We start from the raw sequence: 56172 nt of genomic DNA, 5'->3' as shown, positions 1-56172 counted from the left end.
GCCGCGCCGTCTATGTGCCGCTTGCCCACAAGAGCGGCAATGGCGACCTGCTCGGCGGCGGCAGGCTGGAGAACCAGATCCCGGTCCGCAAGGCGCTGGCGCTGCTGAAGCCGCTGCTTGAGGACCGATCGGTCCTCAAGATCGTCCAGGATATGAAATACGACATCGTCGTGATGAGCCGGCACGGCATCGAGGTCGGCCCGTTCGATGACACGATGCTGATCTCCTACGTGCTCGATGCGGGCACATCCGGCGGTCACGACCTCGTCTCGCTGTCGGAGAAATGGCTCGGCCATGCGCCGGCCTCCAAGAAGGAACTCGCCGGCTCGGGCAAGAGCGCCATCGGCTTCGATCAGGTCGATATAGAGCGTGCGACCGCCTACGCTGCCGAGCAGGCCGACCTGACGCTGCAGCTCTGGCGGGTGCTGAAGCCGAGGCTTGCCGCCAAGGGCCTCGTTTCCGTCTATGAGCGTCTGGAGCGGCCGCTGGTGCCCGTGCTCGCCCGCATGGAACAGCGCGGCATCTCGGTCGACCGCCAGATCCTGTCGCGGCTCTCCGGCGAGCTGGCTCAAGGCGCGGCTCGCGTCGAGGAAGAGATCTACGGGATCGTCGGCGAGCGCATCAACATCGGCTCGCCAAAACAGCTCGGCGACATATTGTTCGGCAAGATGGGGCTGCCGGGCGGCTCGAAGACCAAGACCGGCCAATGGTCGACCTCGGCCCAGCTTTTAGAAGATCTCGCCGCCGAGGGCCACGAGCTGCCGCGCAAGATCGTCGACTGGCGCCAGCTCACCAAGCTGAAGTCGACCTATACCGACGCGCTGCCCGGTTTCATCAACCCCGGCACCAATCGCGTCCACACTTCCTATGCGCTGGCAGCAACCACCACCGGGCGGCTGTCATCCTCCGATCCCAATCTGCAGAACATCCCGGTGCGCACGGCGGAAGGCCGCAAGATCAGGACCGCCTTCATTGCGGAGAAAGGCCACAAGCTGGTCTCGGCCGACTACAGCCAGATCGAATTGCGCGTGCTTGCCCATGTCGCCGAGATCCCACAGCTCAAGCAGGCCTTCGCCGACGGCGCCGACATTCATGCCATCACCGCGTCGGAAATGTTCAATGTGCCGGTCGAAGGCATGCCTTCGGAAGTGCGCCGGCGCGCCAAGGCGATCAATTTCGGCATCATCTACGGCATCTCGGCCTTCGGCCTCGCCAACCAGCTGTCGATCCCGCGCGAAGAGGCGGGCGCCTACATCAAACGCTATTTCGAGCGTTTTCCGGGCATCCGGGACTATATCGAGGAGACCAAGGCCTATGCGCGGGAGAACGGTTTCGTCGAGACGATCTTCGGCCGCCGCATCCACTATCCGGAGATAAGGGCTTCCAACCCGTCGGTGCGCGCCTTCAACGAGCGCGCCTCAATCAACGCCAGGCTCCAAGGCACCGCCGCCGACATCATCCGCCGCGCCATGGTGCATATGGAAGAAGCACTGGAGAAGGCGAAGCTCTCGGCCCGCATGCTGTTGCAGGTGCATGACGAGCTGATCTTCGAAACGGTGGAAGCGGAGGTCGAGGCGACGATCCCCGTGGTTCGCAAGGTGATGGAGAATGCGCCGATGCCGGCGGTCTCGATGTCGGTGCCGCTGCATGTCGATGCGCGGGCCGCGGATAATTGGGATGAGGCGCATTAGGCGTCTCACGTTCGTTCGTCATCCACGGGCGGAGCAAGGAGCGAAGCGACGCGCGCAGACCCGAGGATCCATGCCGCGACGCGCGCCGTAGTGCGCGGCGGTTGTGGATAGCTTGGCGAGCACGCCGCTTGTCAATGCAGATTCTGCACCGTGGCGGTGCGTGTATGTCACGGAATGGATACTAGGGTCTGCGCGCGTCGCTTCGCTCCTTGCTCCGCCCTAGTATGACGAAGTGAAGCTTACGCAGCCTCAGCCCTGCACTTGGCGCATACACCGCGAAACTCGATCACCGCCTTCTTGGCTGCAAATCCCGTCGAGCGCACCCATTCGTCCAGCCGGTGGCCGACATCGTGGTCGGACATCTCGGTCACCTGGCCGCAATTATCGCAGATGGCGAAGGCCGTCATCGAATGGCTGTGGTCGTGCGGCTCGGCGCAGGCGACGAAGGAGTTGAGGCTTTCGAGCCGGTGTACGAAGCCGGACTTCACCAGCGTATCGAGCGCCCGGTAGACCTGCAGCGGCGCCCGGAAACCGCGCTCGCGCAGTTGGTCGAGCAAAGTATAGGCGCTGAGCGGCCCGCTGGACGCCTCGAGCTTCTCGAGCACGCAGAGCTGGTTCTTGGTCAGCGCATCTCTTGCCGTCATCTTGTTCGCCCAATCGACGTCCGCACGTGATCTCGCATGCGCACGACTTCAATTCCCTGAGATAGCGACGAACGAACAATTTTGCCACCGTTTCCACAGCGCCTCCCTTCAGGTACGGGGCGGACGGAAATGGCTCACCGGCCAATCGCTACTTGCGCGGCGGCCCCTTGCGTTCGGCCGAAGCCGCCCAGAGGTTGATGTCGGACTCGCGGGCGTGGCTGTCGATCTCGGCGAGCTCGGCGTCGGAGAACTCGAGCGCCTTGAGCGCGCCGACGCAATCCTCGACCTGTTCCGGCCGACTGGCCCCGATCAGCGCCGTGGTCACGCGGCCTTTGCGCAGCACCCAGGCCAGCGCCATCTGTGCCAAGGTCTGGCCGCGGCGGCCGGCAATGGCGTTGAGCGCCTTGATGTTGGCGATCGACTTGTCGTTGATGAAGGCCGGTCGCAACGACTTGCCCTGGGATGCGCGGCTGCCCTCGGGGATGCCGCCGAGATATTTGTCGGTCAGCATGCCCTGCGCCAGCGGCGAGAACACGATCGAGCCGATGCCGAGCCCCTCCAGCGTGTCGAGCAGCCCATCCTCCTCGACCCAGCGGTTGAGCATCGAATAGCTCGGCTGGTGGATGAGGCAAGGGGTGCCGAGCTGGCGCAGAATGTCGGCCGCCTCGCGCGTGCGCTGCGAATTGTAGGACGAGATGCCGGCATAGAGCGCCTTGCCTGAGCGCACCGCGTGGTCGAGCGCGCCCATCGTTTCTTCGAGCGGCGTGTCGGGATCGAAACGGTGCGAATAGAAGATATCGACGTAGTCGAGCCCCATTCGCTTGAGACTCTGGTCGAGGCTGGCGAGCAAATATTTGCGGCTGCCCCATTCGCCGTACGGACCGGCCCACATCTCGTAGCCGGCCTTGGTCGAGATGATCATCTCGTCGCGATAGGCGGCGAAATCGCTGCGCAGAATCTCGCCGAACGCGGTTTCCGCCGAGCCGGGCGGCGGGCCGTAATTGTTGGCGAGATCGAAATGCGTGATGCCGAGATCGAAGGCCTTGCGAACGATCGCCTGCTTGGTCCTGTGCGGCGTGTCGTTGCCGAAATTGTGCCACAGCCCGAGCGAGATCGCCGGCAGCTTCAGGCCGGACCGACCGCAGCGATTATAGATCATCTTCTCGTAGCGGTTTTCGGCGGCGACATAGGACATGGGGAACCTTCGGGATCGAAACGGCGTGGCGACCACCGCCAACCTGATTTGAATCGATGCTTGCCCCTAACCCTTACCCTCTCCCCGCCGGAACGGGGAGAGGGGTTGCCACCTACTTTTTCTTCGCCAGCAACGCCTTCGCGTCCTTGACGCCGAGCGCGGCCGGCCGCTCGCAGGTCGTCTGCATGGCGACATATTTGCCGCTTTCGCCCGAGCGCAGGATGCCTGTCATGACATCGACGGCGTGCAGCGCCAGCTCCATCGAGCAGCGGTGCGGCCGCCCTTCGCCAATCGCGATTGCCATGTCGGCAAGGCCGGCGGTGCGATAATTAGCCATCATGCCTTGGCCGTGCATCTCGTTCGGCACGCCGAACGGATGGTTCCACTTGGGCAGCCTCTTCACCGGCTTGGCCGAGTCGGTGAAGCGTACATCGCCGCCGAAGAAATTCGGATCCGGCACGAAGACGGTGCCCAATTCGCCGTAGAGCTCCATCGGCGCGTGGCCATGGCTCCAGACGTCCCAGGAGGTGTTGAGCGTGATCACCGCGCCATTCGCGAATTCGAGCAGCGCATGGATGGTGGTCGGCGTGTTCACCGGGATCTTCTCGCCCGCCCGCGGTTTGGAGCTGATGGTGCGCTCCTTGGCCGGCGTCGTTGCGAAGGCGGCCACCTGCTTCACCGGCCCGATCAGCTGAATCAGGTTGGTGACATAGTATGGCCCGATGTCGAGCACCGGGCCGGCGCCCGGCTGGAAGAAGAAATCCGGGTTGGGGTGCCAGTGCTCCATGCCGTGGCCCATCACATGGCAGGTGCCGCTGGTGATGGCGCCCAGCTTGCCGCTGTCGATGAGATCGCGGACCAGTTGGTGCGCGCCGCCGAGGAAGGTGTCCGGCGCCGAACCGATGCGCAGGCCCTTCTTCTCGGCCCGTTTCTTGAGATCGAGCCCTTCCTCGATCGACAAGACGAACGGCTTTTCCGAATAAACATGCTTGCCGGCGTCGAGCACCGCTTTGGAGATCTCGTAGTGCACGGCCGGAACCGTCAGGTTGACGATGATGTCGATCTCGTCGTCCTTGAGCAGGTCGTTGACCGTCTCGGCGCGGAGCTTGAACTCCTTCGCCCGCGCTTTCGCGGCCTCCATGTTAATATCCGCGCAGGCGCGCATCTTGATGCCGCGGAACAGCGGCGCCAGCGAGAAATACGCCTTCGAGATGTTGCCGCAGCCGATGACGCCGATGCCAAGTTTCTCTGCCATTTCGATTACTCCTGCCAGCTCTTGGCTGCTGCGATTGAGCGGCGGGCATAGCGCTCGATGTCGTTGGGGTTGTCCTGCTCCATGACGAAATACTGCGCCGCGCTCTTGGCGCGCAACGTCTTGAACAGGCCCGCCCAGTCGATCGTGCCGTGACCGACATCGGACCAGCCGTCCTCGTCCAGCCCCTCGCCCGGCTTCGCCATGTCCTTGACGTGGACGGCAACGATCCGCTTGCCATGCTTCTCGATCCAGGGCAGCGGATCGGCGCCGCCGCGCACCACCCAGGCGACGTCCATTTCCCAGCCGATGTCCGGTGCCGCGGACAGGATGTGGTCCTGCGGCAGCGAGCCGTCCGCAAGCGCCTTGAACTCGAAATCGTGGTTGTGCCAGGCAAAGCCGTAGCCGGCCTTTTTTGCCGCCTCGCCGACCTTGGCGAGGCGCTCGCCGAAGCCGCGCCAGCCGGCGGCATCGGACGGGCGCTGATCGGGCATCAGATAGGGGCAGATCAGAAGCCTGATACCGAGCGCGTCGGCGATCTTGCGCACGCCGTCGAAATCGTTCTCCAGCGCCTCGATCGAGAAATGCCCGGTCGGCATCGCAAGCCCGTTCTTGTCGAGCTCGGCGCGAAACGCCTTCGGGTCGTCATAGACGCCGCCAAAGCCTTCGACCTGGCTGTAGCCGAGCTCGCCGAGCATTTTCACCACGTCGTTCCATGGTTGAAAATTGCGAGCGCTGTAGAGTTGGAATGACCAGTTCATGTCCTGTCCGTTCTGCTTGGGAGGTTAAAGGCGGTTGCCGGTCTGGGCATCGAAGAGCGAAGCGCGCATCGGATCGAAGCCGACGGTCACCGCCTCATCATTCCGGGGCGTACGCTCCGAGGTAACCCGGACGCTGAATTTCTGTTGAGCGAGCTGCAGCCAGACCAGCGTGTCGGAGCCCATCGGTTCCACCACTTCGACTTTGCTGGCCGCCGAGAATGGCCAGCCGGCGCCGCTGTTCAGACTCACATGTTCGGGCCTGATGCCGAACACGGCTGGTCCGGGTTCCGGCTGCCGATCGAAATCATAGGTACTGAGTGGAATCTTCAGACCATCGGCGAGAAAATGCCAGCCGCCATCCGCGTTTTCCAAATGGCCGTCGACAAAGTTCATCGCCGGCGAGCCGAGGAAGCCGGCAACGAAGCGATTGACCGGACGGTTGTAGATGGTCTGGGGCGCGTCGAGCTGCTGGATGACACCGCCCTTCATCACGGCAATGCGGTCGGCGAGCGTCATTGCCTCGATCTGGTCGTGGGTGACGTAGATCATGGTGTTTTCGAGCTTGCGGTGCAGCAGCTTGATCTCGACGCGCAGTTCCGCTCGCAGCTTGGCATCGAGATTGGAGAGCGGCTCGTCGAACAGGAAGACGTCGACGTCGCGCACCAGTGCCCGCCCGATCGCCACGCGCTGGCGCTGGCCGCCGGAGAGCGCCGAGGGCTTGCGCTGCAACAGCGGCTGGATCTGCAGGATCTCGGCGGCGCGTGCGATGCGCTTGGCGATCTCGTCCTTGGCCAGGCCCGCAACGCGCAGACCGAAGGACAGGTTCTTCTCCACCGTCATCTGCGGATAGAGCGCGTAGGACTGGAACACCATGCCGATGCCGCGGTCCTTAGGCTCCTCCCAGGTGACGTTCTTGCCCTTGATGAAGATGCGACCTTCCGAAATGTCGAGCAGGCCGGCTATGCAGTTGAGCAAGGTGGATTTGCCGCAGCCGGACGGTCCCAGAAGCACGATGAACTCGCCCTCGGCGACGTCGAGATTGAGCGTCTTCAGCACCGACATCACACCGAAATTGAGCGACAGGTCCTGGATCGACACGCTGGGATTGGCGATTGCCGCTGCCATCATCATCCTTTCACTGCGCCGGCCGCGATGCCGCGCACGAAGAGCTTGCCGGAAATGAAATAGACGATGAGCGGCACAAGGCCGGTCAGGATGGTGGCCGCCATATTGACATTGTATTCCTTCACGCCTTGCACCGAATTGACGATGTTGTTGAGCTGCACTGTCATCGGATAGGTGTCGGGGCGCGTGTAGACGACGCCGAACAGGAAGTCGTTCCAGATGCCGGTGACCTGCAGGATGATGGCGACGACGAAGATCGGCAGCGACATCGGCAGCATGATGCGCAGATAGATGCCCCAGAAGCCGGCGCCATCGACGCGCGCCGCGCGGAACAGTTCCTCCGGCATCGACGTGAAATAGTTGCGGAACAAGAGCGTCAGGATCGGCATGCCGAAGATCGAATGCACGATCACAAGGCCGGTCAGCGTGCCGTATATGCCGATCTCGCGCAGGATGATGACGATCGGGTAGATCATCACCTGGTAGGGGATGAAGGCGCCGACGATCAGGATGATGAAGAAGGTGTCGGCGCCCTTGAAGCGCCAGTTGGCCAAGGCATAGCCGTTCACCGAGGCGATCGCGATCGACAGCAGCACCGACGGGACGGTGATGCGCACCGAATTCCAGAAACCGCGCGAGAGCCCGTCGCAGTTGAGGCCGGTGCAGGCGGTCGCCCAGGCTTTCACCCAGGGTTCGAAGGTGATTTCCACCGGCGGCGAGAAGATGTTGCCGAGGCGGATTTCCGGCATGCCCTTCAGCGACGTGACGATCATCACGTAGAGCGGCAAGAGGTAATAGAGCGCCACCACGATCAGCGTGCCGTAGAGGAAGATGTTGCGGCGCGAGAGCGCATGCCGCGGCTTCGCGCCGGCAGGCCCGGCTTCGTCGCGCCGAAGGACGCCCGCATCGGATGGGGAGGCAGCGACATCAACCACGCCGGCGGCCTCCGAATTCGAGATAGGCCCATGGCACGATGACGATCATCACCGAGAGCAGCATCATGGTCGAGGCGGCGAAACCTTGGCCGAGATTCTGGGCGAAGAACATGTAGTCGTAGACGTATTTTGCCGGCACTTCGGAGGCGATGCCCGGCCCGCCGCTGGTCTGCGCCACGACGAGGTCATAGACCTTGACGATGCCGGCGGCGATGATGACCAGCGTGGTGATGAAGACCGGCCGCATCATCGGGATGACGATGAACACGTAGGTCTTCCACATCGGGATGCCGTCCACTCGCGCCGCCTTCCATATGTCTTCGTCGATGCCGCGCAGGCCGGCAAGCATCAGGCACATGATCAGCCCTGTGCCCTGCCAGAGCGCGGCGATGGAAATGCCGTAGATGACGATGCTGGAATTATAGAGCGGGTCGAAGCTGAAGCCCGTCCAGCCGAGGTCGCGCACGACGCGCTGGATGCCGAAATCCGGGTTGAGCAGCCATTGCCAGACCAACCCGGTGACGATGAAGGACAGCGCGAATGGATAGAGGAAGATGGTGCGGAACGTATCCTCGAAGCGGATCTTCTGGTCGAGGAGCGCCGCCAGGACGAAGCCGATCACCAGCGAGAACACCAGCGAGATCACGCCGTAGATCAGGAGGTTCTCGATCGAGATCAGCCAGCGCGGCGTCGCCCACAACCGATAATACTGGTCGAGGCCGACGAAGTTGAGCCGTGGCAGCAGCTTCGAATTGGTGAAGGAGTAGAGAACCGTCCACGCCGTGCCGCCGACGAACACCACAAGCGCGGTGAGCACCATCGGAATCGATGCGATCTTCGCATTGAGGTTACGGAAAAGCTGGTTGGGACGTTCGCTATTGCTCATCTCGACAGCCGGACTGGGGCAATGAGGACATCATGCTCCCGACCCCCGTTAGGCAGGGACCGGGAGCTGGCGGGGCGCCGGTAGATCAATCGGCCGAAGCGATGATGGCGGCGAAGCGCTTCTGCGCTTCTTCGACCGTCATGTCCGGCTTGGCGAAGAACTCGGAGAACAGGTCCTCCTTCTGCTTCTGGCTGTCCTGCGAAAGCAGTTGGTCCGTCCACGGCATGACGGCGCCCTTGGCGAGGATGGCGAGGCCCTTCTTCATGCAGTCGTTCGCCGCGTTGAGATCGACGTCGCCACGCACCGGCAGCGAGCCCTTCTTGAGGTTGAAGGCGACCTGGGTCTTCGGATCGAGCAAGGTCTCGGCGAGCACCGCCTGCGCCTTCGTCTTTGCCTCATCCTTGAGCAGCGGGAAGTAGAACGCATCGCCGCCCGTGGCAATGACTTCGTTCAGGCCGAGGCCGGGCAGGCAGGTATAGTCCTTGCCGGCCGTCTTGCCGGCAACCTGGAACTCGCCCTGCGCCCAGTCGCCCATGATCTGGCCGGCGGCCTTGCCGGTGATGACCAGATTGGTGGCTTGGTTCCAGTCCTGCACATTGGTGTTCTTGGCCATCTTGCGGGCGTCGTCCGCCGCCTTGAACACCTTGGCGATCTCCGGGCCTGCCGCGAAGGCGGCATCCTTGTCCTTGTAGACCTTGAGGAACGTGTCGGTGCCCCCGGTCGCGGCCATCAGCACGTCGAAGGCGCCCGAGGCTTGCCAGGCCTGTCCGCCGACCGCGAGCGGAATGATGCCCGCCTTTTCCAGCGCCGGCGCATCCGCCACGAATTCATTCCAGTCCTTCGGCACGGGCAGGCCGGCCTTCTGGAAGGCCTCGTTGGAGAGCCACAGCCACTGCCAGGAATGGATATTGACCGGCACGCAATAGATCTTGCCGTCGATGGTGCAACTATCGAGCAGGCTCTTCGGCCGCACGATCTCCGTCCACTTGTCCTTGGTAGCGATATCGGTGAGGTCGCGCATCAGCCCGGCCTGCACCAACTCCTCGGCCTGGCGCCCGTGGTTGAACTGGGTGGCGCCCATTGGATCGCCGCCGGTGATGCGGCTGATCATGATCGGCCGCGCCGTGCCGCCGGAGCCTGCAATGGCGCCGTCGACCCAGTGGTTGCCCGTCGCGTCGAATGCCTTGGCAAGCTCGGCCACCGCTGCCGCCTCGCCGCCGGAAGTCCACCAATGGGTGACTTCCAGGTCGGTCGCGGCCGCCGGACCGGCGAAATTGAGCGCAACTGTCGCGGCAAAGGCAGCAGTCAGGAATTTGTATCGCATTTCGGCTCCTCCCAGAATCTGAAACGTTACAGATTTTCGATACGGCAAATGATCCGCCTAGGCAACCCCTCGCCTTGAGGCCGGCCAAGATTTTTTCGCGACGCGAACAAAATCTTTCTCCCGAGGCGGCAATGTCGGTGTCAGATCAGTCGATTGGTGCCAAAAGAAGGCCAAGACAGATATTTCTTTGTGATTCCAGCGACTTTCGGCTCCACTCCGCATCCGCGATGCCGGCGACGCGACCTTGCCGGTTGATCACGAAGATTGGCAATCTGTAACGTTTCAGTATATTGAGCCGAGCCGCAAACTGAAGGTCGCGCAAATGTCACCGCCGCACGATTGCCGGTCGGCCCCGCGACTGCTATGCGCCTGACGGGCGGGACGATGGATAGACGGATAACGAAGAAGGGCGACGACGACACGTCGGGCAAGGAACGGCCGACGTTGAAGACGCTTGCCTTCATGACCGGGCTGGGCGTCACGACAGTCTCGCGCGCGCTGAAGGATGCGCCCGAGATCGGCGCCGAGACCAGGCGCCGCGTCCAGCTCGTCGCCAAGCAGATCGGCTATCGCCCGAACCGCGCCGGCGTGCGCTTGAGAACCGGCAAGACCAACGTGATATCGCTTGTGCTGAACACCGAGCACGAGCTCATGAGCTTCGTCTCGGACATCATCTACGGCGTCACCGAGGTGATCGCCGACACGCCCTACCATCTGATCGTCACGCCCTATTCGCGCTCGCAGGATCCGCTGGACCCGGTGCGCTATCTGGTCGAGACGGGCTCGGCCGACGGCGTCATCATCTCGCGCACCCAGCCCAACGATCCACGGGCGCGCTATATGCTGGAGCGCGGCATTCCCTTCGCCACGCATGGTCGCACCGACATGGGGCTGGTGCATCCCTATCACGACTTCGACAATTATGCCTTTGCCGGCGAAGCCGTCCGCTACCTCGCCGGCAGGGGCCGCAACCGGCTTGCCCTGGTGACGCCTCCGGTCGGCCTCACCTATCACGGCCATACGGTCGCCGGCTTTGCCGATGCGCTGAGTGAGGTGGGTGCCAGCGAGGTGCCGTTCAACACCGTCTCTATCGATCAGTCGATCGAGCAGATCAGGATGCGGACCGCGCAATTGATGCGGCGCAAGGACCGTCCGGACGGCTTTGTCAGCAGCGCCGCCGCCGCGACACTCGCCATCGTGGCCGGCATCGAGGATGCCGGGCTGAAGCTCGGCCGCGACGTCGACGTGGTGTCGAAACAATCGTCGGAACTGCTGCATCTGTTCCGGCGGGAGCTGCTCGTCGTCAACGAGAATTTCCGGCTCGCCGGCTCCGAGCTCGCCCGCGCCGTGCTCGGCTGGATCGGCGGCGCCGATCCAGGCACGCTGCAATCGCTCAGCACGCCGAGCGAGGTTTTGGCCTATCGCGGCTGACTGGCGCGACTTGAGGGGCAGGTCAGGCCGAGTCGAAAATGGTGGCTTCCGAGAACCGGAGCGGAGCGTACTTAAAGTACGTGAGCACCGGAAGCGCAGGAAGCCGCCATTTGCAGGCCGGCCTCACCTGGCCCTAGGCGGCCCCACTCCCCCATGGGCCATGAAACGCCCCCTCTTCCCCGATGCGCTCGAAGCCGTGCGCGCCGAAGAAGTCGCGCTGCGCCTGGATCAGGTTCGAGGTGCCGCGTCCTTGGCGGTAGCTGTCGAAATAGGCGAGCGCCGACGACAGCGCCGGCACCGGCGAGCCGGCTTCGGAGGCGCGCGCCACGATGCGCCTCAGCGACGGATGCGCCTCCTTCATCATGGCGATGAAGGCCGGCGCCATCAGCAAGTTGGTGGAAGCGCCGCCTGAACCGAAGGCCTCCGCCATCGTGTCCAGCATCTGCGAGCGGATGATGCAGCCGGCGCGCCAGATCTTGGCGATTGTCGGCATGGGCAGGTTCCAGTTGAATTCCTTGGAGGCGCCGCTCATCACCGCGAAGCCTTGGGCGTAAGCCGCGATCTTGCCGGCGAACAAGGCGAGCTCCAGATCCTTGAGCAGCGCGCCCCTGTCGCCGGATATCTTTTCGACGCCGATGTTGCCGTAGGCCTTTTCCGCCGCCTGTCGCTCGTCCTTGATCGAGGACAGCACGCGCGCCGCGACCGCCGCCTCGATCGCCGTCGCCGGAATGCCGAGTTGCTGCGCTTCGATGACCGACCATTTGCCGGTGCCCTTCTGCCCAGCGCGGTCGAGGATGATATCGACCACCGGCTTGCCGGTCTTGGGATCGTCGGCGGCGAGAACTTTTGCGGTGATCTCGATCAGGTAGGAATTGAGCCGGCCCTTGTTCCATTCTTCGAAGACCTTGCCGATCTCCTTGGGCGCCATGCCGAGGCCGTCGCGCAGGATACCGTAGATCTCGGCGATCATCTGCATGTCGGCATACTCGATGCCGTTGTGGATGGTCTTGACGAAATGGCCGGCGCCGTCATGTCCGAGCCAGGCGGCGCAAGGCTCGTCCTTGAACTTGGCCGAGATCGCGGTCAGCACCTTCTCGACCCGCTTCCAGGACTCCTCGGTGCCGCCGACCATTACCGACGGACCGTGGCGCGCGCCCTCCTCGCCGCCCGACACGCCCATGCCGATGAAGGTCAGGCCCGAGCCGGACAGCTCCGAGAAGCGGCGCATCGTGTCGCGGAAATTGGCGTTGCCGGCATCGATGACGATGTCGTTGTGAGAGAGCACACCGCGCAGCGCCGCGATCTGCTCGTCGACCGGCTTGCCGGCCAGCACCATGATGATGATCGGCCGCGGGGGCCGGATCGCGGCGGCGAGCTCCTCCAGGCTGTAGCAGGGAACGACCATGTCCTTCAGCGAACCGGCACTCTCGACAAAGGCGTCGGTGCGCGATGGCGTGCGGTTGAAGACGGCGATGCGGTGCCCGTGCTCGGCGATGTTGAGCGCCAGGTTGGAACCCATCGTGCCAAGGCCGATCAGGCCGATTTCGGCTTTTTCCATCGTTTCTTCCCTGCGTTCGGATGCTTGTTGTGGGTTGCGTCCTGGAGAACGCCTTTCCAGATGAATGACGGGCCTTGGCGGCTGCGTCAACCGTCTCGCGGGATTGTGTCGAGATCGGTGAGACCGAGGGTGAAGACTGAGGGCGAATGGTGAATGGTGAATAGTGAAATGGACAGGCGAACGCCGTCGCGACGCGGAAACGAAAATCGCCTGCTATTCACCATTCACCATTCACTATTCACCATTCACTCTCAATTTCACTCTGCGCGAATATTAATTGGCGCCTCGATCTTCACCACCTCGAAGTCCGAAACGAGGATATCGAGCCGGGCGTCCCAGCGGCCCGGCAGCGGGATGACGAGATTGTCGATACGCCAGGTGCCGTCGCCGGATTTTCTCGCCGGCCGCTTGATCGGCTCGATGCCGGAATCCGGCTTCGACAGCACCAGCGTCACCTCCTTGGCGTCGAGCGGCCCGAATTCGCCGGTCATGATCATCATCGAAGCGGCAACCTCGCCGGCATGGCCCGGCGTGATGCCGAGATCGGCCATCGCCTTCAGCGTGTGGATGTGGATCGAAACCGGTTGCGCGGCGGCGATCGCCAACGCGCGTGGCGGCGGGGTGAAGCGCCAGCCGGCGGCGACGCCGAAAATGGCGAGCGCGATCAGCATCTCGATGCCGATCGAGCGCACCATCCGCCGCTGCACCTCGGTGTCGCCGGCCACGGCGGGCGCTGTCAACGTCCAGCGGTTGATGGAGGCCAACGTGAACAGGAAGAGCAGCAGGGTGAGCTTGAGCAGCAGCAGCCGGCCATAAGCGGTATGGATCAGCGCCGCCGGCTGCTGCAGCTGGATGATCGCCAGTACGATGCCGCTGGCGGCAAGGACAGCCACGACCGGCAGGATCGCGCGCGAGAAGCGCCGCAGAAAGACCTTCGCTTGCGCCGGCTGCTGCCGCAGCGCGAGGCCGAGCGGCGCCAGCGCACCCGCCCAGAAGGCGATCGCGGTGCCGTGCAGGAATACCAGCGGCCGCGTCAGCCATTGCGGTTCGGCGGCGCTGGCGTGACCGCTCGCGGCAAGGGCCGCGCCAACACCGAGCAGTGCTACGGACGCCGCCAGCTTGCGCAAGCCCGACGGTCCGGCAAGAGAAAGCAAAGCCAAGCCGAGCGCGATCAGGCCGAGCAGCACCGTCCAGACGAAGCTCGTCTCGAGCGCGGTCTTCCAGACAGCCGGTGTCGCAAACCGGGCGAGCGGCGCGCCGAGCGCATCCAGCCCCTGCAGGCCGAGCGAAAGCGGCGCTCCGACGAGACCGATAAGAAGCGCCGCGATGACGAAGCGTCGGCCGCGGCGCCGGTCCTCGGCGAGCCAGGCAAGTGCGAACGCGCCGCCGATGCCGAGAAAAAGTCCGGCATAGAGAAACAGCTTGCCGAGCCAGATCGCTGCCCGCAGCGTCCAGTCGACGGCCTCACCCGCCACTGGTGCCGCGCTTGGCGCGCCCATGGAAAACAGCGCCGAGCCGCCGACCGGATGACCATCGACCGAAACGACTCGCCAACTCAGCACATGCGTGCCGGATTTGAGCGCTTCGGGATTGTCGATCTCGACGGTCTGGTCCTTGAGGCGGAAGGATGTCAGCGCAAGCTGTGAGCCGTCCGGCCGCACAAGCGTCAGCACCAGCGGCGAGACGGGCTCGCTGAAGGTCAGCGAGAATTTGCCGGGACTTTGCGTCAGCACGGCGCCGTCAGCCGGGTCGGTCGCGACCAGCGCGGCATGCGCCAAAGCGCGGCCGGGAACGACGAGCAGCGCCATCGTCACGAGCATTGCCGCCAGCCAGACAAGCGAGCCGGCAAGCATGCAGTTCATCGGGGAAGGCAGTGCTGCGTTCATGCCGTCATAACTGGAAATGTTGGCGCATCCCGAGGGAGCGCGCCAACAGAGATCATTTCTTCGGCAGCAATTTGATGCCGGGCGCTGGCGTTTCCAAGGCGTCCTCGTCCTGGCCGGCCGCCGGGATCTCGATCCAGCGCTCGGCGGCATCGCCGCATTCCTGCACCACCGGGAAATAGAGCATCTGGCCGGCCGGCAGATCGGCCGCCAGCGAAGCGCGGAAGACGAATTCGTCATAGAATTCGTCCGGCAGATTGCCGCCGCTCCAGTCGATTTCCTTCACGCCGGTGGTCAAGGTCTCGCCATAGAGCTGGTAGGATTTCTCGTATTTGCCCTTCTTGACCTGCAGCGTCCAGCCGGGCTTGGGCATCGGCTTCACCGCGATGGCGCCTTCGGGTATCTGCACACGCACCGCGGTCGTTGCCTTGCCCTCGCAGCCATGCGGCAAGCGCAAGACGGCCTTGTAGGTCGAGCCGACGGCCGCTTCCTGCGTTTCGAGCGTGATGTGGGCGAGCGCGGCATTGGTCCCGAGCGCGCAAAGCGCGCCCGCCGCCAAAACATACTTCTTCATGAATTGTGCCTCGATTTCGAATTGACGGGTTAGTCGGCGTGATCCATGTCCATATCGCCGGTGCCCGTCTCGCCCATGCCTTCGACGGCGAACTCGACGGTGACGCTGCCCGCCTTCTCGAAGGTCAGCGTCGCGGAGAATTTCTCGCCCTGCTTCGGCTGCCGCTTCAAGCCGGTGAACATCAGGTGATAGGCGCCCGGCTTCAGCGCGACCTTGCCGCCGGCCGGGATCTCCAGCCCGCCCTCGACCGGCCGCATGGTCATGACGCCGTCCTTGACGCCCATCTCATGCAGTTCGGCCTTTTCGGAGATGTCGGAGGAGATCGACAGCAGCCGGTCCGGCGCGCTGCCCTTGTTGATCACGGTGAAATAGCCGCCGCCCACCTTGGCGCCCGGCGGCGTCGCCCGCGACCAGGGATGCTCGATCTCGAGATCGCCGACCTTGAACTCATGCGCTAGGGCGGCGGGAATGCAGGCCAAGAGAAAGAAAAGGCTGAGCACGGCAAGGCCAACGCGCAGCGGGAGGTGAAACGGCGGCGCGCCGCGAAGGGCGAAGGCTTGCGCTTTGGGAAGAAGATTGGACATCGTTGCTCCATGAGTACGGGATCGCGCCGGAATGCGGCCGCGAACAGTCTGATCTTTGGATGAATAGGCCTGCGGAAAGTTCCGCGGATCAGACCATCGCCGGCGGCGCGCGCGGATTGGCCGGCGAGCGGTCGCGGGCGAAATCCTGGTGCCGGAAGGCCGGAAGCTGGAAGGCGACGGCCTCGAAAAGCTGGGTCCTGGCCAGGGCGACGGCCTCTGGCGGCGGTATATGCGCCGCCGAAACCATGTTGCAGCCGAGCGAGCAGCAGGCCGGCAGATGTTGTTGATGGGGATCGCCGCCGGGGAGTTTTACAGCCCCTTCATGCGTGCAGATGACGTTGCCGAAGGCGTCGACCTGCGAAGGCGCGCCGAAGGCGAAAGCGCCGAGAGAGGACTGAAGCAATAGAAGCAGCGCCGCGACGAACGCGGCCGGCATGCTCCATCGTCTCAGCCGGATATCCAACGCAAAGCCTCTCCCGGAAACGCGTCGACGGTAGCACGGGGAATGCGCGCGGGAAATCGGCAAAACCGCGCTGCGGCAACGCGGCGCGACGCGATTGTTTTTATGCATGTCGTTGTCCCAAAACCGCTGCACGCTTCTGGACGACATGCGTTAGGGTTTGTCGAGATTCAGGTCAGGCCGAGCCGAGAATGGTGGCTTCCGAGAACCGGAGCGGAGCGTACTTAAGGTACGCGAGCACCGGAAGCGCAGGAAGCCGCCCTTCGCAGGCCGGCATCACCTGAATCTCGACAGACCCTAGGCGGGCTGCATCTGCCGCCCTTCGGGAATTGAGGTCAGCAGCGTCTGGCGCGCCGACTTCAGGTGCTTGCGACAGGCGGCGTCCACCTTGCCGGGATCGCGCGATTTCAGCGCCGCGATATAGGCGAGATGCTCCTGGATAGCGACCTCGTTGCGCTGGCGCTCCTCAGCCTTGTTCCACTGATAGTGGTAGTGGAAGATCATAGCGATGACATCGTAGAAGTCGACGATGAAGCGATTGTGCGAGGCGCGGTGGATCAGCCGGTGGAAGCGCTCGTCGAGCTCGGAGAATTCGTTGAAGCGCGTGGCGATCTCGCTGGCGAGCTGGCGATGCTCGAGTTCCAGCCGGTCAAGATCGGCCCATACTGCGCTATCTTCCGGCAGGGCGGCGAAAGCCGCCGCCGAACGCAGCTCGAAAATCTCGCGGATCTCGGTCAGCTCCAGCGCGAAGGCGCGCGTGAAACCCTTCAGCACCCAATGGCTGTTGCGCCGCTTCTCGATCAGGCCGAAGCGCGAGAAGCGGATCAGGAATTCGCGCACGCTGGTAGTGCCGACGCCGATCTCGCGCGCCAGCTCCAGCTCGTTGATCTGCATGCCGGCTTCGGCGCCTCCCGCAAGCAGACGCCGCATGAAAGAGCGCTCGATGATCTCGGCCAGCGAGTCGGTCTCCTCCTCGGGGAAGAAGTCCTCGGACCGCGGCGCCCTGAGCACGGTCTTATTACGCTTGTTCCAGTCGATAAGCCCGGTTTCTTCCATGCGCGCAAGGATGCTGCGCACCGTGGTGCGGCTGACGCCGAGCAGCGTGCCGAGCTCAGGCTCCGACGGCAGGCTCTTGGTCTCGTCGAGCAACCTGAGGCAGCGGTTGAAGGCGTCCTTGTAGACATTGTTGCTTTTCGACATGCCCCGTATCCCCCAACGCTTGCGGCGGCCTGCCGGAAACGCGATATGATCGGTGTTCCTAGAGCAGCTCAGCGTTTCTCGGAATCGCCGAACTGCGCTAAATCTTTGTTTCTGCGCAATTCCGGACGGAAAGCCGCTACGCCCTTTTCCTGGAATTGCTCTGGCGCAGGCCTCCGAAAAGCGGAACGCTTTTCGCCGGCTTGCCAACGGGCGGCGCGGGCGTCCAAAAGACGAGCGCCGACCGAGCGAAAAAACAATTGACGCAAAATTGTTTTTTCCCGATAAAAGACATTACCTTTAAACGGGCGCAAGTCAATCCGCCCGCATTCCCAGGATCACCCAGGACAGCCGCCCGTGAACGTTGCAAACACCATCCTTCTCTCACCCTCCGATAATGTCGCCGTTGCCAACGGGCGCATCGAGATTGGAACGCCATTGCCGGGCGGCGCAACCGCGACTGCCGTGATCGAGCCGGGCCACAAGGTGGCGATCAAGCCGATCCCGGCGGGCGAAGCGGTTGTGAAATACGCCCAGGCGATCGGCCGCGCCACGCAAGACATTGCGCCCGGCGAGCATGTTCATTCGCACAATCTGGTTTTCGAGAGCGGCCGCTTGCCGGTGGTGCCGCCGAGCGAGGCCGAGCACGCCACCGAGGCCGACCGCAAGCGCACCTTCATGGGCTACCGCCGCGCCGATGGGCGCTCCGGCACGCGCAACTTCATCGGCATCATCGCCAGCGTCAATTGCTCGTCGACCGTCTGCCACGCCATTGCGGACGAAGCCAACCGCACGCTTCTGCCGAAATATCCCGGCATCGACGGCTTCGTGCCGATCGTGCACGGCCAGGGCTGCGGCATGAGCGCCACTGGCGACGGCATGATGGTTCTGCACCGCACTTTAGCCGGCTATGCGCGCCACCCGAATTTCGGCGGCGTGCTGATGGTGGGCCTGGGCTGCGAGGTCAACCAACTCACGCTTTACGGCCAGAAGGGCGTGGCCGCGGGAAAACGGCATTTCAACATCCAGGAAGCCGGCGGCTCGCGCAAATCGGTCGAGCGCGCGATGGGCGTTCTGGCCGAGATCGCCGAGGAGGTCGGCCAGTTGCAGCGTGAGCCGATCCCGGTCTCGGAGATCGTTGTCGGGCTGCAATGCGGCGGCTCGGACGGCATGTCCGGCATCACGGCAAATCCGGCATTGGGTGCCGCCGTCGATATCCTGGCAGACTGCGGCGGCATCGGCATCTTGTCGGAGACGACCGAGATCTATGGCGCCGAGCATCTGCTGGCCTACCGCGCCGCCTCGCCCGAGATCGCCGCCAAGCTTGACGGCTTTGTGAAGTGGTGGGAGGACCATACCGCCAAGCACGGCGCCTCGATCGACAACAATCCCTCGCCCGGCAACAAGCGCGGCGGCCTGACCACGATCCTCGAGAAATCGCTGGGCGCGGTCGCCAAGGGCGGCCAGACGCCGCTCAACGGCGTTTTCGGCTATGCCGAGAAAGTCTCGGGCAGCGGCCTGGTGTTCATGGACACGCCCGGCTACGACCCGGTTTCGGCCACCGGCCAGGTCGCTGGCGGCGCCAATGTCATCGTCTTCACCACCGGCCGCGGCTCCTGCTTTGGCTGCCGGCCGACGCCGTCGATCAAGGTCGCCACCAATTCGACCATGTATCACCAGATGGAAGAGGACATGGACGTCAATTGCGGGGTCATCGCCTCGGGCGAGAAGACCATCGCCGGCATGGGCCGCGAGATCTTCGAGCTGATCATCGAGACGGCGTCCGGCCGCAAGACCAAGAGCGAGGCGTTCGGCTACGGCGACAACGAATTCGTGCCGTGGCACCTCGGCGCGACGCTTTAATCAAAGGCCGTTATCGCGTCGGAAGCGCCCTCCGACAACAGGAGGCGACCTTCACAATCGTGCAGGCTTTTCTATGGAATGAATATTCCATATTGACAGAAATATGAAATTATTGTTCCATACCGATAAGGAGGAACGGGAGCATCCGAGCACTGCCCAGGGACGAGCCGAACGGACCCTAGCCCGCGTCGCGCACGGCAGCAGACATCGCTTGCATCGGTCACGGCAATGCTCTATCAAAAAACGGTATCTGTTTTTTATTGATAAAGTTCTGTTTGGGCCGCGCCTATCCAGATGGAGCTTCCGCAACCTTCACCAGGCGACTTAGGGAGGAACCTAATGAAATTCGTGACCAGCCTTCTCAACCGCCGCGCCTTCGTGGCTTTGGCCGCCGCTTCGATGCTCGCCGGCGCAATGCATTCCGCGCCCGCCTCGGCGGCCGACGTGACCATTCCGATCATCGTCAAGGATACCACATCCTTCTACTGGCAGATCGTTCTGGCCGGCGCCCGCAAGGCCGGCAAGGATCTCGGCGTCAACGTGCCGGAACTCGGCGCCCAGGCCGAAACCGACGTCAACGGCCAGATCTCGATCCTGGAAAACGCCGTCGCCAGCAACCCGGCGGCCGTCGTCATCTCGCCGACCGAGTTCAAGGCGCTCGGCAAGCCGATCGACGAGGCTGCCTCCAAGGTCAAGGTCATCGGCATCGACTCCGGCGCCGATTCCAAGGCCTTCACCTCCTTCCTGACCACCGACAACGTGCAGGGCGGCCGCGTCGCCGCTGACGGCCTCGCCGCCGCAATCGGCGCCGCCAACGGCGGCAAGGTGGAAGGCAAAGTCGCGCTGATCACGGCACTTCCCGGCGCCGGCTCGCTCGAGCAGCGCAAGCAAGGCTTCATCGAACAGATCAAGGCCAAGTATCCGGGCCTCGAGCTTGTCGCCGACAAATATGCCGACGGCCAGGCCACCACCGGCCTCAACATCGCGACCGACCTGATCACCGCTAATCCGGACCTCAAGGGCATCTTCGCCTCGAACCTGATCATGGCGCAGGGCGTCGGCCAGGCGATCGCCGAGAACAATCTCGGCGGCAAGGTGGCGCTGATCGGCTTCGACAGCGACGAAAAGCTGATCAAATTCCTCAATGACGGCGTCATCTCGGGCCTCGTCGTCCAGGATCCGTACCGGATGGGCTATGACGGCATCAAGACCGCCTTGGCCGCCTCGAAGGGCGAGAAGGTCGAGGCCAATGTCGACACGGGCGCGAACCTCGTCACCAAAGACAACATGAAGGATCCCAAGATCGACGCGCTGCTCAACCCGAAGCTCAAGTGAGCAGCATCGCGACAGTCGTTTCCGGGGCCTCGCGCCCCGGAAACATCCATCGGGGCGATTTGGAAATTCGCCGGCCCGATTTAGGCTCCGCCTTCAAGATGCGCGCCAGACGCATCGCTGCGTACCCAATGGTTGAGGCCAATCTGGGAGGATTGTCATGACGTCGACGGTGCAGGAATTGCATCCGGCCCCCACGCTGGAACCGGGCAGGACGATCCTCGAGCTCAACGGCCTGGAAAAGCGCTACCCCGGCACGCATGCGCTGAAGCCTGTGCATCTTGCCTTCAAGGCAGGCGAGATCCACGCGATCGTCGGCGAGAACGGCGCCGGCAAGTCGACCCTGATAAAACTCCTGACCGGCGTCATGCCGCGCACCTCCGGCGAGGTGATCTGGGAAGGCAAGCCGACCGCCTTGGCCACGCCGCATGAGGCGATGGCGCTGGGCATCAACGCCGTCCACCAGGAGGTGGTGCTCTGCCGCCATCTCACCGTCGCCGCCAACATGTTCCTCGGCGAGGAGGAGTCACGCTTCGGCCTCCTGCAGCAGCGCGCCATGGTCAAGGACGCGCAGAAGATCATCGACGGGCTGGGCTTCGACTTGCCGGCGCATGTCATGCTTGGCGATCTCACCATCGGCCAGCAGCAGTTGATCGCCGCGGCGCGGGCCACCGTGCGCGGCACCAAATTCCTGATTTTCGACGAGCCTACCGCTTATCTCACCCGCAAGGAGGCCGACCAGCTCTTCAAGCTGATCCGCCGGCTCAAAGGCGAAGGCGTCACCATCATTTATATCAGCCACCGCATGGAGGAAGTGTTCGAGCTCGCCGACCGCGTTTCCGTGCTGCGCGACGGCACTCTGGTCGGCACCCGCAACATCGCCGAGACCGACGAGCCCGAACTGGTCAAGCTGATGATCAATCGCTCGATCGAGCAGATCTACCACAAGGAACATTTCACCCCCGGCGCCACGATTGTCGAGACGAGGAACCTTTCGGGCAAAGGCTTCGAGAATGTCTCGGTGACCGTCCGCGCCGGCGAGATCGTCGGCCTCTACGGCCTGATCGGTGCCGGCCGCAGCGAGTTCGTCACCACGCTTTACGGCCGCCACAGGAAGTCGGCCGGCCAGATTCTCTGGCAAGGCAAGGAGGTCCAGGTCAACTCCGAGCACGATGCGATCCGGCTCGGCATGGCGCTGGCGCCGGAAAGCCGCCGCGACCAGGGTCTGTGCCTCAATTTGCCGGTCGGCATCAACCTCAACCTGCCTATCTACAAGCGCATCTCCAGCAATTTTCTGATCTCCGGCGCCAAGGAGAAGGCCGAGGCCGACCGCCAGATCGCCGACCTGCGCATCAAGACGCCGACGCGCCATGCGCTCGCCTCCAGCCTGTCGGGCGGCAACCAGCAGAAGATCGTCATCGGCAAATGGCTGGCGCATGGCGCCAAGCTGTTCATCTTCGACGAGCCGACGGTGGGCGTCGATGTCGGCACCAAGGCCGAGATCTACCGCCTGTTCTCGACGCTCTTGTCCAAGGGCGCCGGCATCATCCTGATCTCGTCCTATCTGCCGGAAGTCTATGAGCTTGCCGATACGCTGCACGTGTTCCGGCGCGGCAAGCTGGTCGCGACCCATGGTTTCCGGACCGCCAGCCACGAGGATATTTTGGGTCAGGCACTGGCCGAGAAACAAGAAAAGTCGGGAGGACAAAAATGAGCACCGAGGCGATCCCCGCCGAAAAACCCAAGCGCAATTTCAACGCCCTCTTCGGCCTGACGCTGCTTGGCCTTTTGCTCCTGATGTGGATCGTGCTGGCCGTCGCCACGCCGTCCTTCGCCACGACGCTCAACATCACCAACCTTCTGCGTCAGGGATCGCTGATCGCCATCCTCGCCGTCGGCCAGACCTTCGTCATCATCACCGGCGGCATCGATCTGTCGGTCGGCGCGGTGGTCGGCTTCACCACCGTCATTGTCGCGCTTTTGATCAACGCCGGCTGGCCGATCTGGGCCGCGGTGCTGATCACGCTGCTGGTGGGCGTCGCCATCGGCCTCTTCCACGGCTTCGGCATCGTCAAGATGGGCCTGCCGCCCTTCATCATCACCTTGGCCACCATGACCTCGCTGCGCGGCATCGGCCTCCTGATGACGAACGGCAACTCGATCTCGATCAACAGCGACTCGTTCCAGGCTTTCTCGCGCGGCTCGCTCGCGGGCATTCCCTACCTGTTCTGGATGGTGATCCTGGTCGCCATTCCGTCCTACGTCTTCCTGCACCACACGCGCTGGGGCCGCTACCTGTTCTCGGTCGGCTCCAACGCCGAGGCCGCGCGTCTGTCCGGCGTCAACGTGCCGCGAACCATCTTCATGGCCTATATCCTGTCGGGCCTGCTGGCGGCCATTGTCGGCGTGCTCCTGGCGTCGCGCATCGGCATCGGCAACCCGACGCAGGGCGACACTTATGAGCTGCAGGCCATCGCCTCGTCGGTGATCGGCGGCACCTCGCTGTTTGGCGCCATCGGCTCCGTGCACGGTCCGCTGATCGGCTCCTTCATCCTTTCGACGATCAACAACGGCGCCAACCTGCTCAACGTCAACACCTTCTGGCAGCGCGTCATCACCGGCCTGCTGATCATCGTCATCGTCTACTTCGACGGCCTGCGTCGTCGCGGCAAATGACTCCTACGTGAAACTAACGCGCCGGCCCCGCTCGAGCGGCGCCGGCGCTCTTTGCCTGGATTTGCGATATGAAAGCCGTTGTCTGCCGTTCGCCCGGCGAGCTTGTCCTCGAAGACCGCGCCGGGCCCGGCGCACCGCCGCCCGGCTGGGCGCGCGTCGCGGTCAGCCATGTCGGCATCTGCGGCACCGACTACCACATCTTCGAAGGCAAGCACCCATTTCTGGCCTATCCACGCATCATGGGCCATGAGGTTGCCGGCACGATCGTCGAGAAGGGCGAAGGCGTCGAGATCAGCGTCGGCGAGCCGGTCGTCATCAATCCCTATCTTTCATGCGGCAAATGCATTGCCTGCCGGCGCGGCAAGCCTAACTGCTGCGTGAAGATCGAGGTGCTGGGCGTCCATCGCGACGGCGCCATGTGCGACGAAATTTTGGTGCCGGCGCAGAACCTCTACCCGACGAACGGCCTGTCGCTGGCCGACGCCGCGGCGGTCGAATTCCTGGCCATCGGCGCGCATGCCGTGCGCCGATCGCTCGGGCTGCCCGGCCAGCGCACGCTGGTCATCGGCGCCGGCCCGATCGGCCTCGGCACGGCGATCTTCGCGCGCATCGCCGGGCTGGATGTCAGCCTGCTCGACATGAGCGCCGAACGTCTCGGCTTCGCCGAGAAGCAGCTCGGCTTTGCCCCGCTGGACAGCTCGAAGACGCCGGCTGCCGAGCTGGTCCAACAGGCAACAGCCGGCGAAGGGTTCGACCTCGTGTTCGACGCGACTGGCAACACCCAGTCCGTGCAGTCGGCCTTCGCCCACGTCGCGCATGGCGGCACGCTGGTGCTGGTCAGCGTCGTCAAGGACGACATCACCTTCTCCGACCCTGAATTCCATAAGCGCGAGATGATGCTGGTCGGCAGCCGCAACGCGCTGAAGGCCGATTTCGACCATGTCGCAGATTCGATCCGCAACGGCGCTGTGCCGTTGAACAAGCTCGTCACCCATCGCACCACGCTCGCCGGAACGCCGCGCGACCTTGCCCGATGGACCCACGAGAAGTCAGGACTGATCAAGGCGGTCATTGAGGTCGGGTGATAACATGACAGGCGGTGAACTCAGCCCTAATTGACGGAGCGCCGCACAGGTCGACCCCCCACTCCGTCTCGGCTTCGCCGAGCCACCTCTCCCCCGATCGACGGGGGAGAGGAAGGGTGCGAGCCTTGCAGCCAACGCTCTTCAACCGGACACACTGCTTCTCCGGCCGCCAGCGTGCTCCTTTCCTCTCCCTCCGGAGGGGGGAGAGGTGGCTCGGCGAAGCCGAGACGGAGTGGGGGAAGGCGAGCCTCAAACGCCAAGCCGCTGACGAGTAAGCGACCTGACATCAGCGTGAAGCAGATCAATCACGGTCTCGTACAAGGCTGGCACTCCCTACAACACCGACAACTTCAGCTCCACCCGCTCTGCCGGAAAGCGCGACTCCGCGAACTGGATTGGCTCACCGTCGAGCGTCACGTTGATTGCAATTGTGACCAGCACGATCGCGCCGGGCTGCAGATCGAGGGCTGCAAGGTCGTCGGCATCGGCGTGGCGCGCCGACAGCACGGTCGAATGCCGCAGATAATCGTTGATGCCGAAGCGCTTCAGTGAGGCGGTGATCGACCCCGTTTCCGCCATTGCCGCCCCGATTCCGGCGAAGCGCTTGGCATCGAACCAGGTCGTCGCGCGCGACACCGCATGACCGTCGGCCTCGCCGCGCGTCTCCAGGCGGATGACGGCAGCGCCTTTGGCGATGCCCAGCGCCTCGGCGATGCGCCGGCCGGCCGGCTCGGTCGACGACGACAGCAGCGCGATATGCCGCTCGCTCGTCTGCCCCTGCAGCCCGGTCGAGAAGCGCGTCCGCGCGCCGATCGGATAGGACAGCCGCTTGCGCGACAACACGAAGGTGCCGCGTCCCTGCTCGGCCTTCAGCACGCCTTCCTGCACCAGTGCTGCAATGGCGCTGCGCACCGTGTGGCGGTTGACGCCGTAGCGCTCGGCCAGCGCGACTTCAGGCGGCAGCGCGGCATTCTCGGCGAAATCGCCATTGGCGATCGCCTGCAGGATCCTGTCGGCGATCTGCCGCCATAGCGATACGCCATTGCGCCTCTCGACGCTGCTTGCCAGCCCGGTCATTTCCCCGCCCCCAACGTCATCACCCTAAACTTTTGCACCCGTTGTCATCCACCCGTCATGGACTCCCGTTACCAAGTGAGTATAATTTGTATAGTTGTCTATATCAATAGACAAATTTCTTTATGCAAGGAGCGATGCCATGCGAGGACAGGAAGCGCGCGAGCAGGCCGGGCGGAAAGCCTTGATGGCGACGCTGGCGCATGCCGCGGCCGATGACATCGCTCGCCTGTGGAACGAGTCGGGCCTGCCCTCCGAGGCCGAGCTTTTGCGCGGTCCTGAAACCGGATTGGTGACGGTGCGCGGGCGGATCGGCGGCGGTGGCGCACCGTTCAATGTCGGCGAAGCGACGGTCACCCGCGCCACGGTGCGGCTGCCCTCCGGCCAGGTCGGCCACTCCTATGCGCTTGGCCGCGACAAGGGAAAAGCCAAGCTAGCGGCGATCGCTGACGCGCTGTGGCAGGACCCAGCGCACCGCGAGGCGGTCGAGACAAAGCTCGCCGCGCCCTTGCGCGCCGCGCTTGCTGCGGCGCGCGAGACAAAGCGCGTCGAAACGGCGGCCACGAAAGTGGATTTCTTCACCATGGTGCGCGGAGAGGACTGATGGATATCGCCACGCAATCGATCGACGGCGGCTTCGCGGAGCCGGTCTTCAACGCCCAGGCGGTGTTCCGCGCCATCATGGACGCGATGGCCCGCCCCGGCACCGTCCAGCCGCTGCCGCAGCTCGCCCGCCCGCCGGCGCCGCTGTCGGCGACGGCCGGCGCCGTGGCGCTCTCGCTCTGCGACAACGACACGCCGGTCTGGCTCGACCAGCTGCTGCAGGCGGAAGCCGCGGTCAAGGCCTGGCTCGGCTTCCACACCGGCGCGCCCTCGGCAAACACGCCGGCCGACGCACATTTCGCCCTGATCGCCAATCCGAAGGAGATGGCGGCGCTCGATGGTTTTGCGCAAGGCACGCAAGAATATCCCGACCGCTCGACGACGCTGATCCTCTTGGTCGACGATCTTGCCTCGGGCCCATCGCTGCTGCTCGAAGGTCCGGGGATCGAAAAGACCTCGATGATCGCGCCTCCCGGCATGCCGCGCCATTTCGTCGAGCAGTGGAAGCAGAACAACCAGCGTTTCCCGCGCGGCGTCGACATCATCCTGGCGGCGCCCGGCCACCTTGCCTGCCTGCCGCGCACCACCCGCATCAAGACGATGGAGGCATGACATGTATGTCGCGGTGAAAGGCGGCGAAGCCGCCATTGCCAATGCGCATCGCCTGCTTGCCGACCGCCGCCGCGGCGACCGCTCGGTACCGGCGCTGCGCCTCGACCAGATTGTCGAGCAGCTGGCGCTCGGCGTCGACCGGGTGATGAGCGAAGGCTCGCTCTATGATCGCGAGCTCGCGGCTCTCGCCGTTACCCAGGCGCGCGGCGATATGATCGAGGCGATCTTTCTGGTGCGCGCCTACCGCACCACGCTGCCGCGCTTCGGCTACACCAATCCGGTCGACACCGGCGCCATGCAGGTCGAGCGTCGTGTCTCGGCCACCTACAAGGACCTGCCGGGCGGCCAGGTGCTCGGCCCGACCTTCGACTATACGCACCGCCTGCTCGATCCAGAGCTTGCCGCCGGCGCCGAGGTCGAGATGCCGGCGCAGCGTCCGGCCGAGCCGGAGGCCATGCCGCGCGTTTCGGCGATCCTCGCCCATGAAGGCCTGATCGAGGCCGATGGCGAGATGCCGCTTGACCACGTGCCCGGCGACATCACGCGCGAGCCGCTGCAATTCCCGATGGCGCGCGACATCCGCCTGCAGGCGTTGTCGCGCGGCGACGAAGGTTTTCTGCTGGCGCTCGGCTATTCGACGCAGCGCGGCTACGCCCGCGACCATCCCTTTGTCGGCGAGATACGCATTGGCGAGGTAGAGCTGGAGCTGGACGTGCCGGAGTTGCCCTTCGCCGTGCCGCTCGGCTCCATCCGCGTCACCGAATGCCAAATGGTCAACCAGTTCAAGGGCTCGGCCAAGGCGCCGCCGCAGTTCACGCGCGGCTACGGCCTGGTCTTCGGCCAGAGCGAGCGCAAGGCGATGGCGATGGCGCTGTGCGACCGGGCGCTACGCGCCGGCGAGCTCGGCGAGGACGTCGTTGCCGCCGCGCAGGACGAGGAATTCGTCATCTCGCATTCCGACAATGTCCAGGCCACCGGTTTCGTCGAGCATCTGAAGCTGCCGCATTATGTCGACTTCCAGGCCGAGCTCGGCCTGGTTCGCCGCATGCGCGTCGAATACGAAGCGCGGGAAAACGAGAACAAGGCCGCCGAGGAGAAGCGCGAGGCGGCGGAATGACTTCAGTGTCCGCTACCGGAATGCCCGCCGCCGTCGAAGCCGCCAGCATAGTCGCCGCCACCGAAGGACTCGCCGTACGGAGGTTCCCTTGGCGCGGGGAGAACCATTTTCCGCAGCGCAAAGGTCGCGAAGCCGGCGAACACCAGCAGCAGCACGCCAAGATGCAACCAACCGGTAGAGTCCATTCGGGCGTCCTTCCGCGTCTTGGGCGCCAATTTCATAGCAGAGAGCGGACGTGATCGCCATGACCGACATCGCCACCTACAACTTCGCCTATCTCGACGAACAGACCAAAAGGATGATCCGCCGCGCCATCCTGAAGGGCATCGCCATTCCCGGCTACCAGGTGCCTTTCGCCTCGCGCGAGATGCCGATGCCTTATGGCTGGGGCACCGGTGGCGTGCAGGTCACCGCTTCGATCATTGGCCCCGACGACGTGCTCAAGGTCATCGACCAGGGCGCCGACGACACCACCAACGCCGTCTCGATCCGCGCCTTCTTCAAGAAGGTCGCCAATGTCGCCGTCACCACCGACACGGCAACCGCCACCATCATCCAGACCCGCCACCGCATCCCCGAGCATCCGCTGACCGCGGGCCAGGTGCTGGTCTTCCAGGTGCCGATCCCCGAGCCGCTGCGCTTTCTCGAGCCGCGCGAGACCGAGACGCGCAAGATGCACGCGCTGGAGGAATACGGCCTAATGCATGTGAAGCTCTATGAGGACATCGCCAAGCATGGCCGCATCGCCACCACCTATGCCTATCCGGTCAAGGTCGAGGGTCGCTACGTGATGGATCCCTCGCCGACCCCGAAATTCGACAATCCGAAGATGCACCGTTCGCCGGCCTTGCAATTGTTCGGCGCCGGCCGCGAGAAGCGCATCTATGCGGTGCCGCCTTTCACCGACGTCGTCAGCCTCGACTTCGAGGACCATCCCTTCGAGGTGCAGACCTTCGACCAGCCCTGCGCGCTGTGCGGTGCCGAGAATGTCTATCTCGACGAGGTCATCCTCGATGATCATGGCGGTCACATGTTCGTCTGTTCGGACACCGACCACTGCGAGAAGCGGCGAGCCGACGGCCATCACCGCCACCTTGCTCCCGAGACCCACCTAGCCTCTGAAAAAACGGAGCCGGCCGAATGACCGACGAACCGCTGCTGCGCGTTTCAGCGCTGTCCAAATTTTACGGCTCGCGCGTCGGCTGCGAGAACGTCACCTTCGATCTGTGGCCAGGCGAGGTTCTCGCGGTGGTCGGCGAGTCCGGCTCCGGCAAGACGACGCTGCTCAACTGCCTGTCGACCCGCCTGCTGCCCTCTTCCGGCACGGCCAGCTACCGCATGCGCGACGGCCAATGGCGCGAGCTCTATCGCATGAGCGAGGCCGAGCGCCGCTTCCTGATGCGCACCGACTGGGGCTTCGTCCACCAGAACCCGGCGGACGGCCTGCGCATGACGGTGTCGGCCGGCGCCAATGTCGGCGAGCGGTTGATGGCGGTCGGCGACCGTCACTACGGCAAAATCCGCGCCACCGCCGTCGACTGGCTGTCCCGCGTCGAGATCGACGAGGACCGCATCGACGACGAGCCGCGCGCCTTTTCCGGCGGCATGCGCCAGCGCCTGCAGATCGCCCGCAACCTGGTGACTGGGCCGCGGCTGGTGTTCATGGACGAGCCGACCGGCGGTCTCGACGTCTCGGTGCAGGCCCGCCTGCTCGATCTGCTGCGCGGGCTGGTCACCGACCTCGGCCTGGCCGCGATCGTCGTCACCCACGACCTCGCGGTGGCCAGGCTTTTGTCGCAGCGCATGATGGTGATGAAAGACGGCCGCGTCGTCGAAAGCGGCCTCACCGACCGCGTGCTCGACGATCCGCGCGCGCCTTATACCCAGCTTCTCGTTTCTTCCATCCTGCAGGTGTGATGATGGCCACTCCTCTCGTTGTCTCCGATGTCGCCAAAAGCTTCACCATGCATCTGCGCGACGGCGTCACGCTGCCGGTGGTGGCGGGTGTCTCCTTCTCGATCCGCGCCGGCGAATGCGCGGTGCTCGGCGGTCCGTCGGGTGCCGGAAAAAGCTCGATCCTGAAGATGCTCTACGGCAACTACGCCGTCGATGAAGGCCAGATCATCGTCCAGCACGGCGGCGGGTTGATCGACCTCGCCTCCGCCAGCCCGCGCACAGTGCTTTCCGTGCGCCGCCATACCATCGGCTATGTCAGCCAGTTCCTGCGCACCGTGCCGCGCGTCTCCGCGCTCGATGTCGTCGCCGAGCCGCTGGTCGAGCGCGGCGAGGATCGCGAGACCGCGCGGGCGAAGGCTCGCTCCCTGCTCGCGCGGCTCAACCTGCCCGAAAAGCTCTGGGCGCTGCCGCCGGCGACCTTCTCGGGCGGCGAGCAGCAGCGCGTCAACATTGCGCGCGGCTTCATCACCGAGCATCCGATCCTTTTGCTCGACGAGCCGACCGCCTCGCTCGACGCCCGCAACCGCGATGTTGTGGTCGAGCTCATTGCCGCCAAGAAGTCCGCGGGCGTTGCGCTGCTCGGCATCTTCCACGACCTCGATGTGCGTGAGGCCGTCGCCGACCGCGTCATCGATGTCACAGCCTTCGCCGCCGGAAAGATCGCCGCATGAAGAAGCTTTCGGAGGCGCCGCTGATCCACCCGACGGCGCAGGTCGAGAATTCGACGCTCGGGCGCTGGACCGAGATCGCCGAGCGCAGCCGCGTCGCCGAATGCGAGCTCGGCGACTATTCCTACATGATGCAGGACTGCGCCGTCTGGTGCGCCATCATCGGCAAGTTCTCCAACATCGCGGCCAGCGTGCGCCTCAACGCCACCAATCACCCGACCTGGCGGCCGACGCTGCACCACTTCACCTACCGCGCCTCCGACTATTGGGACGATGCCGAGCACGAGAGCGAATTCTTCGCCCAGCGCCGCGCCAAGCGCGTCACCATCGGCCACGACACATGGCTCGGCCATGGCTCGACCGTGCTGCCCGGCGTGACCGTCGGCGACGGTGCGGCGGTCGGCGCGGGCGCGGTGGTGACGAAGGATGTCGCGCCCTACACCATCGTCGGCGGCGTGCCGGCGAAGCCGATCCGCGAGCGCTTCGACCGCCGCACCGCCGAACGCTACCAGGCTTTAGCCTGGTGGGATTGGGATCATGCAAGGCTGCGCGCTGCGCTCGACGATTTCCGCGAGCTGTCAGCGGAGGCGTTCCTGGAGAAGCATGGCGGCTAGGCGCGGTGAATGGTGAATGGTCAATAGTGAATGCAACGAAGCCCTTCTTTCTCACCATTCACCATTCACCATTCACCATTCACCATTCACCATTCACCATTCACCATTCACCATTCACCATTCACACCGTTGACACATGACTCGGACAGGACGCCATGTCGACAAGGAGATCGCGATGCTCGCCACAGTCAGACCCTCGCTCGCCGGATTTTTCAAAGCCACCAACCCGACGGCGCCGGTGCATCTCGGCACCCGTTATGACACATCGGGCAACTTCCTCCCCGAACCCGGCAACACGGTCGTCAGTCACCTCGTCGGCGGCTCGCCTTCGCAAGCTGCGATCATCGAGGTGCGCGAGCGCATCCGCGCCATGCCGGACGCGGACCGCCTCGCCTTCACGCCGATCTCCAGCCTGCACATGACCCTGTTCCAGGGCGTCGTCGAATATCGGCGCCGGCTCCCCTACTGGCCCTCCGACGTGCCGCTCGACACCAGCATCGACGACATGACCCGCCTCTATCTGCTGCGCCTGGAGGGCTTCGAGGCCTGCCCATCCTTCCGCGTCAAGACCGTCGGCATCACGCCGAACGGCCTTACGGTTGCCGGTGCTTCCGCTGAGGACGAGCGCATCCTGCGCCTGTGGCGCGACGCGCTGTCGGTGCCGTTCGGCTACCGCCATCCAGACCACGACGTTTATGTCATCCACATCACCTTCGCCTATCAGATCCGCCGTCTAGCCGACGAGCGAGCCGCAGCCTGGCAGGATCTGTTCGATGACTGCCTGTCGTTCCTCGAACGCGAGGCTCCTGTGATCGAGCTCAAGCCTCCGGCCTTCTGCAGCTTCAAGGACATGAAGCATTTCGAGGAATTGCTGGTGCTTGGTTGAATCTCCAAGCCTGTGGGACGTAACAAAACTGACATCAATCCGACACCCCAGCTTCATCGGCCTGCGCTAGCGAAGGTTAACAGACCTGCAAAAGCGCGACGGACTGGAGTTTTGGTATGTCAGCATCATCGGCCACGCTTGAGATCCGCGGCGTAACCCGACGATTTGGCAAGAACACCGCCGTCAGCGATATCAACATCTCGATCCCGCGCGGCCAGATGGTCGGCATCATCGGCCGTTCCGGCGCCGGCAAGTCGACGCTTTTGCGCATGATCAATCGTCTCATCGATCCGAGCCAAGGAGCGATTTTTTTTGAAGGCGCCGAGGTTTCCAGCCTGCAGGGATCGCCGCTGCGGCGCTGGCAGCGCGACTGCGCCATGATCTTTCAGCAGTTCAACCTCGTGCCGCGCCTCGACGTGCTGACCAACGTGCTGCTCGGCCGCCTCAATCATCGCTCGACGGTTTCCAATCTGCTCGGCATGTTCACACGCACCGAATGCGCCGAGGCTGTGGCCGCGCTCGAGCGGCTCGACATCGCCCGCACCGCGCTGCAGCCGGCCGGCACGTTGTCCGGTGGCCAGCAGCAGCGTGTGGCGATCGCCCGCGCCATGATGCAGCAGCCGAAGGTGATCCTGGCAGATGAGCCGATCGCCTCGCTCGACCCGCTCAACGCCAAGGTGGTGATGGATTCGCTGCGCGACATCAATCTACGCGAAGGCATCACCGTCGTCACCAACCTGCACACGCTGGACACGGCGCGCGCCTATTGCACCCGTATCATCGGCATGGCCGCCGGCAAGGTCGTCTTCGACGGCGCTCCGGAAGACCTCGACCGCGATGCCGTGCGCACGGTCTATGGCGCCGATGCCAGCGGCGCCGAGATCTCGGAAGCCATCACGTCGACCGCCGTGACCATCAAGCCGAAGATCACCGCATCCGCCGGACCGCTCGAACCAGCCTTTCCTGGCTACTGAATCCACCGTCCCGGCCCCAGCCGGTGCGGGCAAATCGTGGACTTCAGCAGAGCAACCCGGATCGCCCGCCAGCGTCAAAGGCAAGACTTGAAAAATCAGAACGCCGCCGGCGCGCAGCCGGAGCAACAGGAGAGAGACAAAATGTTCAGGAAGATGGTTTTTGGGGCGGTTTCGCTGCTCGCCATGGCGGCCAGCGCCGCGCATGCCGCTGATATCAAGGAATTCCGCGTCGGCATCCTCGGCGGTGAGAACGAGACCGACCGCCTGCGCAACTACCAGTGCCTCGCCGATCACCTGAAGTCGGAATTCGGCTTCGAAAAGGTGTCGCTGTTCCCGGCCGCCGACTATGACGGCGTTATCCAGGGCCTGCTCGGCGGCACGCTCGACTTCGCCGAGCTCGGCGCGTCCGGTTACGCAAGCGTCTATCTCAAGGACCCGAAGGCGGTCACGCCGATCCTCACCACCAAGCAGACCGACGGCTCGACCGGCTATTATTCGATCGGCCTGGCGCTGAAGTCTTCCGGCATCACCGACATCAAGTCGGCCAAGGGCAAGAAGCTCGGCTATGCCGATCCGGATTCGACCTCCGGCTATCTGATCCCGCTGACCCAGATTCCGAAGGACACCGGCGCTTCCAACGAAACCTACTTCGCCTCGACCCAGTTCAACGGCGGCCACGAGAATAACGTGCTGGCCGTGCGCGACGGCAAGGTCGACGTGGCGGTGGATGATTCCTCCGGTATCGGCGACTTCAAGAACGGCTACACCTCCGGCACCTTCCACAAGGAAGTTGCCAAGGGCGCCGTCGACCCGAATGACTTCGTCGAAGTGTGGCGCTCGGGCCTGATCCCGAACGGCCCGCTGGTTGTCCGCACCGCGCTCGGCGACGAGATGACCGCCAAGCTCACCGCTTTCTTCACCGCGCTGCCGGCCAAGGACAAGGCCTGCTTCGAAGGCGTCGAGGGTGGTGATTTCACCGGCTACGTCCCGGTGAAGCCTGACTTCTACAGCGTCATCGTCGAAGCCCGCAAAGCCGCCATCGGCGGTTAAAGGCATCAGGAAAAAGGGCGGCGTTCGAAACGCCGCCCTTTTTGCATGTTCCGATCATGACATCAGCGACACTCCATTCCGACGCCACCCGCCAGCAGGCCGATGCCTGGCGGCGCCAGACATCGCTGCGCCGTTTCTACACCGCGCTTGGCGTCGGCCTGCTGCTTGTCGCCATGTGCGCGACCATGTGGTTCGCCGACGAGGCCAATGCCGGCCATTTCTTCGACCGGCTGCCGCACATTCTCGATTTCCTGAGCTGGCTGGTCCCGAAGGACTGGAACGATGTCTGGCGCGCCCTGTTCGACATCGCCTCGCCCAACGACAAGGGCACGCAGGAATTCAATTTCCCGCTTGGCCGCGTCTACATCTGGGGCGGCTTCTACATCCCTGAATATTTCGAGCTGATGCTGACCACGGTGAACGTGGCGCTGGTCTCGACCTTCATCGGCTTCGTCTTCGCCGTTCCCTTCTCCTTCATCGCCGCGCGCAACCTGACGCCGAGCCCGGTCCTGCGGCTCATCGTCAAGCGCTTCATGGAATTGCTGCGCGCCTTCCCCGAAATCGTCATTGCCGGCCTGTTCGCAGCCATCGTCTCGATCGGCCCGGTCGCCGCCATCATCGCCATCGGCCTGCATTCGATCGGCGCGCTGGGCAAGCTGTTCTACGAGATCAACGAGAACATCGACATGCGCCCGGAAGAGGGCCTGCGTGCTGTCGGCGCCAACTGGTTCGAACGCGTGCGCTTCGCCGACCTGCCGCAGGTGTTGCCCAATTTCATGTCCTATACGCTGCTCAGGATCGAGATCAACGTGCGCATCTCGACCATCATGGGCGCGGTCGGCGGCGGCGGCATCGGCGAGGAATTGAAACTTTCGATCTCGCGCGGCTTCGGCGCCAAGACGCTGGCGCTGGTGCTCCTGCTCTTCGTCACCATCTTCCTCGTCGACCAGTTCTCCGCCTGGCTGCGCCGCAAGCTTGTCGGCGAGCAGGCTTTCCTGATGAGCGCTTGAAATGGCCGCCATGACTGCCGAAGAAATCAGGACCGTAGAAGACCGCCATCCGCAGATATTCCAGCGGCCGGCCTATAAGCGTTTCTGGCCGCTGCTGCTGATCGCCGGCACCGTGCTCTATCTCGCCTATGCCTTGTGGTTCTTCAGCCTGCCGCAGGTGCTGCGCGAATCGCATTGGGAGCGCCTGCCGCTCTTCCTGTCGCAATGGATCAGCTACGACCTGCAGCCGGAATTCCGGCTCGACCAGCCCGAGATCACGCCGAAATATCCGCGCTTCTCGGCGCTCGGCGAGCATCCCGATCCCGACTGGGTGATCAAGAATCCGGACGGCACCTTCACCGTCCTGATCGACGGCCGGGACAAGTCCGTCACCTTCGACAAGACAAGGGCAACGATCGTCGCCAACGGCCAGACGGTGCCGGTATCGCTCACCGGCGGCAAGCCGGTGGTTACAGGTCCGGTGCCCGACTGGGTGACCGTCCATGACGATGAGATCGTCGCCAAGATGGGCTTTGTCGGCGAGGTGCGCGTCACCGTCGATCGCGTCAAGGTGCGCAAGCGCTTCCTCGGCTGGGCAAATTTCGTCTTCGACACCCGCTCGCCCTTCTTCGGCAAATCGGCCGGCGAGGTCATCTCGCTCATCGCCTCCGGGCCAGAGCTCAAGCCAGGCACCTCGAACCTCGCTTTGGCCGCCGACAATATCTGGAACAACGCGCAGTGGCAGCATGGCGATGTCTGGACGAAGCTCCTGCAGACCATCGTCATGGCGTTTCTGGGCACGCTGCTCGGCGGCATCGTCGCCTTCCCGCTCGCCTTCTTCGCCGCCCGCAACATCACGCCGAGTGGGCTGCTCAGCCAGGTGCTGAAGCGCTTCTTCGACTTCATGCGCTCGGTCGACATGCTGATCTGGGCGCTGTTCTTCACTCGCGCTTTCGGCCCCGGGCCGCTGGCCGGCAGCGCCGCGATCTTCTTCACCGAGATCGGCACATTGGGCAAAACCTATTCCGAGGCGCTGGAGAACATCGACGACAAGCCGCGCGAGGGGGTGCTTTCAACCGGCGCCAACGGCTTGCTCGTGCAGCGCTACGGCGTGCTGCCGGAAGTGGTGCCGGTCTTCATCAGCCAGACGCTCTACCAGTGGGAATCGAACACCCGAGGCGCCACCATCATCGGCGCCGTCGGCGCCGGCGGTATCGGCCTGAAACTATGGGAAGCGATGCGCACCAATTCGAACTGGGCCAACGTCTTCTACATGGTTCTGCTGACGCTGCTCGTCGTCTTTATCTTCGACAACATCTCGAACTTCCTGCGCCGAAGGCTGAGCCGCACACTGCATGATTACAACCGGCTGCAGGCTGCGCAGGGGTAACCTTGTGGCGCAGAAGCGCAAGCATCGTCTCGCCTGCGCCAAAGGTCGACCCCCACTCCGTCGAGCTTCGCTCGACACCTCTCCCCCGATCGACGGGGTAGAGGAAAGGCGCCAAGCTGTCCGATCCGCGCCTGTCGTCGAAGGCCGAGGCTTTTTCCTCTCCCGGCGCCAACAGGCTTCCTTTCCTCTCCCTCCGGAGGGGGGAGAGGTGGCTCGGCGAAGCCGAGACGGAGTGGGGGAACCACCTGGCAACCGCCGCCGCGGCAAATAGAATGGATCAGGCGCAGGGGCCCTAAGCCGCCTTCTTCCACCCCTCCCTGATATGCCTGTACCCCTCGCGATAAACCGCCTCCGGGCTCTCCGCGAAATCGCGCCAAACCTTGGTCGCCGCCGCCAGATCCTTGAGCGAGCGCCCGAACGATTCGATGGTCAGCCAGTCGTCGTAACCGCTCTTGCGGATGGCGGAGAACGTCTCCTTCCACGGGATGTTGCCGCGCCCCGGCACGCCACGGTCGTTCTCCGAAATGTGGATATGGACAACGTTCCGGCGATGCTTTGTATAGGCGCCGATCGGATCGGCCTCTTCTATATTGGCATGGAACGTATCGTACATCGCCTTGATGTGCGGCCGGTCGATCGCGTCGATGTGTTCGCACAGGTCGGCCATGGTGTTGACGAGATAGCATTCGAAGCGGTTGAGCGCTTCCAACCCAATGGTCACGCCTCTCTTGCCGGCATGGTCGCCGATCGCGCGCTGCGAGGCGACCGAGCGCTTCTTTTCGGCCGCCGTCGGGCCGCTGCCGGAAAAGGCGCCGAGCGTCGAATGCAGCGGCCCGCTGAGCGTGTCAGCGCCGAGGGCCGCGCTGCAGTCGATCGCCCATTTCATATAGTCGATGCCGGCCTTGCGCGTCGCGGCGTCCGGCGAGATCAGGTTCATCGCCGGATCGCCCATGGCCGAGACCGCGGTGCGCTCCAGCCCGATGCGGTCGAGCATCTCGCCCAACTTCTTGTAGTCGTCGGGCGCGCCCGCGAAGACCGGTATTTCGACGCCGTCGAAGCCGGTCGCCTTGATGTCCTTCAACAGCGCCTCGTGCTTCTTCGAGACGCTGGTGGTCCACAAGAACATGCACATGCCGATTTTCATCGACACCCCCTCCCCGCTTGCAGCTAGCCATTTGCGTTGGCGGGCCACACTCCCCCTCATCCGGCCGCTCCGCGGCCACCTTCTCCCCGAGGGGAGAAGAGGTCGGCGCCGGCGTTGCTTGTCTCCTCTCCCCTTGGGGAGAGGTCGGATTGCCCCGAATTGCTCTTCGCAATTCGGCTGGCAATCCGGGGGACTCGCTTGGACGACGCAGCCGTCCCTACAGCTTCGTCCACGCCCCGTTCTTCTTCGACGACCTCACGCAAGCCTCGATGAAGGCCATGCCTTCGACGCCGTCCGCGACAGTCGGGAAGACCACATCCTTAGCCGGCTTGCCGCCCTTCCGGCGCGCGGCCCGTATGGCGCGCGCGGCCTCCTGGTAGATGTTGGCGAAACCTTCAAGGTAGCCTTCCGGATGGCCCGACGGCACGCGGCTGACGCGCGCCGCCACCGGCATTGCGCCAGCGCCGGCGCGGGTGAGCAGCTGCTTCGGCTGGCCGAACGGCGTGTACCAGAGATAGTTCGGATCTGCCTGCACCCATTCCAGCCCGCCCTTGGAGCCGTAGATGCGCAGCTTCAGCCCGTTCTCGTGGCCGGGCGCGACCTGGCTGGCCCAGATCATGCCCTTGGCCGGATGCTTATTGCCGACCGGCTTGAAGCGCAGCATCACGTTGACATTGTCGTCGAGCTGGCGCCCCGGCACGAAGGCGTCGAGATCGGCTGACAGCGTATCGAGCTCAAGTCCCGAGACGAAGCGAGCCAGGTTATAGGCATGCGTGCCGATGTCGCCGAGCGCGCCGCCGGCGCCGGCCTGCTTGGGGTCGGAGCGCCAGGAGGCCTGCTTCTGGCCGGTGGCGGCAAGGTCCTCGGTCAGCCAGTCCTGCGGATATTCCGACTGCACGATGCGGATGTCGCCGAGCATGCCCTTGGCCACCATCTCGCGTGCCTGCCGGATCATCGGATAGGCGGTGTAATTGTGCGTCAGCACGAACACCTTGCCGGTCTTTTCGATCAGGGCGGCAAGCTTCTTCGCCTCGGCCAGCGACGTCGCCAGCGGCTTGTCGCAGATGACATGGATGCCCGCCTCTAGGAAGGCTTTCGCCGCCGGCACATGCACGTTGTTCGGCGTCACGATCGCCACCGCCTCGATGCCGTCTGGACGCTTGGCTTCGGCCTTGGCCATCTCGGCATAGGAGCCGTAGCTGCGCGCGGGATCGAGCCCGAGTTCTTCGGCCGATGCCTTGGCCCGCGCCGGATCCGACGACAGCGCGCCGGCCACCAGCACGAAGTCGTTGTCCATGCGTGCCGCGATGCGATGCACCGCGCCGATGAAGGCGCCCTGCCCGCCGCCGACCATGCCATAGCGGATCGGGCCGCCTCCCGCTTCCGACTTCGATGCGCCGACCATTTTGTCCCTCCATTGTCTGAGATACCCCTTCCCCTCCCTGAGAGGAGGGTGGCCCGCAGGGCCGGGTGGGGTCAGTAGGTGCCGAGCTCTACGCCCGGCGACCCCTCCCCGATCCGCTGCGCGGATCGACCCTCCCCTCAAGGGGGAGGGAAGGCAAGCGTCAAATCCCCATCATCGCGCGCAGCAGCTTCTTGTCAGTCGTGCCTGCGGCGAAATCATCGAAGGCCTTCTCGGTCACCCGGATGATGTGATGCTGGATGAAAGGCGCGCCTTCCGCCGCGCCGTCCTCGGGATGTTTCAGGCAGCACTCCCATTCCAGCACCGCCCAGGAATCGTAATTGTACTGGGTGAGCTTGGAGAAAATGCCGCCGAAATCGACCTGCCCGTCGCCCAGCGAGCGGAAGCGCCCTGCACGGTTCACCCAGCCCTGGTAGCCGGAATAGACGCCTTGCCGCCCGGTCGGGTTGAACTCGGCGTCCTTGACGTGGAACGCCTTGATCCGCTCGTGGTAGATGTCGATGAACTCGAGATAGTCGAGCTGCTGCAAAAGGAAGTGCGACGGGTCGTAGTTGATGTTGCAGCGCTTGTGGCCACCGACCGCGTCGAGGAACATCTCGAAGGTGGCGCCGTCGAACACATCCTCGGACGGATGGATCTCGTAGCCGACATCGACCCCATTGTCCTCGTAGACATCGAGGATCGGCTTCCAGCGCTTGCCGAGTTCGCCGAAGGCTTCCTCGATGAGGCCGGCCGGGCGCTGCGGGAACGGATAAAGGTAAGGGAAAGCCAGCGAGCCGGTGAACGACACCGAGGCGTTCAGCCCGAGATTGCGCGATGCCTTGGCGCCGAACTTCATCTGCTCGACAGCCCATTTTTGCCGTGCCGTGGGATTGTTGTGCACGGATGGCGGCGCAAATCCATCCATCTGCGCGTCATAGGCGGGATGCACCGCGACCAGTTGCCCCTGCAGATGCGTCGACAATTCGGTGATCTCGACGCCTGCATCCGCGCAGACGCCTTTCACCTCATCGCAATAGGCCTTCGACGACGCCGCCTTCTCGAGGTCGAACAGGCGCGCGTCCCAGGTCGGGATCTGCACGCCCTTGTAGCCCAGCCCCGCTGCCCATTTGGTGATGGAATCCAGCGAATTGAACGGCGCGGCGTCGCCCGCGAACTGCGCCAGAAACAGGCCGGGGCCCTTCATCGTCGTCGGCATCGGCATCCTCCCTCGTTTGTTTTCGCGACCAAGCATAGCGCCTATTGAAATGAGGGCCAGCCTGTTTGGTCAACCCTGTCGGCGTCTATGCATTGCGCCATTCTGGTATTACCAAATCCCGGAATTCGGTCAAGCGGCCGAAAACCGCGGAGGCGAGCCGAGCTTGCAAACAGATAAGCGGAATTACCACGTAAAATCAGACTATTGCTCGGCCGATAGAGCTTCAGCCGCCCACTTGTTGCCGTGCATGAAAATTTGCTGTAGAGGTCATGGAGGGCCCAATTGGTCGAACCAGTTTCGAGGAAAATGCTGGCAACGCCTTGGGGAGGAATCATACGCCCGCCTCGACCGGAGGCGTCGCGAGGTAGAATGTGACAGGCGAATTCTGGGAAGGATAGACCATGCATCTTTCGACGCACAATTGGATGCGGGCGGAGCCGCTGGAGGTGACGCTCAAGCGCATCAAGAAATTCGGCTACGAATCGATCGAGATTTCCGGCGAGCCCGAGCAGTACAAGACCAAGGAGACGCGCGCGCTCCTGAAGGAGCACGGCATCCGCTGCTGGGGCTCGGTGACTCTGATGCTCGGCGAGCGCAACCTCGCCGCCAGGGACCAGGGCCAGCGCGAGCGGTCCGTCCAATACGTCAAGGACGTGCTCACCATGGTCAGCGAGCTCGATGGCGAGATCATCACGCTGGTGCCCGCGACCGTCGGCAAGGTCGTTCCAGACGGCACCGAGGCGGAGGAATGGGGCTGGGTGGTCGATGCCACGCGCGAATGTTTCAGCCATGCCCAGAAGGTCGGCGTCAGGATCGCCGTCGAGCCGCTCAACCGCTTCGAGACCTACCTCTTCAACCGCGGCGCCCAGGCGCTGGCACTCGCCGATGCGGTGAGCCCCGAATGCGGCGTCTGCCTCGACGCCTACCATATCCACATGGAGGAATTTAACGTCTATGACGCGATCCGTCAGGTCGGAAAGCGCCTGTTCGATTTCCATGTCGCTGACAACAACCGCTTCGCGGCCGGCCTTGGCCAGATCGACTGGCCGAAGATCGTGCGCACGCTGAAGGAAGTCGGCTATGACGGCGCGCTGACCAACGAGTTCGTCGCGCCGGTCGACCGCACGCCGGCGGCGCCCTATCCGGAGATGGTCGAGCGCAATCCGGTCGACATCTCGCCCGAGCAGCTCAAATTCATCCAGGACCACGGCTCCAGCGTGCTCACGGAAAAATTCTACACCGACCAGATGCGCATCACCGCCGAAACGCTGCTGCCGCTGATCAAGTAGAAACCTGTCCCTTCCACCCGGCGGGCGGAGGGGCCGAAGGGAAAACATGCGCATCAAAAGCGTCCAGGCCTGGTGGGTTCGTATCCCGATCGAAGTCGCGAAGCAGCATCGCAGCGACTTCGGTCAGGTGACGACGTTCGACGCCGCAATTCTGCGCATCGAGACCGCTGACGGCCTGGTCGGCTGGGGCGAGGGCAAGAACGCCGCCGGTAGCGCCGGCAGCTATGGCGCGCTCGTCCATATGCTCAACCACGAGATCGGCCCGCAGCTGATCGGTTGCGATCCGGCCGACATCGGCATCATCTGGGAAATGCTCTACAACGGCGTGAGGCATGAGACGGCGGCGCATGCCGGCCATGCCATGCCGCAGCTGGCGCGGCGCGGCATGAGCGTGGCGGCGATCAGCGCCGTCGACATCGCGCTCTGGGACATCCTCGGCAAGTCGCTGGGACAGCCGGTGTGGCGGCTGCTCGGCGGCCGCAAGGTCGAGCGTATGCAGGCCTACGCCTCGGGCGGCTGGGCCTCAGCCGACGCCATCGGCGAGCAGTTGCAATCCTACATCGCCAGGGGCGGCTTCAAGGCGCTGAAGATGCGCATCGGCGCCATGGACGGCGCCCCGCATGTCTCGGCCGCGCGCGTGCGCGCCGCAAGGCAGGCGATCGGGCCTGATGTCGATCTGATGGTCGACGCGCACGGCACCTATACCGTCGCCGAGGCCAAGCGCTTCATCAACCTCACCGCCGATCTCGACCTTGCCTGGTTCGAGGAACCGGTGACCGCCGACGATAAGCCGGGCATGGCCGACGTGCGCGCCTCGGGATCGACGCCGATCGCCACCGGCGAAAGCGAGGCGACGCGCTATGCCTTCCGCGATCTGGCTGTGCTGAAGTCGGCCGACATCTTCCAGCCGGATCCCGCCTTCTGCGGCGGCATCAGCGAGGCGATGAAGATCGGCACCATCGCCAGCGCCTTCAACCTGCGTTTCGCGCCGCATCTATGGGCCGGCGCGCCCTGCTTCTTTGCCGGGCTGCATGTGTGTGCCGCCTCGCCCGCCAGCTTCACCATTGAATATTCGCTCGGCGCCAACCCGATGATCCACGACCTCGTCGAGGAGACTGTCGAGGCGAAGGACGGTATGATAGCGATCCCTGAAAAGCCTGGATTGGGATTCACCATCTCCGAGCGATTCCTGGAGGCGCACGCGCAACGTATTTGACGATGAAAGAAAAGAACCTTCTCGCGGAACTCGCCGCCTATCTCTTTTCCAACTCGGACAAGGAGTCCGGCCGCACGCCCTCCGAGCGAGAGCTGGCGGAACATTTCGGCGTCAGCCGCGGCCAGATTCGCGAGGCGCTGGCCATCCTCGAGGCCATGCGCATCGTCGAGCGGCGCGCCAAATCCGGCATCTATATCGACACCAAGCAGGCGAGCGTGGAAGCGCTGGCGCTGTTCGCCCGCGCGGGGCTGCCGCTCGACCCTGTGCAGATCTACGAGACCGTCGAGCTGCGCAAGATCCACGAGATCAAGGCGGCCGAGCTTGCCTGCTCGCGCGCCACGGAAGAGAATTTCGAGCGCCTTCGCGAGATCCTGAAGGCCTCGGAAGAACGCATCGCCGCCGGCGAAGGCCTCGCCAAGGAGGACCGCGAGTTTCACCTCGAGATCGTGCGCGCGACCAAGAACAGCGTCTTCCACAACATCTGCAGCGTCTATTACCTGATGGGCGAGCAGCGCCTGCCGATCTATTTCAACGATCCCGAACGCTCGGTGCGCTCGCATGCCGAGCATATCCAGATCTACGAAGCGCTGTTGCGCCGCGACGGCAACCTCGCCCAGGCCCTGATGAATGCCCATTTGCAGGGCGCCGAGAGCTACTGGAAGGGGATCATCGAAGGCCGCGGAATGGAGCCGAAAAGCGCGGCACTCGAGAAGGCTTGAGCAATTCCACGAAAGTGTGGACGGTCAGGTTCGGCACCTTTGCCGTAGCCTTTCGTCCGAAACTGCGTGAGCCCACAGAGACAGGGCAGTTCTCCGTTTCCGTGAAATGGCGAAATGCCCTTGAGCATTTTGCAGCCAGACGTTTAGCTTGGCATCGCACAAATGCGGAAATGGAACCCCATGCGCAAGATCCTGTCGACGCATCCGCTGCACCCACGCGCCACGGCGATGCTGGCCGGCGCCGGGCGGCTTGCGATCGCTTCCGCGCTCGATCCCAAGACGCTGACCGCTGAGGCCCGCGACGCCGACATCGTCATCGTGCGCGCGCCGCTGCCGCCGGAGCTGTTTGCGGGTGCTTCGAGCCTGCGCGCCGCGATCCGCCACGGCGCCGGGCTAGACATGATCCCGGTCGAGGCCGCGACCGCCGCCGGCGTGCTAGTGGCGAACGTGCCCGCCGTCAACGCCCGCTCGGTCGCCGAGCATGTGATGTTCACCGCCCTTGCGCTGCTGCGGCGCTTCCGCGTGATGGACCGCGACCTGCGCGCCAAGGGCTGGCTTGCCGGCCGCGAGCACGCCAACTCGACCAGCGAGCTGGCCGGCAAGACCATCGGCATCGTCGGCCTCGGCGCGGTCGGCCAGGCTGTCGGCCACATCGCCGCGCACGGCTTCGACCTCAATGTCGTGGCGACGACGCGCAGCCTGCGTCCGGCGCCCGAGCGTGTCGGCTTCCTGTCGATCGATGCGCTGGTCGAGCAGAGCGACATCATCGTGCTCTGCTGCCCGCTGACGCAGGAGACGCGCGGCCTCATCAGTCGCGAGCGCATTGCCCGCATGAAACCCAACACGCTGCTGATCAATGTCTCGCGCGGCCCGGTGGTGGATGACGACGCGCTGATCGAAGCCCTGCGTGCCGGCCGCATCGGCGGCGCTGCGCTCGACGTTTTTGCGACCCAACCGCTGCCGCCGAACCATCCCTATTTCGGCTTCGACAACGTCATCGTCACCCCGCATATGGCCGGCATCACCGAGGAATCGATGATGCGCATGGGTGTCGGCGCCGCCGGCGAGGCGCTGCTGGTACTCGCCGGCAAGCTGCCCGTCAATCTGCGCAATCCGGACGTTATCGAGCACTATCGCCGGCGTTTTCCGGTCGGCGGTTAGCTCGCCGAGGGCGTTGCGACGATGCAGACCGGAGACGTGACTGATCGGGCCCAAGGCTTGATTGCCACGTGGTTCCCCCAATCCGTCGCTGCTCCGCAGCGCCACCTTTCCCCCTCCGGAGGGAAAGGAAGGGAGCGCTGCTGGATGGCGCCTTTCCTCTCCCCCCGTCGATCGGGGGAGAGGTGGCTCGGCGAAGCCGAGACGGAGTGGGGGTCGACCAGCGCTACATTAGCCAATTCATGTGCCAAGCAAAGCCTCGACCGCGGCGGCAATGCGCAGCAGATGACTGTCATGCCCATGCTTGCCCACCAGCATCAATCCGGCCGGCAGGTTCGTGCCGGGCATCGGCAGCGAGATCGCGCAAAGGTCGAACTGGTTGGCGACCTGCGTGTTGCGCAAGAGCAGTCCTTCCGTCTTGTCGCGCAGAGCTTCGTCGCCGGCCATGGCGGAGATGGACGGCGCGACCATCGGCACGGTCGGCAATGCCAGAACATCGACCGTCTCCAGCCGTTGCGCCATGGCCGCCACAAGCTCGGCGCGCCGGCGGATCGTCCGGATGTAGGCCGAGGCAGGGACAGCCAGCGCGCGCGCCAATGGCCCGGTGACATGCGGATCGACCGGCACAGAGGCGCCGCCCGCCAGCCAATCGGCATGCACCTCCGCGCCTTCCATGGACGCGATCGTCCCGCGCTCGGTTGCTGCGCGCATCTCGGCGATAAGATCGTCGATGGACAAATCGGCGGCGCGGGCGCCGGCTCGTCCGATCCTGTCGATGCAGGCCTCGAAAGCTTCGGCGACCTTCGCCTGCGTTTCGCCGAACAAGACGCCGCGTGGAATGCCGACGCGCAGGCCGGCGAGCGAGCCCGGCTGAGGACCGGCGGGCTCTTGTCCCGCCATGATCGCATCGGCGATCGCGCAATCGGCGACGCTGCGGGCAAGCGGACCGATCGAATCCAGCGTCATCGACAGCGGAAAGGCTCCCGTCAAAGGCACGCGCCGCGCCGTCGGCTTGAAGCCGACAACGCCGTTCAGCGAGGCGGGGATGCGCACCGAGCCGCCGGTGTCCGAACCGATCGAGATGTCGCTCGTGCCCTCGCCGATCGCAACGCCCGCCCCAGACGACGAGCCGCCCGGGATAAGGCCGGCATCGGCGGCGTTGCCCGGCGTGCCGTAATGCGGATTGTCGCCGATCGCTGTGAAGGCGAACTCGGTCATGTTGGTCTTGCCGAGGATGACGGCACCCGCTTGGCGGAGCCTTTGCACGATCGCCGCGTCCCGCGCCGTCGGCGCGGCGTCGGCGCGGATCAGCGACCCGGCCGTCGTCGGCTCGCCGGCGACGTCGAACAGGTCCTTGATCGAAACGATGCGCCCGTCGAGCGGCCCAAGGCTGACGCCGGCCTTGCGGCGGGCATCGGACGCATCGGCGGCTGCCCGCGCGGCCTTGGCATAGAGCTTGGTATAGACCTTCTCATCCCCCGCCCGATTGGCAAGACGTGACAGGATGATTTCGAGACGGTCGCGGATGGATTGCATTTTCGATGTCGGGCCTTGCAAATTGCAACGTCTTTTAAGCGTGCGGCCTAGTTGGCCGGCGAAGAAATAACCCGGCAAGTGTGCCTTTGCACCCTGCCAGCGATGGAAAGATGCTGATGCTGTACAAAGGCAGCTGCCACTGCGGCAAGGTGGCGTTCGAGGTCGAGGGGGAGATCGGCGGCGCGGTGCGCTGCAACTGCTCGATCTGCCGGCGCAAGGGCGCGCTTTTGTGGGCCGTGCCGCATGAGAAGCTCAATCTGGTCGCCTGGGGCGACGATCTCGGCCGCTACACCTTCGGCAAGGCTCAAATCGCGCACCGCTTCTGTCGCACATGCGGCATGCACCCCTTTGCCGAGGACGTCGGCCAGGGCAACGAACGGTCCGCCTATATCAACATCAACTGCCTCGACGATGTTGATATCACCGCAATCGAGGTATTCGAGTTCGACGGCCGCTCGGCTTGAAGCCAATTAACCGCCCGACGCTCCTGAGACCCGCCGGGCCGAAGCTCGCAAGGGCGAGCGGGCTGGCCTATTCGGCGGCCGGCTTGGGCCTTATCAGGAAGGCCACCAGTGCCGCCAGCAAGGTCGCCGGCTAAGTCCGACTTCTATCCGGCGTGCCGCAGGCTCACACCGCTGCCTTTATCGAACATCACCACCTTGTCGGGGTTCCAGGCAAAGCGCACCGGCTCTTCGATAGCCACGTCGGTCCTGGCCGGCACCGTGGCCCGCAGCATCGTGTCGCCGACCCTGAGCGTCAGGATCTTTTCCACGCCATGGTTCTCGACATCGTGCACGCGTGCCTCGACCGGAGCCCCGCTCTCCAGATAGACGTCCTCCGGACGGATGCCGAAGACGAGCGGGCGACCGTCGGCCGCGCCGCTCGTCCTGCCACCGCCAAAGCTCTTGGCGCCAATTGTGAGCGGCAGTTCGAAATTCACCGGCGCCATCACCGCGCGGTCGTTGACCAGCCTGCCGTCGATGAGGTTCATCGGCGGCGAGCCGACGAAGCTCGCGACATAGGTGTCGCGCGGATTGTTGTAGATTTCATGCGGCGTGCCCGTCTGCACGATGCGGCCATGGTTGAGCACGCCGACCTTGTCGCCCATCGACATAGCCTCGATCTGGTCATGCGTGACGAACAGGAACGTGGCGCCGAGTTGCATCTGAAGGTTCTTCAGCTCCGTGCGCAGCGCCTCGCGCAGCTTGGCGTCGAGCGCCGAGAGCGGCTCGTCCATCAGGAACACGCGCGGCTTGCGCACGATCGCTCGGCCGATCGAGACGCGCTGCATCTCGCCGCCGGAAAGCCGGTCGGTCTTGCGGTCGAGCAGATGTTCGATCCTGAGCGTGCGGGCGGCGCGCGCGACACGGTCCTTGATCTCGGCATCCGGCAGCCGGCGGATCTTCGGCTTCAGCGGAAATTCGAGGTTCTGCCGCACAGTGTAGCGCGGATAAAGCGAATATTGCTGCAGCACCAGCGCGACGTCGCGCTCGGCCGCGCCCCAGTCGGCGACGTCGACGCCGTCGATGAGAACCTGCCCCTCGGTCGGCTTATCCAGTCCGGCGATCAGGCGTAGCGTCGTCGTCTTGCCGGCGCCGGTCTCGCCAAGCAGCACGAAGAACTCGCCGTCGGCTATGTCGAGGTTCAGACCCGTCAGCGCGGTGTGGCTGCCGTATTTCTTGGTGATGTTCTTCAGTTCGATATGGGCCATTACAGCCTTACTCCCAGCGACTTGCCGCTTGCCGTGTCGAAAAAGTGCGCCTGCTCGGGATCGATGCGGACATGGACTTTCTCACCGGGGCCCGAGACGTAGCCCGCCTTGGTGCGGGCGCGCAGCATCGTGGAGCCGAGCCTGAGATCGACAATGTCGAAGGACCCGAGCGGCTCGATGATGCTCGCCTCGACTGGCATATAGCCGGGCGCCGCATCGTGCCGCACGAGTACGCCCTCCGGGCGGATGCCGAGCGTCAGGCCGCCATTGGCTGCATGCCCGTTGAGTCTTGACAGGAGCTGGCGCGGGAACTCGAAGCCAGCCGGCGCATCGCCGACGGTTACGGAGGCAGTGCCCGCCTGATCCGCGACATTGACCTCGGCGATGTTCATCACCGGGCTGCCGACGAACTGCGCCACGAACAGGTTTGCCGGATGCGAATAGACCTCATCCGGCGTTCCGACCTGCTGGATGAAGCCTTCATGCATGATGACGATGCGGTCGGCGAGGCTCATCGCCTCGATCTGGTCGTGCGTGACATAGATCGTGGTCGACCCTTGCTTGACGTGCAGGCGCTTGATCTCGGCGCGCATCTCCTCGCGCAGCTTGGCGTCGAGCGCGCCGATCGGCTCGTCCATCAGCATCGCCTTCGGGCGCCGCACCAGCGCACGACCGATGGCCACGCGCTGCATGTCGCCGCCCGAGAGCGCCGACGGCCTCTTGTCGAGCAGATCGGTGATGCGCAGGACCCGGGCGACCTCGCGCACGGACTTGTCGACTTCGCCGCTGCTCATGCGCATTGCACGCAGCGGAAAGGCGACGTTCTCGAACACAGTCATGTGCGGGTAGAGCGAGAAGGACTGGAACACCATGGCGATGTCGCGGTCCGCCGCCTTGAGGTGCTGCACCGGCTTACCGTCGATCAGGATGTCGCCCTGGTCGATCGTCTCCAGCCCTGCCACGGCGCGCAGCGTCGTGGTCTTGCCGCAGCCCGACTGGCCGAGCAGCACGATGAACTCGTTGTCGGCGATGGCCAGGTTCAGATTATGGATGACCTGGACGGCACCGAAGAATTTCTCGATGCCGCGAAGTTCGATCTGCGTCACTGGCGGGCTCCCTCATGCGTCGCGGCGCCGGTTTCCTCGCTCTGCTCCGGTGCGATCTTGGACGTGATGTTGAAGCCAATCAGCCCGATCAGGATGATCGTCACACCGTATGAATGCAGGCCGAGGCTCCATGGTTGGCAGAGCGCTACGATGCCCAGCACCATGAGGATTTGCGAGGCCGGCAGCAGGTACTTCTCGTTGGTGGAGCGAAAACTCATTTGCGGATTGCTCCGAACGTCACGCCGCGCAGCAGATGGTTGCGCAGCAGGAAGGTGAAGATTGCGACCGGCAACAGGAACAGGAAGGTACCAGCCGCGATCGTCGTCCAGTCCGGCAGGCCGGAGCCGATCTGCGAGGGGATGAAGGGCGGCGCCGTCTGGGCGCGCCGGTTGGTCATGATCAGCGCAAAGGCGTATTCGTTCCAGGCAGTGATGAAGCAGAACACGGCAGTCGCCGCGATGCCCGTCGCGGCCTCGGGCAGCACGATCTTGAAGAAGGCCTGCATGCGCGTGTAGCCGTCGACGAGTGCTGCTTCCTCATACTCCTTCGGGATCTCGTCCATGAAGCCCTTCATCAGCCAGACCGAGAAGGACAGGTTAAAGGCAACGTAGAGGATGATCAGGCCGATATGCGAATCGTTGAGGCCGACCATCCGGTACATCAGGAACATTGGGATTGCGACCACCACCGGCGGCAGCATGCGGGTCGACAGGATGAAGAAGAGCAGGTCCGCCTCGCCCGCGATCTTGAAGCGTGAGAAGCCATAGGCGGTGAAGGTTCCCATGCCCACAGCCAGCACCGTGCTGATCACAGCCACGATCAGGCTGTTCATGAACCGGTCGGGATATTGCGAAAGCTGCACGTCCTTGCCGACCTTGAGAACCCGCTCACCGCCGTCATAGATGCGTTTTTCCCACCAGGGCGCGGCATCGTAGACTTGCGGATCGACGGGCTTCTGCATCTGCACGCGCTTGGTGAAGAGTCGCACGAACGGCGTCACCTCAGGCTCGAACAGCACGGTGGGCGGGACGCTGACGGCGAGCTCCTTCGGCTTGAAGGCCGTCGAGGCGATCCAGTAGATCGGTGCCAGGAAGATCAGCGTCGCGATCAGCACCGCGGCGATGGCGATGCGATTGAAGGCGACCTCGGAAGAAGTGCGGACGGCGGCCATGTCAGCGCTCCTTCACCTTGTTGAGATACTTCACGTAGAGGTTGGTGATCGCCAGCACCATGATCAGCACGATGTAGGCCAGCGCGCAGGACTTGCCCGTATCCCACTGCTGGAAGGCCTGCTTGTAGAGCCGGATCGCGATCAGCTCGGCGGTCGGCTGGGTGGTCATGGTGTAGGCAATGTCGAAGGTCTTGAAGGCTTCCATGGTGCGGAAGATCAGCGCGATCAGAAGGATCGGCGAGACCAGCGGCAAGGTGATGCGAGTGAAGGTGTACCACCACCCGGCGCGGTCGATCGCGGCCGCTTCATAGAGATGCTGCGGCACCGCCGAGAGACCTGCGAGCGACAGCAGCATGACGAAAGGCGACCACATCCAGATATCGGTGATCGCGACCGCGTAGAGCGCGCTGTCGGGATTGGAAAGCCAGGCGAAGTCGCCAAGGCCGAAGACATAGTTGATCGGTCCCCAGGACGGGCTGTAGAGCAATTGCCAGAACAGGCCGACGACCGCCGCCGACATCATCATCGGCAAGAGCAGCAGCGTGGTGATCAGGCCCTTCATCGGAAAGCTGCGGTTGAGCAGAAGCGCAAGGCCGAAGCCGACGATCATCTGCCCAGCCACCGAAACGATCACGTATTTGGCGGTGATGACGAAGTTCGACCAGATATGATCGTCGCTCAGCAGCTCACGATAGTTCTGCAAGCCGACGAACTGCCAGGGTTCGCTGCGGTTCGCGGCGAAGTTCGTGAAGGAATAGCCGAGCGAATAGATCAGCGGGAAAATGTTGAAGACGATCAGAAAAACCAGCGTCGGGATGATGAACAGGTTGCGGATGGTCAGATCGGACCAGCCGCGAGCGGCGGCCCTGGACGCTGGATCAAGATTGGTAAGGGCTACCGAAGCCAACTTTGTCTCCTGAAAACAGGAATGCCGGAGGGGGAAACCTCCTCCGGCATTCTGACTGCGATACTTACTTGTAACGATTGTATTTGGTGAAGGTCGCCTTCCAGTCGGCGGCCGTCTTGTCGAGCGCCTCCTGGGCGGTGCCCTTGCCGCCGACCACGAACGGATAGATGTTCTGATTCAGCTGATCGAGCACTTCGGCGTATTCAGGCGTTGCCCAGAAGTCCTTGACCATGAACATCGTGTCGTAGAACGCCTTGTTGTAAGGCGTCGCGTTCTGGAAGGCTTCGGACTTCAGCACGGCCTGGCTGCAGGTGTAGCCGCCGAGCTCGGCCCACTTCTTCTGGGTCTCGTCCTTGATGAACCACTCGAGGAATTTCATCGCCTCGTCCTTGTTCTTCGAATACGAGACGACCGAGATGCCCTGGCCGCCGAGCGCGGCGAAGCGCTTGCCGTCCGGGCCGGCCGGATTGGCGAAGAAGCCGGTGACGTCGGCATAGGGGTTGGTGGCCTTGTTCACCAGCGGCGGGAAGAAGGCGAAGAAGTTCATGCTCATCGCTGCCAGGCCGCCGGTGATCGCCTGGTTGTCTTCCACGAAGAAGGTCTTGCCCCAGCCCGGAGGCGTGAACTTGTAGAGTTGCTTGTACATGTCGAGGCCGGCGGCGGCTTCCTTGGAGTTGGTGATGCCGTCGACCTTGTAGGTCGCGTAGTCGCCGAGATCGCCGCCATAGCTGAAGATGGCGCTTTCGACGCCCATCGCCATCGCGTCATAGGAATTGTCGGTGTAGATGGCCACGCCGTACCGCTTCTGGTCCGGACGGTGGAAGAACTCGGCGATGTCGCGCAGCTGCGCATAGGTCGTCGGCACCGCGAGGTCGTAGCCGTATTTGGCCTTGAAGGCTTCCTTCTCCTTCGGGTCCTCGAACCAGTCCTTGCGATAGGACCAGCCGATCGCGTCGCCTTCCAGCGGGATCGCCCAGTATTTGCCGGAACCGCCCGGATACTCGGCGTAATACTTGATGGTCGCGGGCGCCATCACGTCGCCAAGCTTGTGCTGGTTGAAGAAGTCGGTCAGGTCGACATAGTGGCCTTGCGTCGAACCGGCGCCCAGCCATTGCGAGTCGCCGACGACCATGTCGTAGGCATCGCCATGCGCGTTGAACTCGGTGAAGGCCTTGGTCTGGAAGTCGGGCCACGGCGTCGTCTGAACGGTGACCTTCACGCCGGTTTCGGCCGTGTAGTCGTTGACGAGCTCCTGCAGGTAGTTCGCCGGGTCCCATTCCGCCCAGAAGATGGTGAGTTCTTTGTCCTGCGCGCGGACGGATGTCCCGCAGGCAAGCGCCAGCCCAATACCAGCAATCACGCTGGTCATAATCTTGCGCATAGTTTTCCTCCCTTGTGCGCATTCTACCGTCTCATGCGAGCCGGCGGCGAAGCCGGCCTTGGTAGTTCCTCCTGTGATGGCACCTCTCCGGTCCAGGCCTCCCACCCTGTCGGAAATGGATCGCAGCCTTCACTTTGATCCGCTTTATCGGTCCTAAATCTGGTATTACCAATTCCCGCTTGACGTCAAGCGCTTTCTTGGGAGGCTAGGCGCAGACGAACGAGGCCACCATTATGGCATCTGCCTGTTTTCCCTTGTTTTTCCTACTCCTTGATACGCCGATCCCTTGTAAGGGCCAGCTCACCCCATTTAACATTCAAAATCGTCCTCACAATCTGGTCGAACCAGATTTACCCGATCGTCGCCCCAGGCGCCGCAGCCATTCCTGCCGATTTCGCCTCCGATTCCGCCATTGCGGCGCGCACCAGCGCGCCCGCCGCCCATTGCGCCACCGACACCATCTCGGCGCTGTTCAGCCCCCAGATATCCTTCAGCACCGTTACCACCTCGACGCCGAACATCAGCGACAGCGCCTGGGCAAGGCGCGTGAGCTGGCGCGGCTTCAGGCGTCCCTTGAGCGGCGCGATCGCATCCTTCAACAGGTCGACGCGATGACCGCGAATGAAGGCCGGTTCGGATCCGAGCGTGCCCGCCTGGCGCTGCGCCCATTGATCGAGGGACAGTTTCAGCGCCGCTTTGAAGGTCGCCTCGAAGGCTTCGATGCGCGGCATCGCGGTCGCGAACAGATCTGCCACGCGCCGCTCGGCATCGTCGGACGTCGACTTCCAGGTAAGGATAGGGCCGAGCCCTTCATCGACCACGGCCTGCACGAGCGCCGCCTGGCTGGGGAAATAGCGGTAGGCGGTGGCGCGCGACACCTCTGCCGCCTCCGCGACCTCGCTGACCGAAGGGGTCATGCCTGATTGCATCAGCCTCGTCGCCGTTTCCAGCATCAGCCGCTTTGTGCGGGCGCGCGGCCCCTTCTCGGCGGCCGGCGCCTGTGCGGCGTCATCGATGGAGGCGGCTTGTTGACGTGAGACATCCATATCAATACGATACGCGCGTCTCAAAAATTTGCAATGGCGCAATGCCGGTCAATAACGGGTTCCCACCAGCGACGAGGCTTTGCCGAGGAGCTTGAGGGTGGGGCAAAAAATAGGGTCCCCACCAGCGACGAGGCTTTAGCCTAGGAGCTTGAGGATGGGGCAAAAAAGGCCGGCGGCAAAGCCGGCCATGCCGGACGGGGAACCGCGGATGAAGCGCATCTATGTGATCGGCACCGCCGACACCAAAGGCGAGGAACTCGCCTTCCTGGCCGATGCCGTCGCCAAGGCCGGCGGCGCGGTCGTCCGTGTCGATATCGGCACGCGAGGCGCGACCGTCCCGGTGGATATCCCTGCCAGCGAGGTCGCCGCGCATCATCCCAAGGGAGCCGGCGCTGTTCTCGGCATCGACGATCGCGGCACCGCCGTTGCCGGCATGGGCGCGGCCTTCGTCAATTTCATCCAGTCACGTGACGACATCGCCGGGGTGATCGGCATCGGCGGCGGCGGCGGCACCTCGATCGTCACCGCCGGCATGCGGGCGCTGCCGCTCGGCCTGCCGAAGATCATGGTCTCTACATTGGCCTCCGGCGATACCGCGCCTTACGTCGACATCTCCGACATCATCATGATGCCGTCGGTCACCGACATGGCGGGACTGAACAGGCTCTCCCGCACTGTGCTGCACAACGCCGCCCAGGCGATCGCCGGCATGGCCGCGAAGCCCGCCTCAGCCTTCGCCGGCAAGCCGGCGCTCGGGCTCACCATGTTCGGTGTCACCACGCCTTGCGTGACGGCGATCGTCGAGCGCTTGCGCCCCGGCTATGACTGCATGGTCTTCCACGCCACCGGCACCGGCGGCCGCTCGATGGAGAAGCTCGCCGACAGCGGTCTGCTGGCCGGCGTCATCGACATCACCACGACCGAGGTGTGCGATTTCCTGTTCGGCGGCGTGCTGCCGGCGACCGAGGATCGCTTCGGCGCGATTGCGCGCACGAAATTGCCCTATGTCGGCTCGGTCGGCGCGCTCGACATGGTGAACTTCTGGGCGCCGCCGACTATTCCGGAAAAATATCATGGGCGGCTCTTCTACGAGCACAATCCCAATGTCACGCTGATGCGCACCACGGCCGAGGAATGCCGCAAGACCGGCGAATGGATCGGCGGCCGCCTCGCCCGATGCGACGGTCCGGTCCATTTCCTGATCCCGGAGAAGGGCGTCTCGGCGCTCGATATCGAAGGCGGCCCGTTCTTCGATCCAGAAGCCGACGCCGAGCTGTTTGACGCCATTGAGCGCACGATCGAGCCGACCAGGGACCGCACCGTCACTCGCCTGCCGCTGCACATCAACGATCCCGCCTTCGCCAAGGCTGCGGCCGAGGCCTTCCTCGACATCGCCAAGAAGTGAGACAAGCATGGCTGCCATTCCGCGCAAGGAAATCCTGGAAAAATTCCGCAACATGATCGGCGACGGCCTGCCGATCGTCGGCGGCGGTGCCGGCACCGGCCTGTCGGCCAAGGCCGAGGAAGCCGGCGGCATCGACCTCATCATCATTTACAATTCCGGCCGCTACCGCATGGCCGGGCGCGGCTCGGCCGCGGGCCTGCTTGCCTATGGCAACGCCAACGAGATCGTCAAGGAAATGGCCTATGAGGTGCTGCCGGTGGTGAAGAAGACGCCGGTGCTGGCCGGCGTCAACGGCACCGACCCCTTTGTCATCATGCCGCTGCTGCTCACAGAGCTGAAGACGATGGGCTTTTCCGGCGTACAGAATTTTCCGACCGTCGGCCTGTTCGACGGCACCATGCGCCAGAGCTTCGAGGAGACCGGCATGGGTTTTGGGCTCGAGGTCGACATGATCGCCGAGGCGCGCAAGCTCGACTTGCTCACCACGCCCTACGTCTTCAACCCGGACGAGGCGCGCGCCATGGCACGTGCCGGCGCCGATATCGTCGTCGCCCATATGGGCGTCACCACCGGCGGCTCGATCGGCGCCACTTCGGCGAAAACGCTCGACGCCTGCGCCAAGGAAATCGACGCCATTGCCGATGCCGCGCGCTCGGTTCGCAAGGACGTCATCCTGCTTTGCCATGGCGGACCGATCTCGATGCCCGACGACGCGCGCTACATTCTCGAACGCTGCGAGGGCTTGCATGGCTTTTACGGCGCAAGCTCGATGGAACGGCTACCGGCGGAAGCGGCGATCGCCAGGCAGACAGCGGATTTCCAGACGGTCGCGATCACGAAAAAGAAGGGATGAGGCAATGGCCGACAGGAGCAAGGTGTTCGTCTACCCGAAGGATGTCAGCGCCTTCGGCTTCGACTGGGGCAAGCTGTCGCTGACCGTCGCGCCGGAAGTGAACGGCGCCGAGCGCTTTTCCGGCGGTGTCGTCGACTTGCCGCCGGGCAAAGGCCACACCCGCCACAACCATCCGGGCGCCGAAGAGATCATCTTCGTCATCTCCGGCAATGGCGAGCAGATGGTCGAGGACGAGAGCGGCAATCCTGTGGTGGCGAAAGTCGGCCCTGGCTGCACCATCTATGTGCCGGAAAGCCGCTTCCATTCGACGCTCAACACTGGCGACCAGTCGATGCAGCTCTTCGTCGTCTATTCGCCAGCTGGGCCGGAACTCGCGCTGCGAGAGCTACCGGACTTCAGGCTGCTGCCGGCTGGCAAATGATGATGTTTCCTTTTCCCCGTTCCAGCGCTGGTCGACCCCCACTCCGTCTCGGCTTCGCCGAGCCACCTCTCCCCCGATCGACGGGGGAGAGGAAAGGCG

55 protein-coding genes (1 of these 55 only partly in view) are annotated in these 56172 nt (G+C 64.0%); 27 read left to right on the top strand and 28 right to left on the bottom strand.

Going from position 1 to position 56172, the window contains the following annotated elements:
* A protein-coding gene (polA, locus tag LB523_RS21770) for a DNA polymerase I (protein WP_224606841.1) crosses the window boundary here: on the top strand, positions 1 to 1691 show its 3' portion. 1273 nt of this gene lie to the left of the window's left edge; only the last 1691 of its 2964 coding nucleotides appear in the window; its start codon lies beyond the left edge, outside the window; it ends in the stop codon at positions 1689 to 1691.
* Positions 1692 to 1930: 239 nt separating this feature from the next.
* Here the strand turns inward: polA and LB523_RS21765 are convergent, their stop codons facing one another.
* The 8 genes from LB523_RS21765 to LB523_RS21730 form a co-directional block, all read right to left on the bottom strand.
* The gene (locus LB523_RS21765; protein WP_042640862.1) at positions 1931 to 2335 is read right to left on the bottom strand and encodes a Fur family transcriptional regulator; all 405 of its coding nucleotides are present in this window, start codon (positions 2333 to 2335) and stop codon (positions 1931 to 1933) included.
* 148 nt (positions 2336 to 2483) lie between these two features.
* Positions 2484 to 3530, bottom strand: coding sequence for an L-glyceraldehyde 3-phosphate reductase (gene mgrA / locus LB523_RS21760; protein ID WP_224606839.1), 1047 nt, complete (start codon positions 3528 to 3530; stop codon positions 2484 to 2486).
* A gap of 112 nt (positions 3531 to 3642) precedes the next feature.
* Positions 3643 to 4785, bottom strand: coding sequence for a Gfo/Idh/MocA family protein (locus LB523_RS21755; RefSeq protein ID WP_095769230.1), 1143 nt, complete (start codon positions 4783 to 4785; stop codon positions 3643 to 3645).
* 5 nt (positions 4786 to 4790) lie between these two features.
* Positions 4791 to 5543 carry a sugar phosphate isomerase/epimerase family protein gene (locus tag LB523_RS21750; protein WP_224606836.1) on the bottom strand — a complete coding sequence of 251 codons (753 nt, stop codon included), beginning with the start codon at positions 5541 to 5543 and terminating at the stop codon, positions 4791 to 4793.
* A 24-nt stretch (positions 5544 to 5567) separates the two neighbouring features.
* Positions 5568 to 6668 (bottom strand): ABC transporter ATP-binding protein, encoded by a 1101-nt coding sequence (locus tag LB523_RS21745; RefSeq protein ID WP_224606961.1) that lies wholly within the window; start codon positions 6666 to 6668, stop codon positions 5568 to 5570.
* A 2-nt stretch (positions 6669 to 6670) separates the two neighbouring features.
* Complete coding sequence (locus LB523_RS21740; RefSeq protein ID WP_224548178.1) at positions 6671 to 7603, bottom strand: carbohydrate ABC transporter permease; 933 nt, start codon at positions 7601 to 7603, stop codon at positions 6671 to 6673.
* Positions 7596 to 8489, bottom strand: a complete 894-nt coding sequence (locus LB523_RS21735) for a carbohydrate ABC transporter permease (protein WP_224548181.1) — start codon at positions 8487 to 8489, stop codon at positions 7596 to 7598. The genes LB523_RS21740 and LB523_RS21735 overlap by 8 nt, the downstream gene beginning before the upstream one ends.
* 85 nt (positions 8490 to 8574) lie before the next feature.
* The gene (locus LB523_RS21730; RefSeq protein WP_095769227.1) at positions 8575 to 9813 is read right to left on the bottom strand and encodes an ABC transporter substrate-binding protein; all 1239 of its coding nucleotides are present in this window, start codon (positions 9811 to 9813) and stop codon (positions 8575 to 8577) included.
* Between the two features lie 384 nt (positions 9814 to 10197).
* Here LB523_RS21730 and LB523_RS21725 point away from each other — a divergent pair, with 384 nt between their 5' ends.
* The gene (locus LB523_RS21725) at positions 10198 to 11244 is read left to right on the top strand and encodes a LacI family transcriptional regulator (RefSeq protein WP_224606834.1); all 1047 of its coding nucleotides are present in this window, start codon (positions 10198 to 10200) and stop codon (positions 11242 to 11244) included.
* A gap of 133 nt (positions 11245 to 11377) precedes the next feature.
* On the opposite strand, the gene gndA is transcribed toward LB523_RS21725, so the two are convergent.
* From gndA to LB523_RS21690, 7 genes are all read right to left on the bottom strand, one after another.
* Complete coding sequence (gene gndA, locus LB523_RS21720; RefSeq protein WP_263493146.1) at positions 11378 to 12862, bottom strand: NADP-dependent phosphogluconate dehydrogenase; 1485 nt, start codon at positions 12860 to 12862, stop codon at positions 11378 to 11380.
* Positions 12863 to 13059: 197 nt separating this feature from the next.
* On the bottom strand, positions 13060 to 14622 hold the full coding sequence (locus LB523_RS21715) for a copper resistance CopC/CopD family protein (protein WP_411966489.1): 1563 nt from the start codon (positions 14620 to 14622) through the stop codon (positions 13060 to 13062).
* 118 nt (positions 14623 to 14740) lie between these two features.
* Positions 14741 to 15259: a YcnI family protein gene (locus tag LB523_RS21710; RefSeq protein WP_224606827.1), complete on the bottom strand. Its 519-nt coding sequence runs from the start codon at positions 15257 to 15259 to the stop codon at positions 14741 to 14743.
* A 29-nt stretch (positions 15260 to 15288) separates the two neighbouring features.
* The gene (locus tag LB523_RS21705) at positions 15289 to 15843 is read right to left on the bottom strand and encodes a copper chaperone PCu(A)C (protein WP_224606825.1); all 555 of its coding nucleotides are present in this window, start codon (positions 15841 to 15843) and stop codon (positions 15289 to 15291) included.
* An 88-nt stretch (positions 15844 to 15931) separates the two neighbouring features.
* Positions 15932 to 16279, bottom strand: a complete 348-nt coding sequence (locus LB523_RS21700; RefSeq protein WP_224532062.1) for a DUF2946 family protein — start codon at positions 16277 to 16279, stop codon at positions 15932 to 15934.
* A gap of 321 nt (positions 16280 to 16600) precedes the next feature.
* Positions 16601 to 17503, bottom strand: coding sequence for a GntR family transcriptional regulator (locus LB523_RS21695; RefSeq protein ID WP_095769222.1), 903 nt, complete (start codon positions 17501 to 17503; stop codon positions 16601 to 16603).
* 68 nt (positions 17504 to 17571) lie between these two features.
* Entirely contained in the window at positions 17572 to 17814 is a 243-nt protein-coding gene (locus LB523_RS21690) for a hypothetical protein (RefSeq protein WP_224606823.1), read from the bottom strand.
* Between the two features lie 43 nt (positions 17815 to 17857).
* Between LB523_RS21690 and LB523_RS21685 the strand changes: the two genes are divergently transcribed.
* From LB523_RS21685 to LB523_RS21665, 5 genes are all read left to right on the top strand, one after another.
* Positions 17858 to 19363 carry a UxaA family hydrolase gene (locus LB523_RS21685; protein WP_224606821.1) on the top strand — a complete coding sequence of 502 codons (1506 nt, stop codon included), beginning with the start codon at positions 17858 to 17860 and terminating at the stop codon, positions 19361 to 19363.
* Between the two features lie 339 nt (positions 19364 to 19702).
* Positions 19703 to 20698, top strand: a complete 996-nt coding sequence (locus LB523_RS21680) for an ABC transporter substrate-binding protein (RefSeq protein ID WP_095769220.1) — start codon at positions 19703 to 19705, stop codon at positions 20696 to 20698.
* 157 nt (positions 20699 to 20855) lie between these two features.
* Positions 20856 to 22409 (top strand): sugar ABC transporter ATP-binding protein, encoded by a 1554-nt coding sequence (locus LB523_RS21675; protein WP_224606819.1) that lies wholly within the window; start codon positions 20856 to 20858, stop codon positions 22407 to 22409.
* Positions 22406 to 23371: an ABC transporter permease gene (locus LB523_RS21670; RefSeq protein ID WP_224532065.1), complete on the top strand. Its 966-nt coding sequence runs from the start codon at positions 22406 to 22408 to the stop codon at positions 23369 to 23371. Before LB523_RS21675 ends, LB523_RS21670 begins: the two co-directional genes overlap by 4 nt.
* Positions 23372 to 23439: 68 nt before the next feature.
* Positions 23440 to 24456, top strand: a complete 1017-nt coding sequence (locus LB523_RS21665) for a zinc-binding alcohol dehydrogenase family protein (protein ID WP_224606817.1) — start codon at positions 23440 to 23442, stop codon at positions 24454 to 24456.
* Positions 24457 to 24789: 333 nt separating this feature from the next.
* Here LB523_RS21665 and phnF read toward each other — a convergent pair whose 3' ends face one another.
* A complete protein-coding gene (phnF, locus tag LB523_RS21660) occupies positions 24790 to 25533 on the bottom strand; it encodes a phosphonate metabolism transcriptional regulator PhnF (protein WP_224606815.1) in 744 nt (247 codons plus the stop codon).
* Between the two features lie 139 nt (positions 25534 to 25672).
* Between phnF and phnG the strand changes: the two genes are divergently transcribed.
* The 3 genes from phnG to LB523_RS21645 are packed head-to-tail and all read left to right on the top strand — an operon-like array spanning position 25673 to position 27862.
* A complete protein-coding gene (phnG, locus tag LB523_RS21655) occupies positions 25673 to 26134 on the top strand; it encodes a phosphonate C-P lyase system protein PhnG (RefSeq protein ID WP_224606814.1) in 462 nt (153 codons plus the stop codon).
* Complete coding sequence (gene phnH / locus LB523_RS21650) at positions 26134 to 26745, top strand: phosphonate C-P lyase system protein PhnH (protein ID WP_224606811.1); 612 nt, start codon at positions 26134 to 26136, stop codon at positions 26743 to 26745. Before phnG ends, phnH begins: the two co-directional genes overlap by 1 nt.
* Position 26746: 1 nt before the next feature.
* The gene (locus LB523_RS21645) at positions 26747 to 27862 is read left to right on the top strand and encodes a carbon-phosphorus lyase complex subunit PhnI (protein ID WP_224606808.1); all 1116 of its coding nucleotides are present in this window, start codon (positions 26747 to 26749) and stop codon (positions 27860 to 27862) included.
* A 2-nt stretch (positions 27863 to 27864) separates the two neighbouring features.
* Here LB523_RS21645 and LB523_RS21640 read toward each other — a convergent pair whose 3' ends face one another.
* Positions 27865 to 28047: a hypothetical protein gene (locus tag LB523_RS21640; RefSeq protein WP_224606805.1), complete on the bottom strand. Its 183-nt coding sequence runs from the start codon at positions 28045 to 28047 to the stop codon at positions 27865 to 27867.
* Positions 28048 to 28106: 59 nt separating this feature from the next.
* Between LB523_RS21640 and LB523_RS21635 the strand changes: the two genes are divergently transcribed.
* The 9 genes from LB523_RS21635 (at position 28107) to phnE (LB523_RS21595) (ending at position 36389) form a co-directional block, all read left to right on the top strand.
* The gene (locus LB523_RS21635) at positions 28107 to 29006 is read left to right on the top strand and encodes an alpha-D-ribose 1-methylphosphonate 5-phosphate C-P-lyase PhnJ (protein ID WP_224606803.1); all 900 of its coding nucleotides are present in this window, start codon (positions 28107 to 28109) and stop codon (positions 29004 to 29006) included.
* Complete coding sequence (phnK, locus tag LB523_RS21630) at positions 29003 to 29779, top strand: phosphonate C-P lyase system protein PhnK (RefSeq protein ID WP_140544515.1); 777 nt, start codon at positions 29003 to 29005, stop codon at positions 29777 to 29779. Before LB523_RS21635 ends, phnK begins: the two co-directional genes overlap by 4 nt.
* Before the next feature lie 2 nt (positions 29780 to 29781).
* The gene (phnL, locus tag LB523_RS21625) at positions 29782 to 30489 is read left to right on the top strand and encodes a phosphonate C-P lyase system protein PhnL (protein ID WP_224606801.1); all 708 of its coding nucleotides are present in this window, start codon (positions 29782 to 29784) and stop codon (positions 30487 to 30489) included.
* Entirely contained in the window at positions 30486 to 31100 is a 615-nt protein-coding gene (locus tag LB523_RS21620; protein WP_224606799.1) for a DapH/DapD/GlmU-related protein, read from the top strand. The genes phnL and LB523_RS21620 overlap by 4 nt, the downstream gene beginning before the upstream one ends.
* A gap of 175 nt (positions 31101 to 31275) precedes the next feature.
* Positions 31276 to 31986 (top strand): DUF1868 domain-containing protein, encoded by a 711-nt coding sequence (locus LB523_RS21615; protein WP_224606797.1) that lies wholly within the window; start codon positions 31276 to 31278, stop codon positions 31984 to 31986.
* Between the two features lie 116 nt (positions 31987 to 32102).
* On the top strand, positions 32103 to 32960 hold the full coding sequence (gene phnC, locus LB523_RS21610) for a phosphonate ABC transporter ATP-binding protein (protein WP_224606795.1): 858 nt from the start codon (positions 32103 to 32105) through the stop codon (positions 32958 to 32960).
* 141 nt (positions 32961 to 33101) lie between these two features.
* Positions 33102 to 34010, top strand: coding sequence for a phosphonate ABC transporter substrate-binding protein (phnD, locus tag LB523_RS21605; protein WP_095769301.1), 909 nt, complete (start codon positions 33102 to 33104; stop codon positions 34008 to 34010).
* A 56-nt stretch (positions 34011 to 34066) separates the two neighbouring features.
* Positions 34067 to 35020, top strand: coding sequence for a phosphonate ABC transporter, permease protein PhnE (gene phnE, locus LB523_RS21600; RefSeq protein WP_140845166.1), 954 nt, complete (start codon positions 34067 to 34069; stop codon positions 35018 to 35020).
* A 1-nt stretch (position 35021) separates the two neighbouring features.
* The gene (gene phnE, locus LB523_RS21595) at positions 35022 to 36389 is read left to right on the top strand and encodes a phosphonate ABC transporter, permease protein PhnE (protein WP_224606793.1); all 1368 of its coding nucleotides are present in this window, start codon (positions 35022 to 35024) and stop codon (positions 36387 to 36389) included.
* A gap of 292 nt (positions 36390 to 36681) precedes the next feature.
* Here the strand turns inward: phnE (LB523_RS21595) and LB523_RS21590 are convergent, their stop codons facing one another.
* The 3 genes from LB523_RS21590 to LB523_RS21580 form a co-directional block, all read right to left on the bottom strand.
* Positions 36682 to 37533, bottom strand: coding sequence for a sugar phosphate isomerase/epimerase family protein (locus LB523_RS21590; protein WP_224606791.1), 852 nt, complete (start codon positions 37531 to 37533; stop codon positions 36682 to 36684).
* Positions 37534 to 37750: 217 nt separating this feature from the next.
* Positions 37751 to 38938: a Gfo/Idh/MocA family protein gene (locus tag LB523_RS21585; RefSeq protein WP_224606789.1), complete on the bottom strand. Its 1188-nt coding sequence runs from the start codon at positions 38936 to 38938 to the stop codon at positions 37751 to 37753.
* Positions 38939 to 39098: 160 nt separating this feature from the next.
* The gene (locus LB523_RS21580) at positions 39099 to 40154 is read right to left on the bottom strand and encodes a sugar phosphate isomerase/epimerase family protein (RefSeq protein WP_224606786.1); all 1056 of its coding nucleotides are present in this window, start codon (positions 40152 to 40154) and stop codon (positions 39099 to 39101) included.
* A 401-nt stretch (positions 40155 to 40555) separates the two neighbouring features.
* Between LB523_RS21580 and LB523_RS21575 the strand changes: the two genes are divergently transcribed.
* From LB523_RS21575 to LB523_RS21560, 4 genes are all read left to right on the top strand, one after another.
* Positions 40556 to 41443, top strand: coding sequence for a sugar phosphate isomerase/epimerase family protein (locus LB523_RS21575; protein ID WP_095769204.1), 888 nt, complete (start codon positions 40556 to 40558; stop codon positions 41441 to 41443).
* 46 nt (positions 41444 to 41489) lie between these two features.
* Positions 41490 to 42659: a mandelate racemase/muconate lactonizing enzyme family protein gene (locus LB523_RS21570; RefSeq protein ID WP_224606783.1), complete on the top strand. Its 1170-nt coding sequence runs from the start codon at positions 41490 to 41492 to the stop codon at positions 42657 to 42659.
* Positions 42660 to 42661: 2 nt separating this feature from the next.
* On the top strand, positions 42662 to 43378 hold the full coding sequence (locus LB523_RS21565) for a FadR/GntR family transcriptional regulator (protein WP_140545878.1): 717 nt from the start codon (positions 42662 to 42664) through the stop codon (positions 43376 to 43378).
* A 180-nt stretch (positions 43379 to 43558) separates the two neighbouring features.
* On the top strand, positions 43559 to 44539 hold the full coding sequence (locus tag LB523_RS21560) for a hydroxyacid dehydrogenase (protein ID WP_224606780.1): 981 nt from the start codon (positions 43559 to 43561) through the stop codon (positions 44537 to 44539).
* A gap of 237 nt (positions 44540 to 44776) precedes the next feature.
* On the opposite strand, the gene LB523_RS21555 is transcribed toward LB523_RS21560, so the two are convergent.
* Entirely contained in the window at positions 44777 to 46072 is a 1296-nt protein-coding gene (locus LB523_RS21555; RefSeq protein ID WP_224606777.1) for an amidase, read from the bottom strand.
* A gap of 116 nt (positions 46073 to 46188) precedes the next feature.
* On the opposite strand from LB523_RS21555, the gene LB523_RS21550 reads away from it, so the two are divergent.
* Complete coding sequence (locus tag LB523_RS21550) at positions 46189 to 46536, top strand: GFA family protein (RefSeq protein ID WP_224546189.1); 348 nt, start codon at positions 46189 to 46191, stop codon at positions 46534 to 46536.
* A 143-nt stretch (positions 46537 to 46679) separates the two neighbouring features.
* On the opposite strand, the gene LB523_RS21545 is transcribed toward LB523_RS21550, so the two are convergent.
* The 7 genes from LB523_RS21545 to LB523_RS21515 all read right to left on the bottom strand — a co-directional run bounded on the left by LB523_RS21545 (position 46680) and on the right by LB523_RS21515 (position 53394).
* Positions 46680 to 47783 carry an ABC transporter ATP-binding protein gene (locus tag LB523_RS21545; protein WP_095769199.1) on the bottom strand — a complete coding sequence of 368 codons (1104 nt, stop codon included), beginning with the start codon at positions 47781 to 47783 and terminating at the stop codon, positions 46680 to 46682.
* Positions 47783 to 48889, bottom strand: coding sequence for an ABC transporter ATP-binding protein (locus LB523_RS21540; RefSeq protein WP_140845151.1), 1107 nt, complete (start codon positions 48887 to 48889; stop codon positions 47783 to 47785). The genes LB523_RS21545 and LB523_RS21540 overlap by 1 nt, the downstream gene beginning before the upstream one ends.
* Positions 48886 to 49107 (bottom strand): hypothetical protein, encoded by a 222-nt coding sequence (locus LB523_RS21535; RefSeq protein WP_095769197.1) that lies wholly within the window; start codon positions 49105 to 49107, stop codon positions 48886 to 48888. The genes LB523_RS21540 and LB523_RS21535 overlap by 4 nt, the downstream gene beginning before the upstream one ends.
* Positions 49104 to 50060, bottom strand: coding sequence for a carbohydrate ABC transporter permease (locus tag LB523_RS21530; RefSeq protein ID WP_095769196.1), 957 nt, complete (start codon positions 50058 to 50060; stop codon positions 49104 to 49106). The genes LB523_RS21535 and LB523_RS21530 overlap by 4 nt, the downstream gene beginning before the upstream one ends.
* A gap of 1 nt (position 50061) precedes the next feature.
* On the bottom strand, positions 50062 to 50967 hold the full coding sequence (locus LB523_RS21525; protein WP_095769195.1) for a carbohydrate ABC transporter permease: 906 nt from the start codon (positions 50965 to 50967) through the stop codon (positions 50062 to 50064).
* Between the two features lie 64 nt (positions 50968 to 51031).
* The gene (locus LB523_RS21520) at positions 51032 to 52348 is read right to left on the bottom strand and encodes an ABC transporter substrate-binding protein (protein WP_095769194.1); all 1317 of its coding nucleotides are present in this window, start codon (positions 52346 to 52348) and stop codon (positions 51032 to 51034) included.
* A gap of 350 nt (positions 52349 to 52698) precedes the next feature.
* Entirely contained in the window at positions 52699 to 53394 is a 696-nt protein-coding gene (locus tag LB523_RS21515) for a TetR/AcrR family transcriptional regulator (protein ID WP_224606773.1), read from the bottom strand.
* A gap of 208 nt (positions 53395 to 53602) precedes the next feature.
* Between LB523_RS21515 and LB523_RS21510 the strand changes: the two genes are divergently transcribed.
* From LB523_RS21510 to LB523_RS21500, 3 genes are read left to right on the top strand one after another with little or no spacing between them, the layout of a single operon-like run.
* Positions 53603 to 54799 (top strand): Tm-1-like ATP-binding domain-containing protein, encoded by a 1197-nt coding sequence (locus tag LB523_RS21510; protein WP_224606770.1) that lies wholly within the window; start codon positions 53603 to 53605, stop codon positions 54797 to 54799.
* A 7-nt stretch (positions 54800 to 54806) separates the two neighbouring features.
* A complete protein-coding gene (locus LB523_RS21505) occupies positions 54807 to 55652 on the top strand; it encodes a phosphoenolpyruvate hydrolase family protein (protein ID WP_224606767.1) in 846 nt (281 codons plus the stop codon).
* A gap of 4 nt (positions 55653 to 55656) precedes the next feature.
* Positions 55657 to 56073 (top strand): cupin domain-containing protein, encoded by a 417-nt coding sequence (locus tag LB523_RS21500; protein ID WP_224606764.1) that lies wholly within the window; start codon positions 55657 to 55659, stop codon positions 56071 to 56073.
* The last annotated feature ends 99 nt before the right edge of the window (positions 56074 to 56172 follow it).

It is taken from the genome of Mesorhizobium sp. ESP-6-4 (assembly GCF_020164735.1).
Lineage (GTDB): Bacteria > Pseudomonadota > Alphaproteobacteria > Rhizobiales > Rhizobiaceae > Mesorhizobium.
The sequence above is the reverse complement of the archived record's forward strand: the minus strand, read 5'-3'. Positions and strand labels throughout refer to the sequence as shown.

Excerpts from the sequence above, each read along its gene's own strand:
- phnL (WP_224606801.1), top strand. The coding sequence starts at position 29,782 with ATGGCCACTCCTCTCGTTGTCTCCGATGTCGCCAAAAGCTTCACCATG.
- LB523_RS21755 (WP_095769230.1), bottom strand. The coding sequence starts at position 4,785 with ATGGCAGAGAAACTTGGCATCGGCGTCATCGGCTGCGGCAACATCTCG.
- LB523_RS21505 (WP_224606767.1), top strand. The coding sequence starts at position 54,807 with ATGGCTGCCATTCCGCGCAAGGAAATCCTGGAAAAATTCCGCAACATG.
- LB523_RS21680 (WP_095769220.1), top strand. The coding sequence starts at position 19,703 with ATGAAATTCGTGACCAGCCTTCTCAACCGCCGCGCCTTCGTGGCTTTG.
- LB523_RS21670 (WP_224532065.1), top strand. The coding sequence starts at position 22,406 with ATGAGCACCGAGGCGATCCCCGCCGAAAAACCCAAGCGCAATTTCAAC.
- mgrA (WP_224606839.1), bottom strand. The coding sequence starts at position 3,530 with ATGTCCTATGTCGCCGCCGAAAACCGCTACGAGAAGATGATCTATAAT.
- LB523_RS21765 (WP_042640862.1), bottom strand. The coding sequence starts at position 2,335 with ATGACGGCAAGAGATGCGCTGACCAAGAACCAGCTCTGCGTGCTCGAG.
- LB523_RS21700 (WP_224532062.1), bottom strand. The coding sequence starts at position 16,279 with ATGCCGGCCGCGTTCGTCGCGGCGCTGCTTCTATTGCTTCAGTCCTCT.
- LB523_RS21545 (WP_095769199.1), bottom strand. The coding sequence starts at position 47,783 with ATGGCCCATATCGAACTGAAGAACATCACCAAGAAATACGGCAGCCAC.
- LB523_RS21675 (WP_224606819.1), top strand. The coding sequence starts at position 20,856 with ATGACGTCGACGGTGCAGGAATTGCATCCGGCCCCCACGCTGGAACCG.
- LB523_RS21615 (WP_224606797.1), top strand. The coding sequence starts at position 31,276 with ATGCTCGCCACAGTCAGACCCTCGCTCGCCGGATTTTTCAAAGCCACC.
- LB523_RS21575 (WP_095769204.1), top strand. The coding sequence starts at position 40,556 with ATGCATCTTTCGACGCACAATTGGATGCGGGCGGAGCCGCTGGAGGTG.
- LB523_RS21725 (WP_224606834.1), top strand. The coding sequence starts at position 10,198 with ATGGATAGACGGATAACGAAGAAGGGCGACGACGACACGTCGGGCAAG.
- LB523_RS21620 (WP_224606799.1), top strand. The coding sequence starts at position 30,486 with ATGAAGAAGCTTTCGGAGGCGCCGCTGATCCACCCGACGGCGCAGGTC.
- phnF (WP_224606815.1), bottom strand. The coding sequence starts at position 25,533 with ATGACCGGGCTGGCAAGCAGCGTCGAGAGGCGCAATGGCGTATCGCTA.
- LB523_RS21580 (WP_224606786.1), bottom strand. The coding sequence starts at position 40,154 with ATGCCGACGACGATGAAGGGCCCCGGCCTGTTTCTGGCGCAGTTCGCG.
- LB523_RS21510 (WP_224606770.1), top strand. The coding sequence starts at position 53,603 with ATGAAGCGCATCTATGTGATCGGCACCGCCGACACCAAAGGCGAGGAA.
- LB523_RS21570 (WP_224606783.1), top strand. The coding sequence starts at position 41,490 with ATGCGCATCAAAAGCGTCCAGGCCTGGTGGGTTCGTATCCCGATCGAA.
- LB523_RS21635 (WP_224606803.1), top strand. The coding sequence starts at position 28,107 with ATGACCGACATCGCCACCTACAACTTCGCCTATCTCGACGAACAGACC.
- LB523_RS21710 (WP_224606827.1), bottom strand. The coding sequence starts at position 15,259 with ATGAAGAAGTATGTTTTGGCGGCGGGCGCGCTTTGCGCGCTCGGGACC.
- phnH (WP_224606811.1), top strand. The coding sequence starts at position 26,134 with ATGGATATCGCCACGCAATCGATCGACGGCGGCTTCGCGGAGCCGGTC.
- phnG (WP_224606814.1), top strand. The coding sequence starts at position 25,673 with ATGCGAGGACAGGAAGCGCGCGAGCAGGCCGGGCGGAAAGCCTTGATG.
- phnE (WP_224606793.1), top strand. The coding sequence starts at position 35,022 with ATGGCCGCCATGACTGCCGAAGAAATCAGGACCGTAGAAGACCGCCAT.
- LB523_RS21640 (WP_224606805.1), bottom strand. The coding sequence starts at position 28,047 with ATGGACTCTACCGGTTGGTTGCATCTTGGCGTGCTGCTGCTGGTGTTC.
- phnK (WP_140544515.1), top strand. The coding sequence starts at position 29,003 with ATGACCGACGAACCGCTGCTGCGCGTTTCAGCGCTGTCCAAATTTTAC.
- LB523_RS21560 (WP_224606780.1), top strand. The coding sequence starts at position 43,559 with ATGCGCAAGATCCTGTCGACGCATCCGCTGCACCCACGCGCCACGGCG.
- LB523_RS21745 (WP_224606961.1), bottom strand. The coding sequence starts at position 6,668 with ATGGCAGCGGCAATCGCCAATCCCAGCGTGTCGATCCAGGACCTGTCG.
- LB523_RS21555 (WP_224606777.1), bottom strand. The coding sequence starts at position 46,072 with ATGCAATCCATCCGCGACCGTCTCGAAATCATCCTGTCACGTCTTGCC.
- phnD (WP_095769301.1), top strand. The coding sequence starts at position 33,102 with ATGTTCAGGAAGATGGTTTTTGGGGCGGTTTCGCTGCTCGCCATGGCG.
- LB523_RS21750 (WP_224606836.1), bottom strand. The coding sequence starts at position 5,543 with ATGAACTGGTCATTCCAACTCTACAGCGCTCGCAATTTTCAACCATGG.
- LB523_RS21705 (WP_224606825.1), bottom strand. The coding sequence starts at position 15,843 with ATGTCCAATCTTCTTCCCAAAGCGCAAGCCTTCGCCCTTCGCGGCGCG.
- LB523_RS21715 (WP_411966489.1), bottom strand. The coding sequence starts at position 14,622 with ATGCTCGTGACGATGGCGCTGCTCGTCGTTCCCGGCCGCGCTTTGGCG.
- LB523_RS21695 (WP_095769222.1), bottom strand. The coding sequence starts at position 17,503 with ATGTCGAAAAGCAACAATGTCTACAAGGACGCCTTCAACCGCTGCCTC.
- LB523_RS21500 (WP_224606764.1), top strand. The coding sequence starts at position 55,657 with ATGGCCGACAGGAGCAAGGTGTTCGTCTACCCGAAGGATGTCAGCGCC.
- LB523_RS21645 (WP_224606808.1), top strand. The coding sequence starts at position 26,747 with ATGTATGTCGCGGTGAAAGGCGGCGAAGCCGCCATTGCCAATGCGCAT.
- LB523_RS21730 (WP_095769227.1), bottom strand. The coding sequence starts at position 9,813 with ATGCGATACAAATTCCTGACTGCTGCCTTTGCCGCGACAGTTGCGCTC.
- LB523_RS21585 (WP_224606789.1), bottom strand. The coding sequence starts at position 38,938 with ATGGTCGGCGCATCGAAGTCGGAAGCGGGAGGCGGCCCGATCCGCTAT.
- LB523_RS21535 (WP_095769197.1), bottom strand. The coding sequence starts at position 49,107 with ATGAGTTTTCGCTCCACCAACGAGAAGTACCTGCTGCCGGCCTCGCAA.
- LB523_RS21565 (WP_140545878.1), top strand. The coding sequence starts at position 42,662 with ATGAAAGAAAAGAACCTTCTCGCGGAACTCGCCGCCTATCTCTTTTCC.
- LB523_RS21550 (WP_224546189.1), top strand. The coding sequence starts at position 46,189 with ATGCTGTACAAAGGCAGCTGCCACTGCGGCAAGGTGGCGTTCGAGGTC.
- LB523_RS21530 (WP_095769196.1), bottom strand. The coding sequence starts at position 50,060 with ATGGCCGCCGTCCGCACTTCTTCCGAGGTCGCCTTCAATCGCATCGCC.
- LB523_RS21520 (WP_095769194.1), bottom strand. The coding sequence starts at position 52,348 with ATGCGCAAGATTATGACCAGCGTGATTGCTGGTATTGGGCTGGCGCTT.
- LB523_RS21665 (WP_224606817.1), top strand. The coding sequence starts at position 23,440 with ATGAAAGCCGTTGTCTGCCGTTCGCCCGGCGAGCTTGTCCTCGAAGAC.
- LB523_RS21515 (WP_224606773.1), bottom strand. The coding sequence starts at position 53,394 with ATGGATGTCTCACGTCAACAAGCCGCCTCCATCGATGACGCCGCACAG.
- LB523_RS21735 (WP_224548181.1), bottom strand. The coding sequence starts at position 8,489 with ATGAGCAATAGCGAACGTCCCAACCAGCTTTTCCGTAACCTCAATGCG.
- LB523_RS21590 (WP_224606791.1), bottom strand. The coding sequence starts at position 37,533 with ATGAAAATCGGCATGTGCATGTTCTTGTGGACCACCAGCGTCTCGAAG.
- phnE (WP_140845166.1), top strand. The coding sequence starts at position 34,067 with ATGACATCAGCGACACTCCATTCCGACGCCACCCGCCAGCAGGCCGAT.
- phnC (WP_224606795.1), top strand. The coding sequence starts at position 32,103 with ATGTCAGCATCATCGGCCACGCTTGAGATCCGCGGCGTAACCCGACGA.